Raw genomic sequence first — 56,598 nt, 5'->3', positions numbered from 1 at the left:
GGCCTTCGACAGCGAGTAGCCAGCGCCCACGTTCCACTGCTCGTAGCGCGCGCCGCCCAGACCGTTCAGGTTGCCGCCGTTCGTGTAATCGAATGACGTGCCGACGCGCAGGAACGGCGTGACCTGATAGCGAACGCTCGCGCCGACCGTATTGAACGACGCCGTGCCGCGGTAGTTTTGGGTGTTGAGCGAAGCGGTTGCCCCAAGATCGCGGTATTGCGTGTTGGACCAGGCGACGCCCAGGATGGCCGAGCCGATCGTCCAGGTGGAGGCCACGGCGATCGTCTGCTGTGTGCGGGCAGAGGCGAAGCCCGAAATAGCCGGGTTCGATTCCGGTGTGGTGGCGGAACCGGCGGAGCCGAGATTGTTGCCGGTGGCGCTCGCATTCGCATTCGTTCCGTAGAGCGAATTGTTCGGATTACGCGAATTGATGATCGACGCCGCAATCGCAAGGCTCGGCCCGGTATAGCTGAAGCCGGCGGACCAGTACTGGTTCTGCGTGAAGTTGCCGGCGATGCCGCCGAAGCTGTACTGCGCGCCGAACCGGAAGCCGCCGAAAGCGTCCGAACTGTATTTGACCGTGTTGTTGATACGGTGCGTGAAGTTCAGGTTGTCGTAGTCGGCCGGGTGGATCGCGAGATTGCCGAAGTACCAGGCGTAGAGCAGCGGCGACACATAGTCCACCGCGGCGTCGGACTGGCGACCGAGCGATGCGGTGCCGTAATTCGGTGCGCTGAGCCCGATCCAGGCCTGACGGCCGAACAGCGTGCCCCCCTGGCCGAGCGTGCCGTTGGCGACGCTGAAGCCGCTTTCGATCACGAACAGCGTCTTCAGGCCGCCGCCCAGGTCCTCGGTGCCTTTCAGGCCCCAGCGGCTCGAACTCGGGCCCGAGCTGCCGCTATCAAGCAAGGCGACCTGGCTGCCGCCGGTTGGTTTGCCACCGGCCGGCGTGGCGGCCGTCTGAACGTTGTTTACGTAAGTCACGTTGCCGGTGACGATACCGTAGAGGGTCACGCTGCTCTGGGCATAGGCAGCAAGGGGTGACAGTGCGATTGAAGTCAGGGCGAGAAGTATTTTTTTCATCGTAAATGGTTTTTCAATACACGACAGCTGCTGAAGGGCTGTTTCAAAATGGTGCAAAATTCATTAGTTCGCTATGCACTACGAACTAATAAATTGAAACGATTTAATAGATATTTGTTGCAGGTAATTCGCGCAACGGGGACCATTTTCCGGAGTAGTCGAAGCCGTGGTCAAGGCTAATACAGCGTCGTTATCGAACGATTTCTTATACTGTTATTTATCCGTGCAGCAATGCGAATGCGGATTTTGTGTATGACTTGAGCGAGGGTGGTCGCGTCTGCTGAATCAGTGAATGCGCGGCTCGGACACGTCTGCTGCTCGTCCGGGCCGCGTTCCGCATGCGTCCATGTACCTTGTTGAACTGGGGCCGCATTCAGTGCTGCACATTCTGCGTTGCCGCGCAAGAGACTGCTCGATGGCGTGGATGCGGCGATACAACACATTTAGATGATACGTCGCGGGGATTTTCGCGCCGCAAGGCCGTGATTTACCGCCTCGTCGGTGATATGCCGGTGGCGCGTAGCGGAGTCGAGGCACGACGTTTGTGCTGCCGGGCTGCTGTGCAGCTCACAACCGCACGCGCAGGATAGCCTCCGCGAACTCGACGAACCCGGCACCACCGGGACCACGTGTTATCCATCGCGGCGCGACCGGAAGCCCGGGCAGATAGTCGACCACCGTGCTGACACCCACCGTATGCCTGAAAAAACCGAACATCGGCGCGTCGTTTGTCGAATCACCGGAATAGGCAACAACCCTCGTGGCGGCTTCCGGCGTGGTGCCGAACGATCCGGCGAGAACGCGCAGCGACATCGACAGCTTGTCGTAGCCGCCAAGCCAGCCCAGCACCCATAGATTGTTGACTGTTGCGTCCGCGCCGGCGGCTTTCAGCGCCGCCACGATCCGGTCGTCCAGCGAAGTTCCCGTGCGTTGCCAGGCCAGGCTGGCAAGGCGGAACGCCTGGTCGTCCGCGATGCGGGCCTCGGGGATGGCCGCTTCAATACCTCTTGCGATGGAACTGAGCTGCGATTGCATTGCCGTCACGCTCTCCGCGTGAACCCACCAGGAGCGCTCGACGCCATGGCCGTTTGCCTCGCGCCTCATGAAGATGCCGCCGTTCTCCGCAATGACGCCATCCACGGGCCACATGCGGGCCATCTGATCGCACCATCCGGCGGGCGCCGCGGTGACCGGAATCACACGGATGCCTGCCGACTGCAATCGCTCGAGCGCGTTATAGGTTTGTGCGGCCAGCCGTCCACGATATGTCAGCGTTTCGTCCATGTCGGTGAAGACAAACTGGACACCGGAAAACTCGTGAAATGGCGCTGACGATAGCGGCTCCATAAGGGTCCCTGTGGCGACTAAATCTCCAATTATGAGGGACGCTGGACGCCTCGTCCAAAGGCGGATCACGCATTGCTTCGCCGATTGCGTGCTAAGGCACGCCTTCCGACGAGCGACCGGGCGTTCTACGCGCGAAGGCGTTGCCTAGCGACGTCTCTGGGAAAGCTCGTGTACCCCATAGACCGCTGCAATCACGCCCAGAAGTATGGCGGTGACGGCAAGCGATTGACGCGTCTGCCCTGCCGACGTCGCGGCCGTCGCATGACACCACAGGCCCACGCCAGTTACCGAAAGCAGGAGGCCGAAGGCGAGGGCCCATAACGGAGCCGCCGTACGCGAATGTAGTTTATGTGAGAGTTTCATTTGTCATACCCCATACACCGATGCTTCCTGCCAGTCCCGTCGCTGCAGTTTCCCCCGGCTGACGTTTAATAGCGTACGTGGCGGAACTCCTGTCGACAAGTGGAACAAAATTCTTTAGCACCGTCGCATGGAACGCCGCGCCCATCGGAAACGGAACTTTAGACTATAGAAACCGATTGCGAGCACGCCAAATGATCGATTCGCCAATGCAACCCACGTGCGTGCTGAAGAGCGTCCGTCAATTCCTTCGTTGCACGCGTTGTGGTGCCGATGGTTTGATGTTCTCCACCCTTGACCACGGAGGACGCAATGAGCACGGTACTGGAGCAGCCCCAATCGCAAGCCGGAGATCATCAGGACCTGCGCGTGCGTCGCTACAAGCCGTTGATCGGCGCGGTGATCGAGAATGTCGATCTCTCCGGGCCGTTGAGCGAAGCGAATCGGCAAACGCTGCGTCAGGCACTCGTCGAACACGGCGTGATTTTTTTTCGTGAGCAGACGCTGTCGCCCGAACAGCATGTGGCGCTCGCGCGCATTTTTGGCAATCCCATCCGCAAGAACATCTATTTGCCTGCTGTGGCGGGCTTTCCCGAGATCGAGGTCATCGCCCACAGCGAAAAGACGCGTTCGGGCGGCACGGACAACTGGCACGTCGATGTTTCCTGGCAGCATCAGCCACCCAAGGCCACGGTTCTCCACGCCCAGGAAATTCCCGAAGGGGGTGGCGGCGACACGATCTGGTCCTCGTCGGCGGCGGTCTACGACTTGCTGGATGCCGATCTGGCCCGCTACTTCGAGAAGCTGACCGCGGTGAATACCTTTATCGCCTCGCCGAAGAAGGGCGCCCTCTCCGAACTGCTGAGCGGCTACGACATTCCGGAAGGCAGCGAGGAAAACAGCGTGGAAGCGGGGCTTGCGCGCGTGCGCGACGCGGCGCAGAAGTATCCGCCAATCGAAGTGCCGGTCATCAAGACCCACCCTGAGAACGGCCGCAAGCTCGTGTTCGTCAACGAAGGCCACACGAGTCACTTGCTCGGTGTTTCAAAAACGGCCAGTCAGAGTCTGCTGAATTACCTGTACGACCTCATCAAGACGCCCGAAGTCCAGGCGCGCTTCGAATGGCGGCAGGGCGATGTCGCGATCTGGGACAACCGCCAGGTGCAGCATTACGCGGCGCGCGACTACGGATCGGCACGGCGGCGCATTCATCGCGTCACGCTCAAGCACGACGGCGTCTTCTAGGAAGCATGGTCCGCGCCTACAAGGAACCCCCGCATGAAACGCAGTTTCTCCCCTTATATGAAACGTTTCGCCATCCTTCATATTGCAGCGATGCTGGCGGCTGCGGCGTCGGCGCCATCGTTCGCGCAGACGCCGGAGAAGCAGGAGCTGCGTTATCAGGGCTGGGCGAGCAAAGTGCTGTATCCCGAACTGGCCGAGGACCTCGGCTATCTCGCGCCCATCAAGCTCAAATGGGTAGGTAACACGACGAGCGGACCTCAGGACATTCAGGCGGCTGTGACGGGCGACGTCGATTTCGGCGGTGCGTTTAACGGTTCGATCGTCAAGCTGGTTGCGGCGCACGCGCCCGTGAAAGCTGTGATTTCGTATGTCGGCACCGACAAGGAAACCAATGGCGGGCTGTTCGTGCTCGACGACAGTCCGATCAAGGGGCCACGTGACCTGATCGGGCGCCGCATTGGCGTGAACACGCCCGGCGCTTACGAGCAGTATGCGGTGACCGCGTATCTGCAGAAGGCCGGCGTTTCGCAGGCCGACATCGACAAGGTGGTGTTCGTCGCGGCGCCGCCCGTGAATCTCGCGCAACTGCTCAAGCAGAAGCAGCTCGATGCCGTGTTTCTGGAAGATATCCTGAAGGACAAGGAACTCGCCCAGGGCGGGGCACGCCTGCTCACGACTGACTACCAGCTCTTCGGTTCGTTCGGGTATGCGAGTTATCTCTTCACGGATCGATTCATCGCGCAGAACCCGAATACAGTGCGCAAATTCGTCGAAGGCACGGCGCGCGCCATCGAATGGACGCGGAACACGCCGCGCGCGGAAGTCGTCGCGCGGTTGCACAAGATCATCGAGGCGCGCCATCGCAATGAAGACGCCACCATCGTCAATTACTGGAAGTCGCCGGGCGTGGGCGGCAAGGGCGGCCTGATTGTCTCCGACGACTTCACGACCTACATCGACTGGTACGTGAACAACGGCGTGCTGAAGGCCGGGCAGGTGAAGCCGGGCGACATCTATTCGAATCAGTTCAATCCGTTCAACCAGCGAGTCGCGAGCCAGTGAGGCGGCGTCATCACGCGAGGAAAGCGCAATGAGTGCATCGATCAGCGTGCGCAACGTGGTTAAAGCGTTTCATCTGAACAGGCGCGGGCATTTCGTCGTGCTCGACGATGTTTCGTTCGAGGTAGCGGCTGGCGAGTTCGTCGCACTGGTGGGGCCGAGCGGCTGTGGCAAGACTACGCTGCTCGACCTGATCGGCGGACTCACTCAGGCCGATCGCGGCAAGATACTGATAGGCGGACGCGAGATCGACGGGCCGGGACTCGATCGCGGCATAGTCTTTCAGCAGTACGCGCTCTTTCCCTGGAAAACTGCGCTCGGCAATATCGAATTCGGCCTGGAAGCGAAAGGGATCGCGAGGCGTGAGCGCACCGAGCGCGCGAGGCGCTTTCTCGATCTCGTCGGGCTCGGCGCGTTCGCCGACCGCTATCCCCATGAACTCTCCGGCGGCATGAAGCAGCGCGTGGCGATTGCACGTGCGCTGTCCTACGAACCCGACGTGCTGCTAATGGACGAGCCGTTCGCGGCGCTCGATGCGCAAACGCGCGAAAGCCTGCAGGACGAACTGTTGCGCATCTGGCAGCGCACGGGCACAACCGTCGTCTTTATCACGCATTCGATCGACGAAGCGATCTATCTGGGCCAGCGCGTGCTCGTGATGACAGCTGGACCCGGGCGCGTCACCCACACGCTGCCCGTGCATGTGCCTCGCGGCGATCTTTCGGAGGACATCCGTTCGACGCCGGAATTCGTGCGCCTGCGCCATGAAATCTGGCAACTAATCCGGCAACGTCGCGGCAACGCGCAATGGCAGGTCGCACAGGCGGCGTGAGGAGAATCACCATGAGTACGTTGTCCGTTGAATCGAAGCGGGGCATGTCAGCGTCGACCGTTTGGCTGGCAGCCTGGCGGGCCGCGCGCGGCAGCGTCGCCGTGGTCGCGTTTCTCGCGCTCTGGGAAGTGCTGCCGCGGGCGGGATGGGTAGACCCCGTTTTCCTGCCGCCATTCTCGACAGTGCTGCATGCGTTGTTCGAAATGGCCGTATCGGGCGAACTGGGCGCGAACCTGCTGGCGAGCGCCGTGCGTGCAGCAAGCGGTTTCGCGATCGCCGTGGCGCTCGGCGTGCCGTTGGGCCTCCTGATCGGCTGGTATCGCACGCTCGGGGACCTGCTCAACCCGTTGCTGGAGATTTTTCGCAACACGGCGCCGCTCGCGCTGCTGCCGGTGTTCGTGCTCGTGCTCGGCATGGGCGAGACGTCGAAGATTTCGATGGTGGTCTATTCCTGCATCTGGCCCGTCGTGCTCAATACGGTGAGCGGCGTGCGCAACGTCGACGCATTGCTGATCCGCTCGGCGCGATCGATGGGGCTCGGCCCGCTTCGTCTGTTCGTGAAGGTCGTGCTGCCCGCATCGGTGCCTGCCGTATTCACGGGCATTCGCGTGGCGGGCGCGTACTCGATACTCGTGCTGATTGCAGCCGAGATGGTGGGCGCGAAGGCGGGATTGGGCTATCTCGTGAACTACTCCCAATACACGTTCGAGATTCCGAAGATGTACGCGGGCATCGTCACGCTCGCCGTACTCGGCCTCGCGTTCAATCACGCCGTGGTGTTCGTCGAACGGCGCCTCACAGCGTGGCAAGTTATTCGTTAAGGATGGGGCAATGATGAATCGAAGCGGAGCGGTAACGGCGTCGTCCGCGCAGGCATGGTACGACGCTGACGTTCTCGTGATCGGCGGCGGTCCGGCTGGCGCGTGGGCGACCATAGGCGCGTCGGCGCGCGGCGCGAAGGTGGTGCTCGTCGACAAGGGCTTTTGCGGCACCTCGGGCGCCACTGCGCCTTCGGGAACCGGCGTGTGGCACGTCGCCCCGGAGGAGAGTGCGCGCGAGTTCGCGAAGGCGAGCCGCTACAAGCTGGGCGGCGAGCTTGCCGAGCACGCGTGGATGGATCGCGTGCTCGAACAAACGTGGATCAACTGCGAGCAACTCGCTCAATGGGGCTATCCGTTTCCTGTCGACAATGCGGGCATCGAGAGGCGCACCTCCCTGCAAGGCCCCGAATATATGCGCCTGTTGCGCAAGCAGGTCAAAGCCAGCGGCGCGCGCATTCACGACCATAGTCCCGCGCTCGAACTGCTGATCGACGAGCGCGGCGTAGTCGCGGGCGCGAAGGGTGTGCATCGTCAAACGGATGAAACGTGGATCGTGAAAGCCGGCAGCGTGATCATTGCGACCGGCGGCTGTGCGTTCCTCAGCAACGCGCTGGGCTGCAACGTCTTGACGGGCGATGGTCAGTTGATGGCGGCCGAGGCGGGCGCATCGTTTTCGGGCATGGAGTTTTCGAACGCCTATGGGCTGGGGCCCGCGTTTGCGTCGGTGACGAAATCGCTGTTCTATACGTGGGCGACGTTCTACGACGAAGCGGGCAGCGTGATCGAAGGCGCGGGCTCCTCGCATGGCCGCGGCGTGATCGCGAAAACGCTCGAAACGCAGCCAGTATACGCGTGCCTCGATCGAGCCGATGAAGATATCCGCGCATGGATGCGTCACGCCCAGCCTAACTTCTTTCTGCCGTTCGACCGGCGCGGCATCGACCCCTTCACGCAGCATTTTCCCGTGACCCTGCGGCTGGAGGGCACGGTGCGCGGCACAGGCGGCCTGCATCTCGTCGACGAAACGTGCGCGACGTCGGTGGAGGGTCTTTACGCGGCAGGCGACGCGGCCACCCGCGAGCTGATCTGCGGCGGCTTCACGGGCGGCGGCAGTCATAACGCGGCATGGGCAATGTCGTCGGGATTCTGGGCCGGGGCCGGCGCTGCTGATTACGCCCATGAGCGAAGGTCGGCGCGCACCGCACGCCGACTCTATGAGGCGGGAACCGTGGCATTGCGCGATGGCGCGAGCCCGGCCACCTTCGACAGCGAGGCCGTGATCCGCGCGGTCCAGCAGGAGGTCTTTCCCACGCAGCGCAACTGGACGCGCCGCGCCGATCTGCTCGAAGACTCCCTCGCGCGGCTCGACGCGCTATGGCGCCACGTGAGCGGTGCCCGCGCGGCGCCTGGCGCGCGCGCGGCCGTGCGTGCGCGCGAAGCCGCGGCAATGCTGGCGAATTCGCGTTGGATGTATCGCAGCGCGTTGCAGCGCAAGGAGACGCGCGGCATGCACCGGCGGCACGAGTACGCCGCCGCCGACCCGGCGCAGCGTCACCGGCTGTTGAGCGGCGGGCTCGACGAGGTGTGGGTCGAGCGCGTGTGTGGTGTAGCCAGCGTGGGGGCGGCCGCGTGATCGAGATCGTCGATTCGTCGCTTTGCACGGGCTGCAATATCTGCGTGCGCGCGTGCCCGACCAATGTGTTCGATGCCGTGCCGGATGGCGTGCCGCGCATCGCGAGGCAGGAGGATTGCCAGACCTGTTTCATGTGCGAGCTCTATTGCCCGGAAGACGCGCTCTTCGTCGCGCCGGAGCCTGCACCGTGCCCGGAACTCAACGTGGACCCGGCGCTGGTGGGGAGCTATCGCCGCGCGGTGGGATGGGGCCGCGGCCGTCAGGCTACGGCAGCCGAGGACGCGAGTTATGAGCTGTTGGCGCGTGCGCATTGAGCGCCAGAGGCAGCGAAAGACGCGTGCCAAGCAGTGCGCGCGTATGGTGATGCCGTGGGTCGGCGAATAGCGCGTCCGTGCTCGCGTTTTCGACGATCTCCCCGGCGTACATGACGAGCGCTCGTGCGCAGAGGATGCGCACGACGTCGAGATCGTGCGAAATGAAGAGCATGGCCATGCCGTGACGCTCTCGCAACTGGTCGAGCGTGCGCAGGATGCCGGCCTGGACCGACACATCGAGCGCGGCCGTCGGTTCGTCGAGGATGAGCAGGTCCGGCTCGCTCGCAATCGCGCGCGCGAGGCCCACGCGGGCGGCTTCGCCGCCCGAAAGCTGATGCGGGCGCAACGCGAGCCGCGAACGCGGCAACTCCACGTTGTGCGCGAGCGCGAGAACGCGTTCGCTTACCTCCGCACGGGAGCCAAAGCGTGGCGGCAACGCTGCCACGATGGCGTCGAAGGCGCTGGCTCGCGGATCGATGCTGTCTCGCGCGTCCTGGAACACGAGCTGGATGCGCCGCCGCCATGCGGCGCGCGCGCTGCGTCGCGCCGGCGTCGCGGCGATGTCCTCGCCCTCGAAGCGGATCGTGCCTTCGTCGGGATCGTCGAGACGCGCGAGCAGGTTCGCGAGCGTGGACTTGCCGCTGCCCGACTGCCCGATCAGGCCGAGCGTTTCGCCGCGCGCAAGCTCGAACGAGACGCGCTTGACCGCCACTTGCGATCGATAGTGTTTGGTCAGGCCGGCAACTTCAAGCATGGCAATCCGTCAGGGGCAGGGTGGAAAGCGCGTCGGCCGACGCAGGGTGCCAGCATCGAAGGTGTCCGCCGCCGGTCGTTTCGACGACGGGCGGCGCCGCCTCGACGCATTGCGGAGTGGCATTCGCGCAGCGCGCGTGAAAGCGACAGGTGGCCCGATCGATGTGTGCGAGTTCGGGAAGCTCGCCCGGCACGCCCCGCAATTTCCCGAGCGTGGAGACGAGCGCCGGCGTTGCGCTGATGAGCGCGCGCGAGTAGGGGTGGCGCGCGTTGCGCAAAAAGTCGCGCGACGGCAGCACTTCAACGAGTTGACCCGCGTGCATGACCGCGACGCGATCGCTGTGATGAAGCGCCGCACCCAGATCGTGCGTGATCAGGAGCAGCGCCATGCGGCGTGCGCGCCGCAACTCGCCAATGAGTGTGAGCACCTGGGACTGCGTCACGGCGTCGAGGCCGGTGGTCGGTTCGTCCGCGACGAGTAGCGCGGCCTCGCGTGCGAGCGCGAGGGCAAGCGATACGCGCTGGCACAGGCCGCCCGAAAGCTCGTGCGGCCAGGCACGCAAATAGCGTTGCGCGGGCGACATCGCGACCTGTTCGAGCAGTTGCACCGCACGCTGCGCGCGCGCCCGGCGGGGCACGCGCATGGTTCGCAACACGTCGTCGAATTGCTGCCCGATGCGCCGCACGGGATTGAGCGCGGCGCGCGGATTCTGGAACACCATCGCTGCGGCTGGCGCACCGTCGCGTATTTCATGCCATCGCAGCGCGCCACCGCTCGCGTGCAGCGCGGGCGGCAGCAGGTTCATCACGGCAAGCGCGGTGAGTGACTTGCCCGAGCCGCTCTCGCCGATCAACGCCACGGCTTCGCCGCGCGCGATACGCAGGTCGATGCCTTCGATCAACGCGTGCGTGCGACCGTGCGAGGCGAGTTCAATCCGCAGGTTGCGAATCTCCAGCAGAGAGTCAGTGACGGTTGATGGATCGGTCATCGTGAACGAGGGTCGAAAGCGTCGCGCAAACTGTCGCCTGCGCCGTTGAGCAAGAACACGGCCAGCGCGAGCGCGAGGCTCGGGAACGTGGCGAGCCACCATTGACCCGTCATCATGTACGGCGCGCCTTCGCCGACGAGCACGCCCCATTCGGCCGCGGGCGGCCGCACACCCATGCCGAGAAACGAGAGGCCCGCGCTATTGGTCATCGCCCAGCCCAGGTTCACGGTCATCTGTGCGCATAGCGCAGGCAGTGCGCCGGGCAGGAGGACGCGCAGCAGGATCTTCGTATCGCTCCAGCCGAAGAGTCGGGCGGCGTGCACGTAGTTTGCCTCGCGGCGTGCGGCGATCTCGGCGCGCGCGAGGCGGGCGTAGAACGGAATGTTGATGAGCGCAGTCGCGAGCACCACACTGCTCACCGAATTGCCGAGCACGGCAACGAGCGCTAGCGCGACGACGAACAGGGGAAACGCCATGAACACGTCCACCACACGCTGCAGCAGCCGGTCGATGCGCCCGCCCGCGAGGCCGGACGCGGCGCCAAGCACGCTGCCCGCGAGCGCCGCAATGCCGACGGCGCCGAGCGCGATCGACAGATCGAGCCGCGTGGCGACCACGACCCGTGCGAACAGATCCCGGCCGATCGCATCGGTGCCGAACCAGTGTGCGAGCGAAGGCGGCGCGAGCATATGCGCGACATGGGGCGCGGTCGGATCGGCGACGAACGAGGGGCCCGCGAGTGCGACGGCGAGCAAGGCCGCGGGCGGCACGAGCGCGCGCAGTTTGCGTCCACCCGCGTGGCTCCATCGCTGCGCGAGGAAGCTCAGCTTGACGGCGATGCGCGCCGGTGCGCGACGAACGAGCGTGGCGAACATCAGGCGACCCTCGCGCGCGGGTCGATCCACTGAATCAGCAGATCGACGATGAGATTCAGCACCGCGAATGCGATCGCGACGAACAGTACGAAGCCTTGAAGCGGTGCATAGTCGGCGTTGTTCAGCGCGTCGAGCGCGTAGGAGCCGATGCCCGGCCACGCAAAGATCTTTTCGACGATCACGTTGGCCGCGAGCATGTACGAGAACATCATGCCGGACGCCGTGATGATCGGCGCCGCGACCGGCGCGAGCGCGTAAGTCCACAGCACCTTTGCCCGCGAGAGACCGAGGCTGCGCGCGCTGCGCACCGGGTCGGCGGCGAGGCCCGCGAGCAGCGCCGAGCGTGTGATGCGCACGAGCGGCGGCAAGCCGAAGATGGCCATCGAGATCGCGGGCAACACGAGCCGGCGCAACGCATCGAGGGCGGCTTGCACGTCGCCGCTCAGCCATGCATCGACGAAGACGAAGCCTGTGCGTTCGGGCGGCGGCGCGAGCAATGCGTCGAGGCGGCCGGTCGGCTCGGGCGCCCAGCCGAGGCGGTAATAGAACACATAGACGAGCAGCAATGCAACGAAGAAGGTCGGCAGGCAGCTACCGGCGCTCGAGACGGCGCGGGCAAAGCGGTCGATTGCCGTGTCGCGCGCGCAGGCCGCCGCGACGCCAAGCGGGATGCCCGCGAAGATGGCCAGCAGGAAGCCGCTCACGGTCAATTCGAGCGTTGCCGGCAGGCGCGCCAGCAGTTCGTCGAGCACCGCGCCGCCCGTCGTGAACGAGCGCCCCCAATCGCCGTGCGCGAGTCCGTTCAGCCAGTGCCAAAGCTGCCCGGGCATCGAGGCATCGAGGCCCAGATGGCGGCGGATTTCGGCGAGCCCGCGCGCGTCGGACTGCATGCCTGAGGCGAGCTGCGCGGCGGGATCGCCGGGCAGCAGGCGCACGAGCACGAAGGTGAAGACGGCCGCCGCCAATACCACCGGTACCGTGGCCGCCACGCGGACCGAAACGCGCTTGAAGAAAGCGAAGGACATGGTGCGGCGGCGCTACGCGCGCGAGAGCGTTCGGAAATCCACCTGGCCGTGGATGTAGTAGGTGAAGCCGCGCAGGTCGTCGCGCGTGGCGACGTCGAATGCGGGCTGCCACAGCGGTATCAGCGGTACCTGTTCGGTAACAAGCTTCGCGGCGTCGCGCATCAACTGATCGTAGCGGCTCGTGTCGCTTTCCCATCGCGCGGCGTCGGTGAGGCGCACGAGCGCAGGGCTGTCGAACGATCCGAAGTTCCAGCGCCAGTCGCCTTCGAAGAAGATCCGGTAGTAGTAGTCGGGGGCGTTGAACCAGGCCGACGACGAATCGATGAAGAAACCGAGCCGCTTGTCGGTTTGCAACTCGCCCCATTGCGCGCCCGACGATTTGTCGAGCGCCACCTGCACGCCGATCGCCTTCAGTGCGTCCTGGATTAGCAGCGCAGCGGGTTCGGCAATGGCGGCGTCCGTCGCGTTGTAGCTCAGCGTGGTCTGGAAGCCGTCGGGGTGGCCCGCTTCCTTGAGCAACGCGCGTGCGCGTTCGACATTCGTCGCGTAAGGGTAGCGCTGCGGCCACGCGGCCGACGGCGCTGTACCCGCCGCCGCGCCGAACAGCGGTGCGCCCTTGCCGTGATTGACGCCGTCGAACAGCGATTCATAGGGCAGCGCGTAGGCGATGGCCTGACGCACCTTTACCGAGTCGAACGGGGCCAGCCGGGTATTGAACGCGACGAAGCGGAACGTGTTGGTGACCGGAATCGACAGTGCCGCGACGCCGGCTTTCCCTTCCAGGGAGGCGAATTCACGCGGGGGCAGTTGCAGCACGATGTCCGCATCGCCACGCTGCAGCGCGGCGAGCCGGTTCGAAGCGCTGGGTACGGCCTGGACGATGGCGCGCCGGACGAACGGCAAGTCGCCGCTGCGCCAGCCGTCGAAGCGCTCGTAGGCGACCTGCTGTTGACTCTGCCACGCGGCCAGCCGATACGCACCGCCGCCCGCCGGATGACTGCGCAACCAGTTGGTTCCCCACGGATCGCCGGTCTCGGCATGCGACTTCACCTCCGTCGCGTTCAGCACCGAAGCGAAGGTCAGCGCGAGGTTGGGCAACGCGTAGCGGTCTGCGTGCGGCAGATCGATGCGCAGCGTGTGGGGGTTGACCACGACGAACTGCGCGGGATCGGTGAGCGAGCCGGTTGCAAGCTGGCGCTTCGACGCGGGCAGGCTCACCGCGCGGTCGAGCGACCATTTGACGTCGTCGGCGGTGACGGGGCGGCCATCGTGGAAGGTCGCGTCACGCCGCAAATGAAACGTGAGGCTGCGGCCGTCTTGCGTCGACTGGAACGATTCGGCCAGTTCGCCCTTCAGGTGGTCGTAGTCGTAGCGCCAGGCGTCGTGTTTGCGCGCGCTCGCGGAGTCGAGCAATCTGCGATCGAAGCTGACGAGGCGGTCATAGATGTTCGTGAAAAGCCCGAGCGATTCGCGGGAAACGCCGTCGCCGTGCGGGTCGAGCGAATTGCCGATGCCCTCGGCGAGCACGCGGACAATTTCACGGCGCTGCGGCGTGGGCACGGACGTGGGCACGGCGCTGGCGGGCGCGGCGGCGAGCCCGGTGAATCCTGCGCCCGCGGCGAGGCCCGTGCCGATCAGGAAGCGGCGTCTGGTGAGCGTTGTCATGTTCGTCTTGCTGTCGTCGTTTGAAGGGGCTTCACGCGCGTGGCGCGTGCGAAGCGTGCAGGTGATGCGGTGGATACCTCAGACCGAAGCGTGGCGTGCGGGCTCGGTGCCGTTGAGCCAGTGCGCGCCGACGACGTTGTATTTCCAGCGCACCGGATCATGCACGGTATGCGTGCGCGCGTTGCGCCAGTGCCGGTCGAGCGCGTAGCTGCGCAATGTCGATTGACTGCCGCCGAACTCGATCAAGGTGGTCGATGCGTCGAGTGCGAGTTCGGTGGTCATGATCTTGGCCTCGGCCACGGCGATGGAGGCCGCGGAGACGGCGGCGGCTTCGCCCGCCGGCGCGTCGCGCGCGGCGTCGAGGGCTTGGCCCGCGCGCGTGAGCAGGCCTTCGGCCGCGTGCAGGCGCACGATCAGCGCGCCGACCTTGTTGAGCGTGAGCGGATCTTCGCTCGCGTGTACGGCGCCGCTATCGGCCCACGGACGCGCCTTGTTGCGCAGCCAGAAGCGCAGGTCTCGCAGCGCGGCGCGCGCGATGCCCAGATCGATGGCCGCATGCAGCAACTGCGCGAACGGCCCGTGGATCGTGGGGGGCGAAAAAAGACGGTCGCGCGGCAACACGTGCAGCGCGTCCACGTGAACGTCATCGAGAAGTACCGTGCCGCTGGCCGTCGTGCGCTGGCCGAAGCCGTCCCAGTCGTCGATCACCTGCAGGCCCGGGCTGTTCCTGGGCACATAGGCGAGCCATTGATGGCCATCGTCGTCGACGGCGGCAACAGGCACCCAGTGCGCGAAGAGCGCGCCTGTGGAGTAAGCCTTGCGCCCGTTCAGGCGCCATGCGCCGCCGCTGCGCACGAGGCGGGTGTGCATGGTTTTCGAATCGGCGGTGCCCGTTTCGGACACGGCGTTGCCGAAACGCCTGCCGGCCAGGGCCTCGCGAAAGAACAGCGCCTGCTGCGCATCGTTGCCGATGAGGCGCACCGCGTCGACGAGACAATAGTGATTTTGCGGGATCTGTCCGATGGCGGGATCGGCTTCGGACACGACGGCGAGCACCTCGGCGAGCGTGACATGCGAGACGGCCGCGCCGCCGTGGCTGCGCGGCACGGTGATCCCCCACAGGCCGGTGCGCGCGAAGGCTTCGATTTCTTCGTGCGGCAACGCGCGCTCGCGGTCGCGATCCGCCGCGCTGCCGGCGATCGAGTCGGCAAAGCACCGGGCCGCTTCGAGCGCGGCGGTATCGCCGGCGATGACGGTGACTTCGGTTGCGTGCGCAGCGATGCCGTGCCGGGTAATCGTTTCGGTTGTCACAGGAAGTCCATGTCGAGATGAGCGTACCGTCAGGCGTCGCTGTGCGCGCGGCCCGGATGATTGGCAGGCAGCCGCGTGCGACCTTGCCCAAACAGTTTTTCGCGGTACGTGCCGGGCGCATAGGCTGTCTTGAAGCGGCCGCGCGTTTGCAGTTCCGGAATCACGAGCCGTGCGATGTCCGCAAAGCATTGCGGCGTGACGGTGCGCACCAGATTGAATCCGTCGATGCCGGCGCGATCCGCGAAATCGATCAGCCGGTTCGCGACCTCGGCCGGATCGCCCACGATGGGCTCGAAGCGGCCGCCCAGCGGCGCTTGCGCAAGCAGGCCGCGCACGGTCACGGGCTCGCCCGCGCGTGACAGACCGGCAACGGCCGATTGAATGCCGTTGCCGGCGGCGGCGGTAATGGGTTCGTCGAGTCCGTAGCGCGAAAAGTCGATACCGGTCGCGCTCGCAAGCTGCACGAGTGCGGCCAGCGGCTGCGCGTGGCGGCGGTAGGACTCGTAGCGCTCGAGCGCCTCGCTGCGCGTTTGCGCAACCACGACGACGACGCTCGTGAAAAGCCGCACGTCCTCGCGCGAGCGTCCGTGACGCATCAGGTGCGCCTCAAGCGCGCGCGCATGAGCGGCCGTCGCGTCAAGGCCGTGATTGGGCAGGAAGATGCACTCGGCGTGGCGCACGGCGAAGTCCATGCCGCGCGCCGACGCGCCAGCCTGATACAGCACGGGCGAGCGCTGAGGTGACGGTTCGCTCAGATGGATGGCCTCGAACGGATGCCAGGGGCCGTCGTGCCGGATGGTGCGAATCTTCGCGGGATCGGCGAAGCGGCCGGTGGCGCGATCGCGCAGCACGGCGTCGTCGGCCCAACTGGTTTCCCAGAGCCGGTAGAGGCCTGCCAGGTAGTCGTCAGCGCGTTCGTAGCGCTCGTCATGACCGATTGTCCCGCCGGCGCCGCTTGCGCGCGCCGCGCTGTCGAGAAAGCCGGTCACGATGTTCCAGCCAATGCGGCCGCGGCTCAGATGATCGAGTGTCGAGAAACGCCGCGCCAGCAGATAGGGCGGCTCGACTCCCGTTTGCGCGGTGAGGCCGAACGAGAGATGCTCGGTGACGGCCGCCATCATACTCACGACCGGAACCGGATCGTTCACGGGTGTTTGAATGGCGTGTGCGAGCGCGGCTTCCGGGCCACCGCCGTAGACGTCGTACACGCCGAGCGCATCCGCGAGAAAGAGCCCGTCGAACATGCCTTGTTCGAGCACGCGCGCAAGTTGCAGCCAGTACGCGGCGTCGGTGTAGCGCAGGGCGGTGTCGTCGGGATGCGTCCAGAGTCCGTGCGACAGATGACCCGGCGCGTTCATGTCGAACGCGTTCAACAGCAGGTGACGCGGTTCAGCCGGGCTGCTCAAAACGGACGGCTCCCCGCAAGGCTGATGCGCTTGAGGACGCGCCGTTCGCCGGAGTCGAAATCGTCGCGGCCGTGCAGGGTGGCCTGGTTATCCCAGAACACAATATCGCCAACGCTCCAGCGGTGCCGGTAGGCGAATCGCGGCGAGAGGATATGGGCCCGCAAGGCCTCGATGAGTTGCGCGCCTGCGCCCGGCTCGTAGTCGACAAGCTCGACTTCGGTGCGCGCGCCCAGATAGATCAGGCGGCGGCCGCTTTCAGGGTGCGTACGCACGAGCGGGTGATCGATGAACGGACGCAGCGGCTCGATGCCGGGATGCCGATAAAGCGGAATGCCTTCCGGCAGCGGGTGTTTGCGCCGAAGGAACGGGTTGTACGTGATGAGCCGCAGGCCGTTGATTTGCGAGCGAAGATCGGCGGGCAACGCGTCGTACGCCGCCGCGAGGTTGTACCAGGTCGTGTCGCCGCCGTTCTCCGGCACTTCGAGCGCATAGAGCAGCGAGCCCGACGAAGGTTGCGGCGTCCAGTGGTGATCAGAATGTGCGGGTAGCTCGATGTTGCCGAGCACGCCGTCGTCGACATTCGAGACGAGCACGATGTCCGGGACGGTGCCGTCGTCATGCGAGCCGAGAACGGGCGCATCGCGGGGCGGCACGTAGACGGAGCCGAACCACGACGCGAGCCGTCTGAAGGCCGTGTCATCGAGTTGCTGGTTCTTGAAGATGAGAATGTGGTGGTCGCGCAGCGCCTGCTTGAGCGCAAGGATCTGCGCCGCGCTCACGGCACTTGCCCCGTCGAAGCCGTTCACTTGCGCGCCGAGCAGTGCATCGAGCGGAGCGATCGTGAAGGCGTCCGCCCGTGACCCGTTGGTCGAGATGTCTGTCATATCGATGGAATTGGCGCGTCGTTTGTTGATTAGGTATACGACGTAATTGGAGAAAGTCGAGTGTAAGTTCGCGCGAATCGGAACTGGAAATTATTTTTTTGTATAAATAAAGAACGAACAGGAGCGCGCTTATGGCTTATTGGTGTATTCGTCGATATTGCGCGATGCGACGACGCAGGCGTGTTGATATGGATGTTTTTACGCCGATCTGCGCGAACGTAGATGAGGGGCTTCGATATATATTTTGTGGTTGCTCGTGCAACCATATTGACGAAGCCGTGGTGGCGAGAAGGCGCATCGCGGATACGCCTTCGGGAACTGTCAGCGAAGCGCGATCGGCGCGTCGTTTGCGCGACGCGCGTCCTCAAGAAGCGGCTTGCCGGGGCCGGCCAGCCATTCGTCGAAGCGAAGAAGCGGACCGAACTCGCGGTCGAGTGCCCGGATATCCGCGTGGCCGGTGAGCCGATCTTCGTCAATCAGGCTCGCCAGTCGGCCAAGGAACGGGTCCTGTTCCAGCAGACTGTCCGCAAAGCGGTGATAGGCGATCGGTGTGCCTGCGGCGCGGCTAAGGCTTTCCCGCAGGCGCGCGGCGGTGAGTTCGTCGCCCGCGATTTCGATGGTCCGTCCAACGTAGCGTTCCGGCGCAGAGAATATCGTGGCGACGATCTTGCCGATGTCTTGCACGGCAATGATCTGTCCGCGTTGCTCCTCGCGAAGGAAGAACGTGAAGATGTCCTTGTCTAGACCCATGCCCGGCAGCATCAGCATCTCCATGAATCCGGCGGGACGCACAATTGTGCTGTTCAGATCAAGACGACGGATGTGCGCTTCTATCTCCGATTTGCTGTCGAAATGACCCATTCCGGTCTTTTCTTCGCCGGCCGCATTGACCGACGTATAAACCAGGTGCTCGACACCCGATTCCAGCGCAATGTCCGCAATGGCCTTGCCGTAGCGGATTTCCTCCTCGTCGGACACCCCGTACACTGCGCCTTGCCCTGAGCTTGGCTGCACGCTGAAGACGCCATAAATGTCTTTCATCGCGCGTCGGATCGACGCGCTGTCCGCCAGGTCGCCCACCGCCATATCCGCGCCTAGCGAAGCCAGCGACTTCGCTCTGGCGCTGGCAGGATCGCGGACGAATGCCCTGACTGCCCATCCATTCGCCCTGAGCGCGGAGGCGACCGCTCCTCCCTGTTGTCCCGTTGCGCCGAACACGAGCACGGGGTTCCCGCCGACACGGTTCCTGGAGACCGGGCCGCCGGTTTTCGGATTGACTGACATGTTCACTCTCCTCGTTATCAGAGGTGATTCATGGTATAGATTTGAAACCTGAATGCAATTACGCACCTGAACGCTACCAGGTACCCCGGAGGATCCCATGTCCGCGTCATCCCATGAAGACCTCGAACTGAATCGCTTCGTGCTTGAAGAGATCACGAGCAAGTGGTCGCTGCTGGTTCTCGATTGCCTCTGCAGTGGCCCGATGCGATTCAACGCGCTGCGCAGGGCGAACGAAGGCATTACGCAGAAGTCGCTGACGCAATGCCTGCGCCGCCTGGAATTTAACGGCTTCATCAAGCGGACGGTCGTCAGTACCGCTCCGGTGGCCGTGACCTACGAAATCTCGCAACTGGGGCGCTCGCTCGAACCACATCTGCGCGCGATTCTGGAATGGGCAGAGCAGCATCGGCACGCGGTCGAGGCCGCGCGGCAAGCTTTTTCTGCGGCGCAAGGCCCGGTTCAGGGGGAAGGAGGTTTTTCGACGCAGTAGATGCGAAGCGTCATCGCAGGTTTCACCTCGGATGCCCGGCCGTAATGAATCGACCGTGAGGGCGCTGTCTCGATCCGGACGGCGCGAGGCATCACAGCGCGCCGGGGCGCGGATCGGGCACGAAGCCGTCGCGGTTGGGCATGTATAGCAGGCCGTGCGTGAACTGGACGGGCAGCCCGCTCGGGCCGTTCCATTCGTTGCCGGTATTGCCCGAGCATTCGAGAAAGTGCACGCGCGACTCGGACGGGAAGCGCACGAGGCCGTCCATCGTGAAGAGTCGTGGCTCGCGCACGAGGCCATGCACGACGAGGCGATGCTGGTCGGGATCGATGGCGGCCACGCGGCATGGGGGATTAGGTGCGCCACATTCGAACGCCGTGACCTGACAACCTTTGACCGATTCGCCGATCGCTGTTCGCGCCGCAGGATTGAGAGGGCTGCGCACTCGATCAGGCGTCTACATAGAGCCCGGCCAGATTGCCGCAGAGTCCGTCCGCCGTGACCGTGTGTCCATGCACCCGCTTGTTGCAGAGCGTGACCTGCTTGAGTGTGATGAGGTTGTAGACCGGCAGATCATCCGCCACCTTCAGCTGAAACTCCTTGAAGATCTCGATACGCTTGTTCCGGTCGACCGCCACCGCGGCCGCTTCCAGAAGCCTGTCCGCGTCCGCGTTCTCGTAGTGGCTGGCATTGGAGAAGGGCACGCCGGGCTTGAAATTCTTCGACCAGTAGATTCGCTGGACACCCACAGTCGGGTCGAAGGTGTTGCCCATGAAGTTTGCGTCGATATCGAACGCACGATCCGTGAACACACGTTTTACATAAGTCGGGAAGTCTTGCGAGCGAACCGTTGCGTCGATACCGACACGTCTGAGCGATTGCCTGAGAAACTGTGCGAGTAGCTGAAACGACGGATCGTACGGGTTGTAGTCGATTGTCAACGGGAAACGGAATGACTGCCCATCTCCCTTACGCCGATAGCCCGCGTCATCCAGCAGCTTCTCCGCGAGTGCCGGATCGTATGGATAGGACTTTACGGCGGGGTCGTAGAACTGGCTCAGCAAAGGGCTGATCGCCGCCGGCGAGGGCACGCCGTAACCATAGAAGACGGATCGCAGGATCGCCTGGCGATCAATGGCATGACCGATGGCGTGGCGGATGCGTACATCTTTCAGATACGGGTTGTCGAGGTTGAAAACCAGTTGAGTCAATGCGGCATCGTAGCTGTAGCCGCGCGTTTCGAGTTGCAGATGCGGCTCCTTCGTGAGCCTGGCGATGTCCGTCAACGGCACGGGGTTTTCGCCGGCAAGATCGAGCTCTCCGGTTTCGAGCGCGGCAGCGCGTGCGGCGGCATCCGGGATGAACGTCAACCAGAGTTCATCGACATACGGCTTCGGTGCATCCCAGTAGTCGGGGTTGCGCACCAGACGGACATGACTGCCGCGCACCCACTCCTTGAACAAATACGGCCCGGTGCCGATTGGCTTCGCATTGTTAGGATTATTAAGCGGATCGCCTTCGGCATAGAGGTGAGCCGGAACGATCGGCGACTCGGACGCAGCCAGCGCATAGAGCAGATAGGGCGCAGGGCGGGAGAGTCTCAGCACAGCGGTATGAGCATCCGGCGTATCGACACCCGATACGTTCGCGAAGGTGGCGCGGCCACGCGGGTGATACGTCTGCAGGAGCTTGATGGACTGCGCGACATCCTGCGAGGTGAACGGCTTGCCATCGTGCCATCGCACGTTCTCACGAAGATGAAACGTGTATTGCAGGCCATCGCTGCTGATTTCCCACTTCGTCGCCAGTTGCGGTTGAGGTTGCACGTCGAAGTCGTAAGCGAGCAGACCTTCCGTTATCTTGGGACTCGCCTTGTCCTCCGCGCCTGCCGTCGTCGCGAAGTTGACCAGCACATTCGGTTCCGGATTGACCAGCAGCGTCACGCGGCCGCCGCGCCTGGGCGCAGGTGATCCGGATGGTTTGCCGCCGACTTGCTGCGCGTACGCGGCGGATGGCGTGCCAATTGCTGACGCCAGTACGGTGGCGCCGGCGGCGGCCCCGAGTCCCTGGAGGAAGGCGCGGCGTTTCAGAGCGTGATGGCCATTCGACGACGCGAGTGCATGTTTGGATGGCGGTGCGGAAGTGGGTTTTCCTGCTTTGCGGCGCATGACGAGCCACTCGGTAATTGGGGCAATTTAGTGTAGGCACGCCTCAATTGCGAGGTGAACCATTCGATCATCGGATGCTTATGATGAAAGCGATTACATGCATATGGTTGTGCTGGGAGTGTTGCGACGTCACACCTCGTTGACGGGGGCGAGCCGCAGAACAATCACGCCAGCTGCTCTCCGCGCGGTGCGAAGCTCAGCGCCAGCACAGCGAAGATCAGCACGCCGGTTGCGACCTGCTGCCAATAGAAATTCCAGCCAATCAGCAACAGGCCATTGGCCACGAGGCTGATCAGCAGAACGCCGAGCAGCGTGCCGGTCACGCCTGGCCGTCGGCTCGGCGACAGCGTGGTGCCGATGAAGGTTGCGCCGATCGCGTTCAGCAGATAACCATTGCCCGCCTGCGGGACGTACGCCTTGACCGTCGACGACAGCAACACGCCGACCACGCCATAGATTAACGCGCTGGCAATCAGCGTCCACGACACGATCGCGCCGACAGGCAGCCCCGAGTAGCGTGCGACGCCCGGTTGTGCGCCCAACGCGGCGGCCTGCCGTCCAAACACCGAGCGCGCCGAGGCCACGTGAACCGCGCCAGCCAGTATCGCGACCAGCCACAGCGGCACAGGAATTCCGGCGATTGCGCCGTGTGCCAGCTCGCTGAACAGCGCCGACAGCGGGACATTGAGCAAATAGACTGGCTGTCCGCCGTCGGTCGCCAACTGCTGCACGGTTTGTCCGATGAACAGCGTGCCGAGCGTGGCGAGAAACGGCGCGATGCCGAAGCCGGCGATCAACACGCTGTTGAGCGCGCCGACCGCCAGCGCTGCCACGAATCCGCCCAGTATGGCGAGCGGCAGCGCCGTCTGATGCGCGCTGAGCAGCACGAACGCGAGGCTCGCAACGTCGATCGACGTGCCCAACGATAGATCGATCGCACCGATTGACAACGCCAGCGTCATCCCCAGCGACGCGATCGCGAGCAACGCGAAGTTGTTTAGGAGCACGTTCGCCAGATTGTCGGCGCGCGCGAAGCCGGGCGCGACCGCCGAGAAAAATGCAAACACGGCGAAGAGTGCGACGATCAACGCGTAGCGCTGCACCCGGGCGATCCGGTTAGTCATTTGCATGGTTCCCGGTGTGGCGTCGGCGCATCACAGCGGTGGTGGCGACGACGAACAGGATCAGCGCGCCCTCGACACCGTTGACCCAATAACTCGACAGATTGTCGAGCTGGAAGCCATTGTTGACGAGGCCGACAAACAGCACGGCAAGCAAGGTGCCCGGAATGGTCGGCACGAGCCGCCGTGAGAATACGACGCCCAATAGTGCCGCCGCGATGACCGCCAGCAGATTCTCGCCCGCGCCTGGCGAACTTCCGCTCAGCAGCGCAGAGGATGCAAGGGCCGCCAGCGCGGCCGAGAGACCGCTGACCACATAGCTCGAAGCAACATACCGGTCTGTGCGGATTCCCGCGGCGCGCGCGGCGTCGCGATGCGCGCCGGTCGCGCGCAGGCGCAAGCCGAATGCGGTGTAGTGGATCAGCAGCGTGAACAGCACGGCGACGCCTATGAGCGCATACGCGAGATGCGGCACGTCGAACGGGCCGCTATCCAGCAGGAACGTCATCAGCGGCGAGGCGACTGGGACAGACGTATTCTGCGTCAGCACCAGTTCGAGGCCTGCGGCGATATTCATCGTCGTCAACGTGGCGAGCAACGGGAAGATGCCCAGCGCGATCACCGCGAATGCGTTCAACGCGCCGATCGCGGCACCTGCGGCGAGCGTCAGAACCAGCGCGGCGCTTTCCGGCAGACCGTCGCGCAAACTCACGGCATAGACCGCCGCGCACCAGCCCATGTTCGCCGCGATCGACAGATCGAGTCCGCCCTTGATCGGATCCGCGCCGCCGCCGATCAGAACGGCCGTCAGCCCAAAGCCGAGAATGCCTACCACGACCGATTGCTGCAGTACGTTCGCCAGATTCGCGATGCTCAGGAATAGCGGAGAAGTCGCGGCGAAGACCGCCGCCACCAGCGCAAACGCCAGCACGGCGCAGCCGCGCAGCCAGAACTGCGCGCCGAACCATCCGGACGGCAACGCAACGCGTGGGCGCTGCCGTGTATCGTCAAGTACCTTGCTCATGCGGCGCGCTCCGTACGGCGCGCGCGCGGCGGCGCGGCTGTCGCCTCGCCGTTGGATCCGGTGCGAGCGCCAGTGGCCCATGCAAGCACCTCCTGACTCGAGGTTTCGCGCGAGATCAATTCCTTGACGATGCGCCCGCGCGTCATGACCAGCACGCGATCGGTCACTTCCAGCAGTTCGATCAGGTCGCTCGAAAACAGCAGCACGGCCGCGCCGTCGTTGGCGAGCCGCTCGAGCATCCGGTAGATCTCGGTCTTTGCACCGATATCGACGCCCACAGTGGGTTCGTCGAGCAGATAGATTCTCGACCCCGGTCCGGCGCCGCGAATCAGCCATTTGCCTAATGCGACCTTCTGCTGATTGCCGCCCGACAGATGACGCACCGGCGCTTCCGGGCCGGGTGCGCGGATGCTGAACGCGTCGATCGCCTGCCGCACGGCCTGGCGCTCGTCGCGTCGCGCCAGCAATCCGAAGCGGCTGAAACGCGCGAGGCTCGACAGCGTGAGGTTTTCGCGCACGCTCAGCGACGGCGCGACACCATGCGCGCGACGGTCTTCGGGCACGAAGGCGATGCCGGCGCGCACCGCGTCGGCGGGGCGGCGCAGTCGCACGGGCTTGCCGTCGAGTGTGATCGCGCCGCGAACCTCGCGTTCGAGTCCGAACAGGCTGCGCACCAGTTGCTTGCCGCCCGAGCCCAGCAGCCCGGTCACGCCGACGATCTCGCCGCGCCCGAGTTCGAACGAAATCTGCTCGAAGCGCTTGTCCGCGTGGAGCTCGTGCACCGACAGAAGCGGGGCGCTTGCGGTTCGCGGCGCACGCGCTGTGCGGGTCGTCGCATCGGTGCCGATCATCGCGCTGACCAACGCTTCGGTCGGGGTTGTGCGAGCGTCGACGTGCGCGACGTCCTTGCCGTCGCGCAAGACCGTGACCCGATCGCAGATCGCCGCGATTTCGTTCAGATGATGAGACACATACAGGATTGTCAGGCCGCGCTGCCGCAGGCGATCGATCGTCTGAAGCAGACGCTCGACTTCGCGATTGACGAGCGCGGCAGTCGGTTCGTCGAACACCAGAATGCGCGGCTCGCGCATCAACGCACGGGTGATCTGCACGATCTGCTGTTCGGCCACGCTCAACTCGGCGATCAGACGGTTGGGCGCGAGATCGATGCCGAAATGCGTTGCGACCGCTTCGCGCGCCTCACGCTGCATGCGCCGGACGTCGAGTATGCCCAGAGGAGAACTGCGCCGATCGAAGCGCGTGCGGCGCGTGCCGAGAATCGGCTCGTTGCCGCTTAGCAAGGCTTCGGCGACCGTGAAGGTGGCGGGCAGTAGCCGTTCCTGATGAATGAAACCGATCTGCGATAGCGGCTCACGTGACGCGCTTCCGTTCGGACCCCGGTCCACGCCGTCCACCGCGATGGTCCCGTCGTCGGCATGGTGAATACCGGCGAGTATCTTGATCAGCGTCGATTTTCCCGCGCCGTTCTGACCGATCAGGCCATGCACGGTGCCGCGCCGCACTTCCAGCGATGCGGCGCGCAGCGCGGGCACACCGTTGAACTGCTTGACGACGTCACGCAGCGCGAGCGCGGGAATGTACTGCGTCATTTCGATGCGATGCTGCCGTTCTGTGCCGTTTGCCCGAGCGTCTGCTGAATGGCGCCGGCGTTATCTTTCGTGACAAGGATCGACGGCACGTAGGTGTACGGCGCCAGATTCTTCTCGCCGGCGAGATAGCGCGCAACGTTGTCGACCGCGGTTTTGCCGATCAGCGCGGGTTGCTGCGCGACCACGGCGGCCGCGCTCGAATTCGGATCCTTGACGAGGTTGACCACGTCCGGGCTGCCGTCTACCGCATAGGTTTTGATTTCCGTGCGGTGCGCGGCGTCGATAGCCTGCGTCGCGCCGACTTGCGGCACGTCCCACGCGGCCCAGATCGCGGCGATCTGCCCCTTCGGATATTTGGTCAGCAACTGGCTGATCTGCGCATACGCGCTTTGTACGGTGTTCGGAATCACATCGCGCAGTTCGGGCTGGATGATGTGCACCTTCGGGTAGTACTTCAGCACGGCTTTCAACTGGTCATAACGGATTGCGCACACCGGTACGCCATAAAAACCGTTGAACACGAGAATGTTGCCTTCGCCGTGAATGTCGTTGACGAGTTTCAGCGCCAACTGTTCGCCGATGAAGAAATTATCCGACGTGGTGTCGTTCAGGCTGGACGGCGAGGCCGTATCGATTGTGAAGAGCGGGATGCCTGCCTGGCGGATTTTCTGCAACCAAGGCTCCAGCACGCTCGCCGTGCCCAGTTGTTCGACGATCGCGTCGGGCTTCTGCGCGATCAGTGTCTGGATCTGCGCGATCTGCCGATTGTCGTTGCGGCCCGCATCGAGTGCGATCGGCGTACCGCCCAGCCGTTTGACTTCGTCGACCGCACCTTGATAGGCCTTCAGGTCCCAGTAGTGATCCGTGCCGGCTGCCGTAATGCCGATCCGCTTGCCTTTCAGCGACGGCACGTCCTTGTCGGCCGCGTCCTGCGCGTGTGCGCCGATACCGGCCCCCAGAAGAGAAAGCGTGACGAGTGCCGGAAGAAACTGCCTCAGTTTGCTATGGATTTTTTTCATGTCGTCGTGGAGTCGAAGCGGGTGAAGCGATCCGACGACTTTAAACAACAACACGACGCTGGAAACGAACAAATCCCGCTAAGGTTATCAGGGGGATGTTGCGGTGCTTAGTACGAATGGCGCAGATCGGCGGGACGAGTCCAAAGGACCGAACCGTAGCCAGGCCAAAAAGGCGTTTGCGCGCCACGCCAATCTGACGACTACCTCGGTCACGCTGTAAGGCATCATCGATTCAGGTCTCGGCGAAGTGAACAACCAGGGTGGCAAATCGAACGTTCAGGCGACTTCAGCCGGGCTGTCGGGCAGCCGGTTCGGAATCCGGGCTCACGCGCAACCAGCATTGCGCAGAACCGCCAGGGAACACGGCTCATCGCGTCTGTTCGCGACGACCCTGGTTGCTCTGTCGACGCAATGAATCAAGCCGGGCGGGGACCATCGGCGGTCCAGCGCCCCGTTGAGTCGACTTCGATCGGCACGACGGCATTTAGCGGCATATCCGGATGCAGCGACGAGAGCTCCGTGGGAATGCGTCGAGCAGCATGACCGGTACGCGGCCCTTGTTGCGAGTCCGGATGACGCGCAGCGCGCGCTCGCTGGATTCCCGCCGATCAGTAACCGACCTTCTCAGGCCAGCGCGGCGCGCAGGGATATTCATTCCGCTTCTTTCGATCTGACCGATTCTTGGTTCCGTTTCGCGTCAGTGCTTTTTATGCTGGCAGGTTCGATGAGTATGCCGCGGCACACGCGGCCCCTCACGCCACACGCTAAAAAAGGGAAAAGCACATGCAGAACCAAAAGACGAAGATGCCGCTGCGGCGGCATATCGGCCAGTCGCTGCGCGCCTGGCGCAAGCCGGCCGCGCTGTGGCTGCTCGGCCTGGTCGCGATGATCGCCGCGCCGGCATGGGCGGCCGCCGCCGCACCCGCGGAACTCAAGATCGACTACGCGTACTACTCGCCGGAAAGTCTGGTGATCAAACGCAATGGCTGGCTCGAGCAGGAGTTCGCGCCGGATCATACGCAGGTGCGCTGGGTGCTGAGCCTCGGCAGCAACCGCGCACTGGAGTACCTGAACAGCGGCGCCATCGATATCGGCTCGACCGCGGGCCTCGCGGCCGTGCTCGGCAAGGCGAACGGTAATCCGATCAAGACCGTGTATATCTTCTCGCGCCCGGAGTGGACGGCGCTGGTTGTGCGCAAGGATTCGCCGCTGAAGTCGCTCGCCGACCTCAAGGGCAAGAAGATTGCCGCCACGAAGGGCACCGATCCCTACCTCTTCACGCTGCGCGCACTGCATACCGTCGGCCTGACGAAGGATGACGTCGAGATCGTCAATCTCCAGCATCCGGATGGCCGCACGGCGCTGATCAACGGTCAGGTCGATGCGTGGGCCGGGCTCGATCCCCACATGGCCGCCGCGGAAGTCGACAACGGCGCGCGTCTGCTGTACCGCAATGTCGGCTTCAACACGTGGGGCTTCCTGAACGTGCGCGATGTGTTCCTGAAACAGTACCCGGACACCGTCACGCGCGTGCTGAAGGTCTATGAGCGTGCGCGGGAATGGATTGGCGCGCACCCCGACGAGGCGGCGCAAATCGTTTCCGAAGACTCGAAGGTGTCGCTCGCGGTCGCAAAGCTGCAACTGAGCCGCAACGACTTCAGCCACCCGCAGCCGGGTGCGGAACAGATCAAGGCGCTGGAAGCTGCCGCGCCGATCCTGGTTCAGGAGCAACTGGTCAAGCCGGGCACCGATCTGAACCAGGTGATCGAATCGCTGATCGACGCGCAGGCGGCCCAGCCGGCGCTGGCATCGGCGCAACATTAATAACCGGGCAGGCTGACATGGCAGTGGAAGAAGCGGCAGCACGCTCGCTGGCGCAGTCCGGTGAGGTTACGGCGGGGCGAAGGACTGAGGCTCCCGCGTATGGCGACACGCAACGCACCAGCGCGCCGGTGCGGGAAGCGGGTGCCCCGCAAGAGCGTGCGCCGCGCGCCTGGCGCATGGCGGGCTTGCTGCTGCCGGTCGCCTTCCTGCTTGTCGTGGAAGTGCTCGTGCGTGCGCAGGTGCTGCCGGACAATCTCGTGCCCGCGCCTTCGGAGATCGCGCAGGCGCTGTGGCAACTCGGCGGCGCAACCCTGCTCAAGCACATCGTGCAGAGCACGGCGCGCGTGGCGGCCGGGTTCGCGTGCGGCGCGCTGTTCGCGGTATTCGTCGGCGCGGCGATGGGCTTGAGCCGCCGGCTCGACGCATTGCTCGATCCGAGTTTTCAGGCGCTGCGTGCGATTCCGTCGCTCGCATGGGTGCCCGTGCTGCTGCTCTGGATGGGCATCGATGAGGCGCCAAAAATCACGCTCGTCGCGATTGGCGCATTCTTTCCGGTGCATCTGAGCGTGCTATCTGGAGTCCGAAACGTCGATCGCAAGCTCGTCGAACTGGGCGCGGTGTATCGGCTGTCTTCGTGGCGGCTATTCGTGCGAATCCTGTTGCCCGCTGCGTTGCCGCATATTTTCACGGGGCTACGCACGGGGCTGGCGGTCTCGTGGATGTTCGTCGTCGCGGCCGAGCTGATCGCCGCAACGCGCGGGCTTGGCTACCTCCTGAGCGACGGGCGCGAGACGGGCCGGCCCGATATCGTGTTTGGCGCCATCCTCCTGCTGGGATTGCTCGGCAAGTTGACCGACAGCGCAATGAAGGCGCTCGAGGCACACGTCTTGGCCTGGCGCGACACGAGTGTCGAGGGAGCGCGCACATGATGGCGGCTTCGTTGACCAGCACGGCGCGCGAGACGTATCCGCCCCTCGTCGATATCGACATCCGCCAGAAGCGCTACGGCGAGCGGCCGATTCTCGACAGCCTGCGGCTCACGCTCGCGCCCGGCGAGATCGTGGCGCTGCTCGGCCCGAGCGGCTGCGGCAAGAGTACGCTGCTGCGCATTGCGGCGGGGCTGGATCGCGACTACGCGGGCACCGTCTCGTACAACGGCGAAGTGCTACGCGGCCCGTCGCCGCTCGCGGGCGTGATCTTTCAGGAGCCGCGCTTGTTGCCATGGCTGCGCGTGGCCGATAACGTGTGCTTTCCGCAGCGCGCTCGCGGCGACGCGCTCGCACGCGCGCAGTCGCTGCTCGAAGAGGTCGGCTTGCGTCCCGAAGACGGCGCGCTCTGGCCGAAGCATCTCTCGGGAGGCATGGCCCAGCGCGTGGCGATTGCACGCGGCCTGTTCACGCAGCCGCAGCTGCTGTTGCTCGACGAACCATTCAGCGCCGTCGACGCAATGACGCGTATGCGCCTTCAGGACCTGCTGCTCGCCATCGTGGATGCCCATCGAACGGCCGCGCTCGTCGTCACGCACGATATCGACGAGGCGCTGCACCTGGCCGATCGGATCGTCTTGCTGGAGCCTGCCGGTGGAGCGCGGACACGACCTGCCAGCCGCATTTTTGAATTGGGCGGCGCACGTCCGCGCCGGCGCGAGGACACGGCCCGCTCGGCATGGCGCAGGATCCTGTTCGAGGGGCTGGAGACATTGGTGCGGTGAAGACCGTTTCCTCCGCTCACACGTACGCGCGCGTCTGGCGCGACATCGCTGCAATGAAAAATCTGGATCTCGAACTTCTGCGCACCTACGTGGCGGTGGCCAAACGCGGTCGCGGATTACTCGAATACCGGGCTGCGCCGCCTTCAGGAAACGTTCGATGGTGGTTGGGCAGAGGTTGACGAACCGACATTTGCCCGTCAGATCGTAAGAGTCATTGACCTCCGCGATATTCGACAGCGCCATGCATCATGGCGAGACCGTAGGTGCCGACGGCATTGCGCAGGTTCCCCTTAATGCAGACGATCTTCAGCGTGAAGTCGAGCAGTCGAGCGAATTGGCGGGTGCCGAGCCCCGTCATGCATTTTCACTTGCTTGCCCTGTGCCGGATTCTTTTTTCAGCGCACCGCTGATCCATCGCTCCCCGGAAGCCTTGAGATGAGCACGCATCGCTGTCTGCGCCGCGATAGGATCGCTGGCCTGCAGGGCCCTCAGGATTTCTTCGTGCTCGCATACTGCCTCGGTCCAGGTTTGAGGACTTTCCGTATGACCGCGCATGGCGGCCGCGATCGGATCGTGGCGGCTATCGAAGAGTTCGCCGACGAAACGACTCAGTACGGAGTTACCAGCCGCCTCCGCGATCAGCATGTGGAATTGCCGGTCCGCTTCAACGGGGGATTTGCCCGCTGCTGCAAGTCTGCGCATCCGCTCGATTGAGCGTCGCAGGCGATCGAGCGTGGCGGCGGTCATGCGCGCAGCGGCGAGCACCGATACGCTGCCTTCGATCGCAGCGCGCGCCTGCATCAACTCGGACGGGCTATCGCCGAGCGATCCCACCGCGCTCTCATCATCGATACCTGTCTCACGCACGTAGACGCCGGATCCGACACGGATCTCGACCTTGCCACCGATCTCCAGCGCAATAAGCGCCTCACGTAGGGAGGGCCGCGAGACGCCAAGCTTGATGGCGAGTTCCCGCTCCGGCGGCAGGCGCTCGCCCGCCGGGAATTCACCCTGACGAATCAATGTGAGGATCTGGGTAGCAATGGATTGGTAAAGCCGCTTGGGTTCGGTTGATTTCACGATGAGGTTCGGTGCCTGCCAGTTGCCGACAAGTTGAACGGCTCATAGAGTCTAGCATTTCGGCTGAAGTACCGTGGGACAAGCGTTTGCGCCCGTCCCAGGGTTTTCCTTATGGGTAAGGCCAGTTAATAAAAATCATATTGGCTTGACCAATAACTTGGTTTGCCGTCTAATCCGTCTCAATTGGACTGACCAGCGCGAAGCCAGGTCGGCCGTGTCAAAGGAGACGAGATGAGCGCGCCCAACGGGCTGCCCAGCCTGGATGCAGAACTCCATAAGCCACCGAATGAGGAGATCCTTCGCCTCGAAGGGATCGGAAAGCGCTTCCCGGGTGTGATCGCGCTCGATGGCATCAACCTCGATCTGCGCTGCGGAGAGGTCCACGCCATTTGCGGCGAAAACGGGGCGGGCAAGTCCACGTTGATGAAGATCATCAGCGGGCAATACCGACCGGACGTCGGTCTGATCCGCTATCGCGGCGAGGCCGTGCAGTTCCTCTCGACTTCCGAAGCGCAGACCGCAGGCATCGCGATCATCCATCAGGAACTGAACCTGGTGCCGCATCTGAGCGTGGCGGAAAACCTCTATCTGGCGCGGGAGCCTAAACGCGGGCCCTTCGTCGACACGCGCAGGCTCAACGCGGATGCAACGCGTTGTCTTGCACGCATCGGGCTGGATGTGGCGCCCACGACGCTGGTCGGGACGCTCTCGATCGCGCAGCAGCAGATGGTCGAAATCGCCAAGGCGCTTTCGCTCAACGCTCAGGTACTGATCATGGACGAGCCCACGTCGTCCCTCACGGAATCGGAAACAGTCCAGCTTTTCCGGATCATCAAGGAACTGCGCGCCGAAGGCGTGGCGATTCTCTACATCTCGCATCGGCTCGACGAGATGGCGCACATTGTCGATCGCGTCACGGTTCTGCGCGATGGCCGCCACATCTCGACCGATGACTTCTCTGCGCTGAGCGTCAACGATATCGTTGCGCGCATGGTCGGTCGCTCGCTCGAGGACGCCTATCCGGCCAGACAATCTTCTCCTGCCGAAGAGGTGCTGCTGAGCGTGAAGGATCTGCACCGCAACGGTGTGTTCGGCCCTGTTTCTTTCGAGCTGCGCAGAGGCGAGATTCTCGGATTTGCCGGCCTCATGGGCGCTGGCCGCACCGAGGTTGCGCGCGCAATCTTCGGCGCTGACAGGCTGGATAGTGGAACGATCACGCTTCATGGTCAGCCGGTGAACATCCGCTCACCGAGAGAGGCCATCCGGCACGGGCTCGCCTATCTGTCCGAAGACCGGAAGAGGGAGGGCCTCGCCCTGATGATGCCGGTTGCCGCGAACATCACGCTGGCAAATGTGCGCGCCATTGCGTCACGCACGGGCTTCCTGCGCTTTCGGGAGGAGCACCAGGTCGCCGAACGATACGTCAAGGAACTGGCGATCCGGACACCATCGGTCAATCAGATCGTGCGCAATCTTTCCGGCGGCAACCAGCAAAAGGTCGTGATCGGCAAGTGGCTCTATCGTGGCTCAAAGATCCTCTTTTTCGACGAGCCGACACGCGGTATCGACGTTGGCGCGAAGTTCGCCATTTACGGGTTGATGGACCGGCTTGCCGCAGAGGGCGTCGGGGTCGTGCTGATCAGTTCCGAATTGCCCGAACTGCTCGGCATGACGGATCGGATTGCCGTCTTCCACGAGGGCTGCATGACTGCGGTTCTCGATACCGCACATACCAGTCAGGAGGAAATCATGCACTACGCCTCGGGGCGCACCCATGCTTGAAATGACATCAGACTCGACCCAGGCCGCGAGGCAGACCGCCCAGCAACGGCGCCGCGACCTTATCCAGAAGTTTGCTGCATTGGGCAGCCTGATCGTGCTCCTGGCGGCATTTTCTGTAACGAGTTCGGCATTCTTCTCGGTCGGCAACCTGATGACTGTCTGCCTGCAGGTGACGTCCATCGCCTATCTCGGCGTTGCGGCTACGTGTGTCATCATCACCGGCGGCATCGACCTCTCGGTCGGCTCCGTTCTTGCGCTCGCGGGAGTTTCCGCAGCACTACTGACAAAGGCTGGCGCGCCCGTGCCGGTTGCGATGCTGTGCGGGGTACTGGTCGGCGCGCTGTGCGGGACTGTCAACGGAATCTGCGTGACGCGTATGGGGTTGCCGCCGTTCATTGCGACACTGGGCATGATGCTCGTCGCGCGGGGTCTGGCGCTGCAGATCACCGGCGCGCGCCCGGTTTCAGATCTGGGCGACGCGTTCGGAGCACTCGGAAACGGGGCGCTGTTTCGCGTCTCCCATATTGGCGCGGACGGATTTCCGGACACAACGTTTCCGGGTATCCCTTATCCGGTCGTCATCATGATCGTCCTGTTCGTCGCAGTCTCGGTGTTGCTGTCAAAGACCTCGCTTGGCCGCCACATATACGCGGTGGGCTCGAACGCGGAAGCAGCGCGGCTTTCCGGCGTGAACGTTCAAGGCGTGACGCTTTTCACGTACGTCCTCTCCGGCGCCATGGCTGGGGTGACGGGCTGTGTGTTGATGTCCCGACTCGTCACCGGGCAACCCAACGAGGGTGTCATGTATGAGCTCGACGCGATTGCCAGTTCGGTCATCGGCGGCACTTCGCTGATGGGCGGCGTGGGGACGATCTCGGGAACGGCAATCGGGTCGTTCGTCATCGGTGTCCTGCGCAACGGACTCAACATGAACGGCGTATCGAGTTTCATCCAGCAGATCATCATCGGCGTCGTCATTCTCGGCACTGTCTGGATCGACCAGTTGCGAAATCGCAAGCGGTAATCACACGTAGTTCAACCACCATACGAAGTTCAACCACAAGAGAGGAGCGAGACATGCGAAAGCTTTCCCTGCTGACGGTATCGGCGATGTTGTGTGCAGCGTTCAGTACCGGCGCATATGCTGCAGGCGGCGAGATCGCCGTGATCGTCAAGACGGTCAACTCGAACTACTGGCAGAACGTGCAGAAGGGTGCGAACGCGGCGCTTGCCGAAACGAAGGGCTATACGATGACCTTCCAGGGGCCGGCCGCCGAGTCGGACATCGCCGACGAGGTAAACATGGTCGAGAACGCGGTCAACCGGCACGTGGCAGGTATCGTGCTGGCGCCTTCCGATCCTGACGCTCTCGTGCCTGCCATCAAGAAAGCCTGGGAAGCACATATCCCGGTGGTGCTGATCGACTCGGCAATCTCGGACTCAGGCAAACCGTATTACCAATCGTTCCTCTCGACCGACAACGAGAAGGCGGGCGAACTATGTGCCCAGGCATTGATCGCTCGCGTAGGACAGACGGGCAAAATTGCAGTCATGTCGTACGTGCCCGGCGCCGGATCGGAAGTTGGCCGGGTAGGCGGCTTCCGTAGATACATCGCGGCCCATTCGAAGCTGCAGATTGTCGGACCTTACTACTCGCAGTCGCAGATGGCGACAGCGCTGAACCAGACGACCGATGTGCTGTCCGCGAATCCGGATCTGAAGGGCATCTTCGGCGCGAACGAACCGACCGCGGTTGGCATGGGACGCGCGCTCAAGCAGGCAGGCAAGGCTGGCAAGCTGGTGGCGGTCGGTTTCGATGGCAATGAGGATCTGCAAGGCTTCGTTCGCGACGGCACCATCCAGGCGATTGCCGTTCAGGGGTCGTGGCAGATGGGGAGCAAGGGAATCCAGACGGTGGTCGGCGTCATCGAACACAAGCCTGTCGCGAAGCTGGTTGATACCGGTGTCGTCATGGTCGACAAACCGAACCTCGACTCTCAGGAAGCGAAGAACGTCCTCTACTGATGGTGGCCGATCTGCGACGAAGCCATTTGGCCCGTCGCAGGGAGCCTTCACGGTATTCCCCTGACACCTGCCTCCCCGGTTTATGAACGCTTCCGAAAAACGCGCCTTACCGCGCAGCGGCCTCGAACTGACCAGGCTTGGCCTTGGCTGCTCCCAGCTTGGCGGGCTCTACCGTGCCATGTCGGCCACCGATGCCTGCGCATTGGTCGACGCCGCCTGGTCCGCAGGCCTGCGCTACTTCGATACCGCGCCGTATTACGGCTATACACTCTCCGAGCGGCGCGTCGGGCAGGCACTCGCGGCGCGTCAGCGCAACGCTTTCACATTGAGCACGAAAGTGGGCCGTTTGATGCGCCCCGATGTCGGTGTCGAGCCCGGTGACGATGGCTGGGCCGAACCGCTGCCGTTTCGCCCCGTGTTTGACTACAGCTACGAGGGCATCATGCGCTCGTACGAAGATAGCCAGCAACGCCTCGGCCTCGCGCAAATCGATATCCTGTATGTCCATGACATCGGCAGTCTGACTCACGGCGATCGACATACGCACTACTGGAGCCAACTTACGGCCGGCGGTGGGTTTCGCGCGCTCGAGGAGCTACGCGCAGGCGGCGAAGTCCGCGCAGTCGGCCTTGGCGTCAACGAGTGGGAAGTCGCCGTTGATGCTTTGAACGAAGCGCCGCTCGACGTCATTCTGCTGGCCGGCCGGTACACCCTGCTCGAACAGGACGCGCTGGAGCCGCTGCTCGATCGCTGCACCCGCGTAGGCACAGGCGTCGTCGTGGGCGGGGTATTCAATTCCGGCGTACTCGCTGGCAACGGCAAGTTCAACTATTCGGATGCGCCAGCCGAAGTCGTCGGGAAGGTGCGTCGCCTTTCCGCTCTATGTGAGCGCTTCAATGTTCCACTTCCTGCAGCGGCGCTGCAGTTTCCATTCGCGCATGACGCTGTCGTTTCCTGCGTGATCGGTGCGCGTAGTGTTTCGCAGCTGCAGCAGAACATCACGTGGCTCGAACAACCCGTGCCAGCGGACTTCTGGGGCGCGCTTGGCCAGGAAGGGCTGATCGTCCCAGATGCGCCGGTTCCCGGGAGTCGTCAATGACGCCGCGCGTCGACGCACACCAGCACGACGGGTGCAACGAAGCACGTGCCAGCCACTGGCCTCCACGCGACCTGGATGCGAACTATCGGTGCACACCGAGCCACCATACCTGACCTGATCGTGAGGATATCAACATGCTTAGCGTGATCTGCGAATCACCCGGGGTACTGCGCGCCGAGGAGCGTGATCTGCCCGCGCGAGGTGACGGCGAAGTACTGATGCGGGTCAGCCGTGTCGGGATTTGCGGTACCGATCTGCATATTTTTACCGGCAGTCAACCCTACCTCCAATACCCGCGCGTAATGGGTCATGAGCTGTCCGCTGTGGTCGTCGAGGCGGAACCTGACTCGGGGTTCGCGGCTGGCGACGGCGTCTACGTCATGCCCTATCTGTCGTGTGGACACTGCGTCGCATGCCGTCAAGGCAAGACGAACTGCTGCGTCAACATCCAGGTGCTGGGTGTGCATCGCGATGGCGCACTGACCGAGTATCTCAGCGTGCCTGCGCAGTTCGTGCACAAGGCGCAAGGGGTCTCGCTCGATCAGGCGGCCATGCTCGAATTTCTTGCCATCGGCGCACATGCCGTGCGGCGTGCCGATGTGTCGCCCGGTCAACGGGTGCTGGTGGTTGGGGCTGGCCCGATTGGCATGGCGGCGATGATCTTTGCCAGGCTGCGCGGTGCCACGGTCGTTTGTCTGGACACGCGCGCGGACCGCCTTGAATTCTGCACGTCGCATCTGGGCGTCGATGCAACGGTCGCGGTGGGCCCGGACGACGTGGCGCAACTCGCATCGCTCACGCATGGCGAGTTTTTTGATGTGGTCTTTGACGCGACCGGCAACATCGACGCGATGAACCGCGGCTTCGCCTTCGTCGCGCATGGCGGGAAATACACCCTCATCTCGATCGTGCCGGGTCAGGTGACATTCTCCGACCCGGAATTTCATAAGCGCGAGACCACGTTGCTTGCAAGCCGCAACGCTACCGCCACCGACTTCGAAACCGTGCTGGAGGCGATGCGTGCGGGCCGCATTCCTGACCAGGCGTTGAATACGCACCGCATGCGCCTTGACGAGGTGCCCGACGCATTTCCGCGATTGCTGGAACCCGGGCAGACCGTTGTCAAGGCGTTGGTCGAATGTTGAATTGCACGGCGAAACAATCAGGACAGGCAGCATGAGCACACCCATTCTTCAGTTTGGCACCAGCCGGTTTCTGCTGGCCCATGTCGCCTTTTTCGTATCGCAGGCCCTTGAGCGCGGCGACGCGATCGGCGCAATCGCCGTTGTGCAGACCACGGGCAATCCGTCGAGCCGAGCGCGAGTTGCCGCACTTGCGCATACACGCAGTTATCCCGTCCGCATTCGGGGCAGGGAAGGCAGTGTGGCGATCGATCGCGTCGTCGATTGCCACGCCGTCCAGAAGGCGTGGGTCGCCGATCTTGACTGGGCAGACATTCGTCGCGTCATGATCGAGGAGGTGCGGGTCATTGTCTCGAACACGGGCGATGCCGGTTACCGGCTTGACGACCGGGATTCGGCGGACATGCTTGTTGGCGACGAACAGGTGCCGCACAGCTTTCCGGTGAAGCTGATGGTTCTCCTGCATGCACGTTGGCAGGTGCGTCCCGATGATGGTGTGTCGATCTTTCCCTGCGAACTTGTCGAGAACAATGGCAACACGCTTCGCGATATCGTGCTCGGCGTGGCACGGCGATGGGGAATGCCGGCGACGTTTGTCGGGTATCTGCAGCATAGCTGCGTCTGGGTAAACTCACTGGTCGACCGGATCGTGTCCGAGCCGATCGACCCGGTCGGCGCGATCGCGGAACCGTATGCGCTATGGGCCATCGAGCGGCGTACAGGCATGGAGTTGCCATGTGTGCACGAGCAGATTGTCGTGACAGACGACCTGCGTACCCATGAGCGTCTGAAGCTCTTCTTTCTCAATCTCGGCCACAGCTGGCTCGCCGATCGGTGGATCAACGAGCGCCGCCCGTCGAATGAAACGGTGCTGGTGGCGATGAGCGATCCCCGACTTCGGGACGGTATCGAGGGAGTCTGGCACGAGGAGGTCCTGCCGGTGTTCGACGCATTGGGCCTGCACAGTGCCGCGGCGCGCTACATCGAAAATGTGCGCGACCGGCTGCTCAATCCCTGGTTGGCTCATCGTATCGCGGACATTGCGATCAATCACGGAGAAAAGGTCAGACGGCGAATAAAGCCGTTGATCGAACTCGCGGATTCGTTGTCGCTTACGTCTACACAGCCGCGCTTGCGAAGCATGCTGGCCGCGCAGAACCGCCTGGACGCTATAGGGGGGCACGCATCATGAACGTGGAGACGTTTCTGGTGCTTCACCGTGAAGACAACGTTGCAGTTGCGCTTCGCGCGCTGGATGCAGGCACGCAGATCGATACGAATGGGCAGCAGGTTCAGGTCTTGACGCCCGTGCCAGCCGGTCACAAGGTGGCGATACGGAACATCGCCCGCGGCGCGTCCGTGACAAAGTATCAGCAGACGATTGGCGTTGCGCTATGCGACATCGCTGCGGGCGAACACGTTCACGTACACAACGTCGCCATGCCTGAACGTCATGGGAGTGGGCAGTCGGGCCACGAAACGGCGCTTCGGGCTGCAGAGATCGACCGCTCCGACACGTTTCAGGGATTCGTGCGGCCGGACGGTCAGGTAGGAACGCGCAATTACATCGGCGTTATCGCGAGCGTCAACTGCTCGGCCAGTGTTTGTCATGCGATAGCGGATGCGTTCCGGGCGGCAGCCATGGAGGCCTTCGGAAACGTGGACGGCGTTGTCGCGATTACGCACCAGAGCGGATGCGGGATGTCGGCCTCCGGTGACGGAATCGCGATATTGCGTCGGACACTGGCCGGTTATGCGCGCAATCCCAATTTTGCGGCCGTGCTGTTTGTCGGACTGGGTTGTGAGGTCAATCAGGTCGAGGATCTCGCGGCATCGTTGCGAGCGGGCCATGACGGGTCGATCAGAACGCTCGTCATCCAGGACGCAGGCGGTGTCCGCGAGGCGGTGACGCGGGGAGCCGCGATCGTACACGAACTGCTCGAAGTGGCAGATCGGGCCGTGCGCACAACAGTACCTGTGGCGCGGCTAAAAATCGGGCTGCAGTGCGGCGGTTCGGACGGGTACTCGGGAATCACCGCCAATCCCGCGCTCGGCGCGGCGGTCGACCTGATCGCACGCAATGGCGGCACCGCAATCCTGTCGGAGACGCCGGAGATTTACGGGGCAGAGCATCTGCTGACGGCACGGGCAGCGTCGGATGACGTCGCCGCGCGTCTGCTCGCGAAATTGCGGTGGTGGGAACGCTATGCGGCAGAAAATGGCGGCGAAATGAACAACAACCCGTCGCCCGGCAACAAGGCAGGTGGCATCACAACGATTCTTGAAAAGTCACTGGGAGCAGTCTCGAAAGCAGGCGGCACCATACTGAACGCGGTCTACGACTACGCAGAGCCGGTATCTGAAAGCGGCCTCGTATTCATGGACACGCCGGGCTACGACCCGGTGTCGGCTACGGGGCAGATAGCGGGAGGGGCCAACCTGATCTGCTTTACGACTGGACGCGGCTCAGTCTTCGGTTCCAGGCCGGCTCCCACCATCAAGATCGCAACCACTACGCATCTGTTCGAGCGAATGCGCCCGGACATGGACTTCAACAGCGGCGACATCGTCGACGGTCGTCTGAGCGTCGAGGAAGCAGGGATGCAACTGTTCCAGTTCATTCTGGAGGTCGCATCGGGAAGGCGAACGCGCAGCGAGGAAAACGGAATCGGTGATCGCGAGTTCGTTCCCTGGCTGCGGGGAGCGATCATGTAACGGACGATGCCCGGGTATGGTATGCGGGGAGCGGAGATGGACTTCACCTCTTACGGCGATTCGGCGCTAGCGGTTAGCAATGCGACTGTGATAGATGAGGTTAGCGATTCACTTGACGGCATGCATGGAACGCCATACGGCAGCAAGCCACGCAAGGCGTGATCCCAGACTGAATGACTGCGGCACTTAAAACAGGAGTGATCGTGCGTTACTGCTTCGCCCTGGACCTGAAAGAAGATCCTGAGCTTATTACCCGTTATGAAGAACTTCACCGCCAGGTTTGGCCTGAAGTGATCCGGCACATACGAGACCAGGGTGTTCTGGACATGGAGATTTACCGTCTGGGAACCCGATTGCTCATGGTGATGGAAACAGACGACGCAATATATGACGCTGCCAGGATGGCGACTGCTGCTCAAAATAACCCCGTGGTCCAGCGGTGGGAGACGTTGATGTGGCAGTTTCAGGCGCCCACACCGTGGACGCCGTCCGGACAGAAGTGGATGGCGATGAGCCGGATATTCGACCTGGCACAGCAATAGAATCGCCGGAGAACGTAGCGCGGCGAAGGAATAAGAAGGAATAAATCAGGCTCATCGAGGACAGTGAACATGCCGTGGACAAACGGTGAGGCGCGTACGACGGGGGAACGGTATGTTCAAAGGCTTGACTTTCCGATCCAGCGTTACGCATGTGCTTGCCGCGTTCTTTGCGATTCCCCATGCTACCGCGTCAGCCGACCTCTCTTACCTGTGCTGATTCAGATGTGGATCGGAGAGGAGGGACTCTGGCTGCACCGTCAATGCTGCCTGTAATTCCAACCTCATGCAGGCCTTGGGAACGATGCGTCGACTGACCTCAGTCCAGTGTGCGAAACACAAACGTTTTGGAGCGCATCCAAACGCAGTAAGGCCGTGCCACGCGGCCCCGTGGATTATCGATTGCCCGACGGCCGGACGTCGTGACGCCTCGCTTGTTTGTGCTTCGTGTCCCGACAGTGTCAACGATTTTCTCGAATTCTCGTTGATTGAGTACGGGTTCAGCCTTCGCAACAAAGCGGGGGTAGCCATTCATTCAAGACTTGAGCTTCTTCTGCTGATGTCCAGAAAATCGATACTCATCGCATCAATCGGCGCCATGAACATCCTCGCGGCCTGCGTCTCTCAACCGGTTCACCACGACGCTAGCGGAGACGCGAAGCACACTGTGGTGGCCGTGCAAACAACGACTGGTATCGAGACGAAGCCGTTCGCACATCCGGGCCTGCTGCACAGTGAACAGGACTTTCAGCGCATGCGAGTCAACGTGGCGCAGGGAAAGCAGCCATGGCTGCAAGGTTGGCAGCGCTTGATCGCCAATCGTCACGCGTCGCTGGACTGGAAGGCAAGTCCCCAGGATGCGATCTATCGCGGCGAGGATCCCGAGCATGCGCAGAATTATTCGTCTTTGTTCAACGATGCAGCAGCGGCCTATGCGCTCGCGCTGCGCTGGAAAGTCTCGGGCGACGATGCCTATGCCGGCAAGGCCATCGCCATCCTGAATGCCTGGTCGCATAGCCTGAGGAAGATCGAGGGGAGTTCGGACAAGTTCCTCGCCTCCGGGATCTACGGCTACGAACTGGCTAACGCCGCGGAAATCCTGCGCACGTCGCCGCAATGGCAAGCGGCAGATTTTCATCGCTTCCAGTCGATGATGATTACTGTGTTCTATCCGATGAACCAGGACTTCCTGACCCGTCACAACGGCACGAAGGTCGATCACTACTGGGCGAACTGGGATCTTGCCAACATGACATCGATGCTGGCGATCGGCGTGCTCACCGACCGTCGGGACATCTATTCCGAAGCGGTCGAGTATTTCAAGCACGGCGCAGGCAACGGTTCCATCGAACACCTCGTCTGGAAGTTGTATCCGAACGGGCTCGGTCAGGTTCAGGAAAGCGGCCGCGACCAGGGACACACCATGCTCGACATCGCATTGGCGGGCGCGTTCTGTCAGATGGCCTGGAATCAGGGAGACGATCTGTTCGGATACGACCACGATCGTCTGCTGAAGGGAGCCGAATACGCTGCCCAATACAACCTGGGACATGAAGTGCCTTACACCCTGTATTCCGACAGTCTCGCGACACAGCTCGTGATTTCGCCTGCATCGAGAGGCAATACGCGGCCAATCTGGGAGTTGCTCTACAACCACTACGTGGTGTTGAAGAAACTCAAGGCGCCGGGCGTTGCCGAACACGCGCAGCGGGTGCGTCCGGAAGGCGGCGGTGGCGACTACGGCTCGACCAGCGGCGGCTTCGACCAACTTGGGTATGGCACGTTGACGTACACCCTCAAGTAAGTGATCCTCTTGCGTTTCCCGGCTCAGACCTAGCGTGAATTTTCCGGGTTTGTCCCACTTGGGTGTGCCCAAAGACTAGTCCAGGTGATGGCTAGGGCCTCCAATTGCGTATTGGCATCAATAGCGGACCCGTGGTCGGTGTCATCGGCAGGCGAAAGTTCATCTATGAGTTGTGGGGCGCTGCAGTCATCAATCCGGCATTTAGCCGATCTCACGTCTTCTGCGGTCGATCTTCGTACGTGGGTTTATATAGCCGGCGTCGCGCGGGCAGCAGCGGCCAATTCACTTCACTGACCGGCAGCAGCGTTGCGGCGCCGCCGCCGGCCCGGCCAATTACGCCGTGGCTGAAGTGCGAAGGCGATTGACGATCTGGTTATCCTTGCCCTGTACCAGCGGGGTCAGGGAAATGTTGAATTCGATGTCCTTGTACGTGTCGGCCTTCAGGCCCAACGCCGTACCGCCGGTCTTTTCCACGACGTGAGGAATCAGGTCTTCACGCGTGGCATAGGCGAAATCGTCCCAGATCAGCGGATCGCCTTCGATGTTGAATTGCGTCGTCAGCTTGCGCTGGCTCTCGCTGGTGACAAAGAAATGCACGTGTGCCGGACGGTTACCGTGACGCGCGATTTCGTCCAGCAATTGCTGCGTCGCGCCTTGGGGCGGACAGCCATAGCCGACCGGCATCAGGGTGCGGAATTCGTACTTGCCATCCGCGCCGGTTCTGACCGCGCCGCGCAGGTTGAAGTTGCTTTGCGCGCCCGTCGGGTCGAAGTGCGAGTAGAAACCCTTCGAATTCGCGTGCCAGCATTCGACCACGGCACCAGCGACCGGCTTGTCATCCGGACCGGTGACGGTACCGTGGATGATGAGCGGGCCCGCATCGGCGTCGGGATCGATGTCGATCTTCGAAATGCCATCGCGTAGGGGTGCGCCCGCCACATACAACGGACCTTCGATGGTTCGCGGAGTACCGCCGTCAATGCCGATCGCCTTGTCGGATGCGTCCATGCGGATGTCGAGATACTTTTCCAGACCGAGGCCTGCGGCCAGCAGTGCCGCTTCACCGTCCTGGCCGAGCTTGTTCAGATAATTGATGCCGGTCCAGACTTCGTCGGGCGTAATGTCGAGATCGTCGATGGCCTTGAAGAGATCGCCCAGCAGGCGGTGGACGATCTGCTTGAAACGTGCGTTACCGTCGTTGCTATCGACATTGGTGGCTGCCCTCAGCAGTTCCTGCACTTCCTTGGTTTCGAATACGCTTACGCTCATGACTACTGTCTCCAGTTGGTATGGGGGGAATGACACGGGTGGGTGGGGCATCCCTTAAAACGTTCACGCGTCGCTGTCACGCACCGACGACGGATGGCGACACAAGGGGGTTACTTCAATCTCCATGTACGGGAACAGCGGTAGCGCGCAGGATGTCGAGCTCCTGCGAGTACGTTTTCTCGCGCGCCTTGATTTCGTTAGCGACATCGGCCGGCATGTTGGCGGGAAATTTCACATCCATCCGTACGTGGAAAAGCATGGTCCAGCGTCCTCGTGTCAGGGGTAGGGATTATCGGGTGACCTTCATGAGGCCATCGCGCGTGAAGCGTTTGACTCTCGCTTCGTCCAGTTCGATGCCGAGGCCGGGCCCATTGGGCTCGGTCAGGATCTCTTATGTACGTGGAATCCGGTGGACATGAGCCCGCGGGCTTAAACCCGGCGTCTGTAGCCCGGATGCGCATGTTGGGGCACTGACGGCATTAGATATCCGGGCGCGCGCGGGCGCTATCCGTCTACTGGACACTCGCTATCCGTTTATTCCGGCGCGGTCGTGAAACGCCAGGCGCCGGCCGGTTGGGCGGCGTCGCGAAGACGCGTCCAGCAAAGCGGAAAAAAATCGCTGCAAAAAAAGCGGATAGCGAACGGCGACCAGGTGGATAGCGTCCGCACCAAAACGGGTATTCAATCCAGTTCATCAAGAACCCGGTCGCAAGACCGCTGAACGGCAGGAGGAGAACCCATCGTGAGTGCAGAGAAAAACACGTCGCAATGGCAGGAATTCATTGGCGGATGCCTCGACTTCCGTCCGGAAGACGGCGTCTATCGTATTGCGCGGGAGATGTTCACGGAGCCGCAACTGTTCGACCTGGAGATGGAGTTCATCTTCGAGAAGACCTGGATCTACGCGTGCCACGAGAGCGAGATCCCCAAGCCCCACGACTTCATGACGATGCGCGCGGGCCGTCAGCCCATGATCATCTCGCGCGACGGGAGCGGCCAGCTCAACGCGATGATCAACGCGTGCCAGCATCGCGGCGCGACTCTCACGCGTATGGGCAAAGGCAATCAGTCGACCTTCACCTGTCCCTTTCATGCGTGGTGCTACAAGAGCGACGGACATCTGGTCAAGGTCAAGGCACCAGGCGAATACTGCGATGACTTCGACAAATCCACGCGCGGCCTGAAAAAAGCACGCATCGCAAGCTACAAGGGCTTCGTGTTCATCAGCCTCGACGCCGATGCGACCGACACGCTAGAGGACTATCTCGGCGATGCGCGCATCTTCTTCGACATGATGGTCGCGCAATCGCCCACGGGCGAGCTCGAGGTGCTGCCGGGCAAGTCCACGTACACCTACGAAGGCAACTGGAAGCTGCAGAACGAAAACGGCCTCGACGGGTACCACGTGAGCACGGTGCACTACAACTACGTCGCCACGGTGCAGCACCGCCATGAATCGAACGCCCAGAAGGGCGGTGCGACGAGCGGAACGCTCGACTACAGCAAGCTTGGCGCAGGCGATTCCGAGACCGACGACGGCTGGTTCGCATTCAGGAACGGCCATAGCGTGCTGTTCAGCGACATGCCGAACCCCAGTGTGCGTCCCGGCTACGGCAGCGTCATGCCGCGCCTCGTCGAGGCACAGGGGCAGCAGAAGGCCGAATGGATGATGCATCGCCTGCGCAACCTGAACATCTATCCGAGCCTGTTTTTCATGGACCAGATCAGCTCCCAGCTTCGCATCGTGCGTCCGGTCGCCTGGAACAAGACTGAGGTCACCAGCCAGTGCATCGGCGTGAAGGGCGAATCGGATCAGGATCGCGAGAGCCGTATTCGGCAGTTCGAAGACTTCTTCAATGTTTCGGGCATGGGCACGCCGGACGATCTCGTGGAGTTCCGCGAGCAGCAACGCGGCTTCCAGGCGCGCCTCGAGCGCTGGAGCGACATCTCTCGCGGACACCACAAGTGGGTGGCAGGCGAGACGGCGAATACGCGCCTGCTCGGCATTGAGCCTGTGCTGTGCGGCACGGAGCTGACCCACGAGGGGCTTTACGTCAACCAGCACGGTGCGTGGCAGACCTACCTCATGAAGGGGCTCGCACAAAAGTCGAACGTTACGAAGGAGGCCTGAACCATGTCCGTCACCCTGCAACAATCGGTCGAGCAGTTTCTCTATCGCAAGGCCGAGCTCTGCGACGCGCAGAGCTGGGACGAGTACCTCGCCCTCTTCGACGAGAACAGCGAATTCCACGTACCCCAGTGGGACTCCGAGCACGTGTACACGACCGACCCGAAGCGCGGCATGTCGCTCATTTACTATGCGGACCGCACGGGGCTCGAGGATCGCGTGTTCCGCCTGCGCACGGGAAAGTCGGCGGCGTCGACGCCGCTGCCGCGCACGCTGCACCAGATAACCAACGTCCGTATTTCGGAGCGCGAGCGCGGCGAGCTGGAAGTCAAGGCCAACTGGGCCACGTTCTACGCCCGGCATGGCGTTGCCGAACATTTCTTCGGACACGTCGCCTACCAGCTGCGCCCAGCCGGCGAGACCTGGAAGATCGCTCGCAAGCACGTGCTCCTGCTGAACGACACGATCAACGCAGTGCTCGACTTCTACCATCTGTAAGCGGGAGTGCCACGAGATGAGCCACAAGGTTGCCTTCAGTTTTGCCGATGGCAAGACGGCGTTCTTTGATGTCCGAGCGGGTGAGCTCCTGCTCGACGCCGCACTGCGCAATGGCATAAACATCCCGCTCGATTGCCGTGAGGGCGTGTGTGGAACTTGCCAGGGGCGCTGCGAATCGGGCAGCTATACGCAGGACTATGTCGACGACGAGACGCTGTCTGCCGACGACCTCGCTGCGCGCAAGATCCTGTCCTGCCAGACGCGCGTGCAATCCGATGCGTCCTTCCACTTCGACTTCGATTCGAGCCTGTGCAGCGCCGACGCAACTACGTTGCTCACTGGCAAGGTCACCGCCGTGAAGCAGGTTTCGGAAACGACGGCGATCCTGCATCTGGACGCGAGTGCCCATCCCGGGCGGCTCGATTTTCTGCCGGGCCAGTACGCGCGCGTGAAGGTGCCGGGCGCGGACGTTTGGCGATCGTATTCGTTCGCGCACCGGCCCGAGGACGGAAACCAGATCCAGTTCCTGATTCGTCTGCTGCCCGACGGCGCGATGAGCAACTATATGCGCGAGCGCTGCCAGCCGGGCCAGACGGTCGTCTTCGAGGCGCCGCTTGGCACGTTCTATCTACGCGAGGTGGAGCGGCCGCTGGTGATGGTCGCAGGCGGTACGGGCCTGTCCGCATTTCTGGGCATGCTAGACGATCTCGCTCACAAGGGCGGCTGTGGCCAGAGGGTCCATCTGTACTATGGTGTGACGAACGCGCGGGATCTGTGTGAGCTCGATCGTTTGAAGTCCTACGAGGAGCGCATCCCGAACTTCGCGTGCGATATCGTTGTGATGAATCCCTCTGAAGCATGGCAGGGCAAGACGGGGCTCATTCCCGAACATTTCGACCGCGGAATGCTGGAAGCGAACCCGTTCGACATGTATGTTTGCGGACCGCCGCCGATGGTCGAGGCAATCAAGACGTGGCTTGCAAGCGAACGACTGGAAGGTCGTCTTTACTACGAAAAATTCGGGGACAGCAACAGCGCGACGTCGCCCTCCTGACGCTGCTGATGCCGGGGCGCCTTGGGGTGTTTCGGTATTTTGTCCGGGCACGGGGTGGTTTACCATTGAGCATCCGTCAACCTCCCGTGAAACGCCATGCCTTCCCCCGCCTTCAACGACAGTCGAGGTATTGACGCGCTGAGTCGAGATCTTCAGGGCGCGCGGGACTGGATGGCGTCGATTTGCGGACCCCATGGGCTACAGGTACGTAGCCCTAAGGAACTGCAATTCCATCACTCTGGAACGGTGATGCGTTCCATGGCCAGCACGCTGGGGTATGTGGAGTACGGCACCGATGTCACCGTCTCGGTGCACAATGACGCACCGCTGAACAGCTATAGCGTCAGCCTGCCACTCACCGGCCAGCAGGAACTCGCCGCGCAGGGCCGCCTGTGGCAGTCGGACCAGGACAGGGGCCTCGTTCTGTCGCCGCATGAGACGCAGGACCTTGCGATCATGGGCAACTGTCGCAAGATCATCGTCTCGATTCCGATTCCGGCCCTGCGTCAGGTGCTCGAGGGACTTCTGCAACGCCCGCTCGACGCTGCGTTGACCTTCGAGCCCCAGATGAATGCCGCCGAAGGCGATCAGGCGGCCTGGTGGCGCATGGTCAAGTTCTTGCTGGCCGAGATGGGACAGGCGGGGCCGTTGCTCAATCATCAGCAAATGGCAGGGGATCTCGAGCAGGCGCTGATTAAAGGGCTGCTGCTTGCTCAGCCGCATAACTACTCGAATGCGCTTGCCGAGGCGATGCGGCCTTCATGTCCGCACTACCTGTTGCGAGCGAAACAGTTCATTCACGACAACGCACGTGAAAATATCGCACTCGAAGACATCGAGCGTGCTGCGGGCGTGTCGCGCTACAAGTTGTTCGAAGGCTTTCGGCAGCACTTCGGGCTTGCGCCCATGGCCTGGCTGAAGAGGCACCGGCTCGAAGCGGTACGGCGAGAGATGCTCTCGGACTGCTCGGAGCGCAACATTTCGTCAATCGCGATGAACTGGGGGTTTTCACATCTCGGCCGTTTTTCCAACGACTACAAGCAACTCTTCGGCGAAACGCCATCGCAGACACTGAAGCGTGCTTCAAGACGTTAGATCGCCCGGCTTCGAGACAAGCGAAGGCAGTGTGGACGAAGTGCTCGCGCTCGGGCATCAAGGCGACGTGCGCCGCTTGACGAGGCAAGCTTTACGCCGTGGCGTGCAGGCAGTTTCAGGACATGCGGGCAGGATTCTGTGAACTGTCAATGCAGCACGGCACTGAGCAGCAGGGAAGGGATTCACCGTGTGGGGACTAACGAATGTCTCTACAAGCATTCGCGTGCGCCATACCGGCGGACTCGACGCTAGCCAGCGTGCATGGCGCGAACGCTTGATCAGCGCGTCACTGGAAATGATGAACGTAGCGCAGCACCAGGCGCGTTCCCTCGGGCCGGCTGCGCGCATCAGCCTCGAAATAGGCATTGAACATCAGGTGGTCGTGCTGGGAGAAGCTGTACATTGCCCCCGGGCCGATCGCCCACACCGCTTCACGCTGCCCCGGCACATTCTGGCCATTCACCTTCATGTCGGTGATCTGGCGCAGCCAGTAACCGTTGAGGCCGATTCGCAAGCCTGGCATCACCTCGTATTCCGTGGCGATGTTGGCGTGCAGCGCCTGTCCGGCCTGCGATGAAGTCGCACCGTCCCCCAAGCCCTGATTCGGCCTATTGTTCGTGGCGTTCCAGAGATAGTGCAGCCGCCAGGAAACCGTCCACTTCGGATTGATCCAGACTGTCGCGGCCCAGTATGGATCGATTGACCAGAAGCCGCTGCCCGGGTTGATCGCTTTGCCCGGGTCATAGGCACCCGTTGGCGCAATGATCTGGAGTTCGAAGCGGTGCGCAAAGCGCGGTCCGTCCGGGCCCATTACCGGATCGAACTGGATGAAGGGCCCAACAAGCAGATCGCCGAACCCCGTGCGTGCATTAAGCGCCACGTCGCCCATGCCGTCGTCGGTGTGGGCCGATGCCACCCACGGCAGGATCACGTCGACGCCCGGATGCGCGCCGGCAATCTTGAAGGGCGACTGATAAACGAGTTGCGTCAGGCCCGCGAAGATATCGACGTTCTGCTTCGGCAAGGCGACCTTGTTTCCGGCGTTGTCGTTGATACGGTCTGCCGTGTAGTACTCGAGGTACTGCGTTGCATACCAGCCGGACCCCGCCGGCGGTGCACCATCGAGGAAGCTCGTGAAGCCGAGGTTGACGTTGGGCAGGTCGCCCGCTATTGCCGATCCTGTGCTCAGGACTCCAGAAAGAGCGAAGCAGAGCAGCATGCGGGACGTGGAGTGCTTCATGGCGGTAAACCTTATAAATATGTAATGCTAAATAATATGATTAAATTAGTGCCGGATTATTGGTTACCGCGCCGTACTGCCCGGAATGGAAGACCAGCGGCGCGTGGCCCTCTGCTTCGAAATGCTCGATCTGCCCGATAAAGATCAGGTGATCGCCGCCTTCGTGCTGCGCCAGGTTGCGACACACGAAGTGCGCGCTGCAGCCGTCGAGCACCACGGTGCCACCAAGGCTTTCACGGCAGGCGACGCCGACGTACTTGTCGGGCGACGGTTTCGAAAAGCGGCGCGACAGGTCGGTCTGGGCTTCGGCCAGCACGTTGATCGCGAAGTAGCCGGCATGGACAAAATCCGCGCAACTGGGTGAAGTCTTGCCGATACTCCAGATCACGAGTGGTGGATCGAGCGACAGTGACGCGAACGAGTTTGCGGTCAGACCAATCTTGCGGCCATCCCGTGCGGCGGCTGTGATGACAGTAACACCCGTCGGATACTGCCCGAAGGCGTTGCGCAATTGCCGCATCGCATTGAGCTGGTCGTCGGATTTCGCGGCAGTGGGTTCGAGCGTGCTGCACATAAGGTTTCTCCTATTCGTGTTCATTACGCGGCGCGCGCAGCGTGTTCGTCGATCAGCGCCATGCAGGCGGTCGGATCAAACCACCACGGCGAGAACGTGCGCGGGTCGTCGAAGCCGTTGGCAATCGTCGAGGCGAGCGTTGGAAACTGACCGGCCGCGCCGAGCAACTCGAGAATGTGCGGCGGCGGTGGCGCGAGCAGCGAGTTCGTCCACCTGACGACCTCTTTCGCGTACGACCAGTAGCGGTCGAAAGTCTGCTGCATCCAGTCCTCGCTGAAGGCAGCGCTGTTGCGCTCGAGAATGGCATCGAGATAGACCTTCGTGCACTTGGCAGCATTGTTCGAACCCTGGCCTGTAATCGGATCGTTCACGACGATCGCGTCGGCCATGCCGAACACGGTCTGGCCGGAAGGCAGCCTGAAGTAGGGATTACGCACAGTCGGCGCGAAACGGCCGCTCAACACGCCGTTGGGGTCGGTCAGTTCTACGTTTGCGCAGCGCTCGGCTTCCCACGGCAGATGTTGGCGGAGAAAGGCCAGGCTGGTCTCGAGATGCTGCTCGGGTGTCTTGACGCCTGCCCAGCAATCTAGCTGACCGCCGGGAATGCCTTCGAACACCATGATTTCGCACGGACCATTCGTGGTCAGAGCGGGGAAGGCAAAGTATTCGCCCACGCCCGGGATCAGATTGAAGCGTACGCGCGAGTAGGGCGTCGACGGCGTCATGCCCTTCACGTAGGTCAGCGCGAGCGCGCGCTGCGGCTTGTCGAAAGGGCTGCGTTCGGCGTTGCGGCCCAGCAGATTTACGATCTCCCCCTTGCCGGCTGCCAGCAGCACGAGGTCATGGCTCCTTGCGAGCTCTTCCATTTCGGGTACGCCGACCTCGCAGATTCGCACGTCGGCACCACGTTGGACGACGGCTTCGAGCCAGGCCGACATCTTGACGCGCTGATCGACGGATTGTGCCGGTTGGGAAAGTCGCGCGGACCAGTCGATGAGCTTGCGACCCGGCAGGTCCGGATGCGGGACCGCGAAGCCAATCCCCTCCACGGGAGGGCAGGACGCCTCCCACCAGTTCAGGCCGAGATCGCGCTCGATCTGCAGAGAGGCGTTGAACATGCACTGACTCGACATGACCTTGCCGGTGCGGATTTGCTGTGCATCGCGATTGGTCGCGAGCGTGACTTCATAGTCACGGTCGAGCAGGGCGAGCGCCAGTTGCAGACCAGACTGGCCGGCGCCGACGATGGCAATTTTTCTCATAACGAATACCTCGAAGTCGATAAATCAGGGAAGCGTGTTTGCGAAGTGACGGGTCTCACTCAGCCAGTCTCGGAATGGCCGGCACGGCCTGTTCGGGGCCCATCGCCGAATATCCGCCATCGACGGCGTAATCGGACCCGGTCACGAAGCTGGCTGCATCGCTGCACAGGAAGGTGACGACATGCGCGATTTCCTCCGGGTTACCGACGCGTCCAAGCAGATGAAAGGGCGCGGCCACGCGGTCAGTCTTTGCGCGATCGCCATGCGTGAGTTCGTCCATCACACGCGACCAGGTCCAGCCGGGCGAAACCGAATTCACGCGGATCCGGTCCTGGGACAGGTCCATCGCCATGTTGCGCGTGAGTGCCTTGAGCGCGGCTTTCGAGGTCGGGTAGAGCCAGCGCCCCGTTTGAGCGCACTCGGCCGAGATCGAACTGAAGTTGACGATCGATCCGCCGCAGCGCTTGACCATATACGGATGCACTGCCTTGACCAGCATGACCGCCGAGATCACGTTTACGTTCATCGCGGCGAGCCAGTCGTTTCGGCCTGCCTGGATGCCGTTGTCCACATAGCTGCAGGCCAGATTGACGAGGATGTCGATGCCGCCGAACTGCCGCGCGGTTCTCGCAACCGCTTGTTCCAGCGCGCTGTCGCTGGTGATGTCCGTTTCGATGAAGAGGCCGTTCGCGCCGAGCGTCTCGGCTACGCGTCTGCCGTGCTGAACGTCGATATCGAGCACGACAACGCTGGCGCCGGCGGCAGCGAGATCGCGGGCGACAGCCGCGCCGATCAGCGTGGCGCCACCCGTCACGATGGCGGTTTTGCCTGTGAGTGAGGTCATGATGGTTTGCTCCGTGATCTTGAGAGGATGATTCGGTCAGTTCGCGTCGTTGGCGGGGACGCTGTCCTGCCAGCGCTTCATCAGCGTGTTCGATGGGAGCGTTTCGTCGAGCAGTTTGCGGGCGGTATCAGCGCCTGTTGTGGGCAGTCCCGTCGGGTCGAGCAAGCCGATCTGCACCAGCACGCTGGCCTGGTCCCAGTAGATGTGCTCGTGGTAGAGCTTGTCGCCGCGGAATTTCACCACGGCAAGCAGCGGAATCTCGACGCGCTTGCCCGTCGGCGCAATGCCGGGCAGCATCCAGTCGATCTCGGTGGTATGCGTGAAGCAGAACAGCGTTTCGTCGACGATCTGCGTTGCGCCGATGGTGCGCGAAACCGGGATGATCGTCGTATCGGGCGGATTCGCGTGCACGAAGTGGTGGCGATAGAAGCGCTTCAACTCGGTGTAGCCCACGCCGCCCGTGAGCGTCGGAATATGGTTGACGTAGGGCTCGGCCACCATCGTCGCCATGGTGGCATCGACGTCGCGCGTCGCGAACTCGTGGGCGAGGTGTGCCTCCCACAGTGCAGAAAGATCGTATTGTGGCCCGATCGTCTTGCGAAAGGCGGCTACCGCGCGCTCGTGCGCCATCATGGCCGAGGGCTTGTCAAAGTGGTCGCCCCCCTTACGGGCGAACGCGTGGTCGACGCCCGGATAGACATACACTTCGACATTTTCTTTGTGGCCCAGCGCGGCCGTGATCTGCTGCTGCGCGTCGGCCGGGCAGAAGCGATCGAGCGCCGCGATATTCAGGACGACGCGCCCCTTGATGTTCGCCGCTTCGTCCAGCGCCTTTTCAATACCCACGCCGTAGTAGCTGACCGCGCAAGCCACGGGAAGACGGCAGGCCGCGAGCCAGGCCAGTTTGCCGCCCAGGCAGAATCCGAGCACACCGGCCTCGCCGCGGCATTCGGGCAATGTCCGGAGTTCGGCGAGTGTCGCACCGATATCTTCGACACCCTGGTTTTCGTCGTATTGCTGATAGAGTTCGAACGCACGCGCAAAGCCGGCCTCCGTGTAACCGAGTTCGATGCCCGGTTCGACGCGCCAGAACAGGTCGGGCACCAGCACGGTGTAGCCTTCCTCGGCGTAGTAGTCGGCCACGTCGCGCATGGTCGCGTTGACGCCGAAGATCTCCTGACACAGCACAATTCCCGGCCCCGTGCCACTGGCAGGAGTTGCCAGGTAGGCCCGGAACGCGCCGCCTTCCGGTGCGGGAATATCGATGTATCTTCCTTTCATTGCGGGCTCTCCATCAGGGTTGTGTCTCGAATGCCCCCAGTGTTCTGCGACAAAACAATGGGCTCTATCCGTTTCATCCGATGGGTATCCGCGGAATCCAGAAACGTGCGGAACGAGGGAAAACCCCTGCCCAAGCGTGCGAGGGTAATTGAGGATTGGCTGCCGCAGCGGTGCAGGCCTACAGTACGCAGCGGCCGGCAGAGGGCCAGTTCCTGCGCCTCTAGCGTCGCGCGGCTTGCTCGAGGCTTCGGGAGCGAGGAAACTATCCGGATGTCCCACGCGACTATCCGCTTCCTTCAGACGGTTCGTGGAGTCGGGAAAATCGCGCACGGATCAGGTGCGCGCGAACGTTCTTGGAGCGCTTCTATGGAGCATCTTCCCGCTACGAATATGCTGGTCGGCGCGGCCTGCTTCAACAGCGACACCCTGTTGCTCGAATCGGGCGACCTCAACGAGGTGCGCGAGTGCGTCGGCTCAGTGTTCAAGCCTCACAAGCTCGCGCTGCCGGGCGCTTCACACCAGTTGCCGAGCCGCATGTACCACGCCCGGCACGGTAGCCTGTCACTCAATCTGCTCCACTATGACGGCGACGTGACGATCGATCCCGAACGTCTCGACAGTTTCTTCCTGTTGCAGATCCCCGTGAGCGGCGGTGCTGAAATCGAATGTGGGGATCGCCGTTTCGATTCTTCGCCGGCCGTTGCGTCGCTCGTGTCGCCGACGCTGCCTTTGCGGATGCGCTGGATTCGTTGTCCGCAGGTCGTGCTGCGCATCGAGCGCGAAGCGATCGAGCGCCACTGCGCGCGCCATTTCGGCACTGAAGAGCGCGCAGCGGTGGAGTTCGAGCCTGCATTCGAACTAGCTTCACCATCGGGCATGTGCCTGTTGCCACTGCTTTCGGTGCTGGGGAATGCTTTGAGCGATCCGGGGCACCCGCTGCGTCATCCACTGGCCTACGAGCAGTTCGAGTCGACCTTGCTCAACGCGCTCGTCTATGGTCAGCCCAATACGGCGCGCAGCGGCGCGCGGCACTCGCGTGGACCGCTTGCGCCGTTCTACGTGAAGCGGGTCGAGGAATATGTCCGCGCACATCTGCATGAACCCCTGACCATTGAGCGGCTCGCCGAATTCGCAGGCGTAAGTGCAAGCACGCTGTTTTCCGGCTTCCGCAATTGCCACGGCGTGAGCCCGATGGCCTGGGTGCGTCAGCTGCGTCTTGAGCGTGTGCGCGATGAACTGCGTGGCGCAGCGGCTGAACCGATGTCCGTTACAGACGTCGCGCTCAAATGGGGGTTCGCCCACCTGGGCCGGTTCGCAATGGAGTACAAACGGGTGTTTGGCGAATCGCCATCGGTTTCGTTACGAAACCGTTCCGGCTAAGCGAACGGTCGGGGACAATCTGAGAGCGGCTCGCCTATTTGAATGATATGAACGCCCACACCTAGCCGTAGGCCTCGCGTGATCGGCTTGATGCTGGCAGCAAATAGCTATCGATCTAGATCAACAGTCTTCGCGGGCTGTTGAGCGAGTATGGCGAAGTGATGGGATGCGGTAGGGTAGCGCTCGACAAGTCAATTGCGAAATCTCGCCGATTATCCCTAGCCGGCATCAGCGACGCAAGACGGCGGATTCAACCGGTCAACCCCACGCCTGGGATTGCCGCGATTGCCTTGGCTGATTGATCGTTCTTCATCCACTCCCGAAGCCGCCGCTCGATCTGACCGATCTGCTTGTCGATCGCATCCAGACCTCTCCATTGCTCTCCCAGCGTATCCATCAACATTGCGGGGAAACGTACTCATTGTCCATCCGGCACCCATGGTGGACATGCGAACGCCTAGAACCGTTCACGAAATCCAAAGCTCACAATCGCCTGCGACTGCGTCGCCGCCGAGTGGCCGTTGCCCTTGTCCGAGACCGAAGCCGTGGCCGCTACTGGTTTACCGAGTGCATCGAGCGTCATGCCCGAAGCGTGCTGGTAGCCGGCTAGCAGATACACCGTCGAGCGCTTCGAGAGGTCATACAGCGCGCCCAGTGAGACGTTGTGGTATTGCGCCTCGTCTTCGATGCCGTCCACATGGCCGCCGCGCGTGTAGCTATAGCCTGCGAACAGATGTATGTGAGGTTGCACTTTCCACATGCCGAAAAGGCCGGCAATATTGAACGTCGCAGTTCCCGAATAGAGCGAGTTCGCACCGGCCTTGTATTGTACGTTGCTGTAGTTCGCGCCCACGATCGCCGGGCCGAAGTCCCAGGTCGCGCCAGCAGCCACGACTTGCTGCGACTGCGCGCTCGCGAAGCCTTCGTTGATCGACGAATTGAATGTTCCGTCATAGGTGCCTTGCCACTTGCCGGATGTCGGGTCTTTGGGGCCAGTCTTGCTGTTATCCGAGTGCTCGTAACCCACGCCCACTTGCAGAGGGCCGTGCGCATAGCTGCCGCCCACGCTCCATGTGTTCTGGCTCTTGAGGCTGCCGGCCTGGCCGCCGAAGCCGTACAGCGCGCCGAACGTGAAGCCCGCATACTTCCTGCTCGTGTACTTGATCGAATTGTCGACGCGCGTGGTCTGGTCGAGATCGTCGATATCGCCTGGATGCGCGCCGAAGCCACCGATCGCGCTGACCGGAGCGACCGGCCCGACGAAGTCGTCGAGCGAGGTGTACTGGCGGCCCATCGTGAGCGAGCCGTACTGCGTGTCGGCGAGGCCAACGAACGCCTGACGGCCAAACAGGCGGCCGCCCTGACCCTCGGTGCCGTTGGTGATGTCGAAACCGTCTTCGAGCACGAAGATCGCGGCGAGCCCGTTGCCGAGTTCTTCCTTGCCCCTGAGTCCCCAGCGGCTGCCTGAGAGATTCCCGCTCGTCACTGCCGCATTTGAATGGCCCTGGCCCGCGCCGGTGCTGCCGGTGCGTTCGTTGCTGCGGTAGGTAATACCTGCATCGACGATGCCGTAGAGCGCGACGGAGCTTTGCGCCGCCGCTGTTCCTGCTAGCGACAAGAGAATTGGTGTAGAAATCAGATGCTTTTTCATCATGTGCTATCTCGACAATTAACAATGGACCGTTACATAAGTGGAACGGCCGAGTCGGCCCGCGGCAGGCGCTGGACGAAAGCGCGATTGAAAGCGCCAGCGAGTTACCCCGTTGGCGTTAGCGTTAGTGTTTGAGCGAGGCGCCCGGCGGCAGCTCCGGCGTGCTCACGGTGATGGTCTTGCGGACCCTCCCGACGTCTTCGGCGCTCACTGGCGCGCCGGTGTTGCCCCAGCTCGCACGCACGAAGGTGGACACGTCGGCCACTTCCTGGTCGGACAGACG

General features: G+C 62.7%; 49 protein-coding genes and 5 pseudogenes (1 of these 54 only partly in view). 25 read left to right on the top strand and 29 right to left on the bottom strand.

All coding sequences use genetic code 11. The annotated features are described in order from the left end of the window. Both AB4Y43_RS15630 and AB4Y43_RS15625 read right to left on the bottom strand, forming a co-directional pair. On the bottom strand, positions 1–1,083 hold the 5' portion of the coding sequence (locus AB4Y43_RS15630; RefSeq protein ID WP_368728173.1) for a porin. Its footprint begins 147 nt before the window's first position; the window shows 1,083 of its 1,230 coding nt (coding positions 1–1,083); the start codon lies at positions 1,081–1,083; its stop codon lies off the left edge, out of view. 567 nt (positions 1,084–1,650) lie between these two features. Next, a complete protein-coding gene (locus AB4Y43_RS15625; RefSeq protein ID WP_069261293.1) occupies positions 1,651–2,430 on the bottom strand; it encodes an HAD-IIB family hydrolase in 780 nt (259 codons plus the stop codon). Between the two features lie 672 nt (positions 2,431–3,102). Here AB4Y43_RS15625 and AB4Y43_RS15620 point away from each other — a divergent pair. Genes AB4Y43_RS15620 through AB4Y43_RS15595 form a run of 6 tightly spaced genes read left to right on the top strand, consistent with a single transcriptional unit; the run spans position 3,103 to position 8,694 of the window. Further along, positions 3,103–4,035, top strand: a complete 933-nt coding sequence (locus tag AB4Y43_RS15620; RefSeq protein WP_368728172.1) for a TauD/TfdA dioxygenase family protein — start codon at positions 3,103–3,105, stop codon at positions 4,033–4,035. Between the two features lie 33 nt (positions 4,036–4,068). Continuing rightward, positions 4,069–5,097 carry an ABC transporter substrate-binding protein gene (locus tag AB4Y43_RS15615; protein ID WP_069261291.1) on the top strand — a complete coding sequence of 343 codons (1,029 nt, stop codon included), beginning with the start codon at positions 4,069–4,071 and terminating at the stop codon, positions 5,095–5,097. Between the two features lie 28 nt (positions 5,098–5,125). Beyond that, positions 5,126–5,926: an ABC transporter ATP-binding protein gene (locus tag AB4Y43_RS15610; RefSeq protein ID WP_069261290.1), complete on the top strand. Its 801-nt coding sequence runs from the start codon at positions 5,126–5,128 to the stop codon at positions 5,924–5,926. 11 nt (positions 5,927–5,937) lie between these two features. Then, on the top strand, positions 5,938–6,747 hold the full coding sequence (locus AB4Y43_RS15605) for an ABC transporter permease (RefSeq protein WP_368728171.1): 810 nt from the start codon (positions 5,938–5,940) through the stop codon (positions 6,745–6,747). A 13-nt stretch (positions 6,748–6,760) separates the two neighbouring features. Further along, positions 6,761–8,380, top strand: a complete 1,620-nt coding sequence (locus tag AB4Y43_RS15600; protein WP_368728203.1) for an FAD-dependent oxidoreductase — start codon at positions 6,761–6,763, stop codon at positions 8,378–8,380. Next, the gene (locus AB4Y43_RS15595; protein ID WP_069261287.1) at positions 8,377–8,694 is read left to right on the top strand and encodes a ferredoxin family protein; all 318 of its coding nucleotides are present in this window, start codon (positions 8,377–8,379) and stop codon (positions 8,692–8,694) included. The genes AB4Y43_RS15600 and AB4Y43_RS15595 overlap by 4 nt, the downstream gene beginning before the upstream one ends. On the opposite strand, the gene AB4Y43_RS15590 is transcribed toward AB4Y43_RS15595, so the two are convergent. The 9 genes from AB4Y43_RS15590 to AB4Y43_RS15550 form a co-directional block, all read right to left on the bottom strand. Beyond that, entirely contained in the window at positions 8,645–9,448 is an 804-nt protein-coding gene (locus tag AB4Y43_RS15590) for an ABC transporter ATP-binding protein (protein WP_368728170.1), read from the bottom strand. The genes AB4Y43_RS15595 and AB4Y43_RS15590 overlap by 50 nt on opposite strands. Beyond that, entirely contained in the window at positions 9,441–10,436 is a 996-nt protein-coding gene (locus AB4Y43_RS15585) for an ABC transporter ATP-binding protein (protein ID WP_368728169.1), read from the bottom strand. Before AB4Y43_RS15585 ends, AB4Y43_RS15590 begins: the two co-directional genes overlap by 8 nt. Continuing rightward, entirely contained in the window at positions 10,433–11,311 is an 879-nt protein-coding gene (locus tag AB4Y43_RS15580; RefSeq protein ID WP_069261284.1) for an ABC transporter permease, read from the bottom strand. Before AB4Y43_RS15580 ends, AB4Y43_RS15585 begins: the two co-directional genes overlap by 4 nt. Further along, the gene (locus tag AB4Y43_RS15575; protein WP_368728168.1) at positions 11,311–12,336 is read right to left on the bottom strand and encodes an ABC transporter permease; all 1,026 of its coding nucleotides are present in this window, start codon (positions 12,334–12,336) and stop codon (positions 11,311–11,313) included. Before AB4Y43_RS15575 ends, AB4Y43_RS15580 begins: the two co-directional genes overlap by 1 nt. A gap of 12 nt (positions 12,337–12,348) precedes the next feature. Further along, the gene (locus tag AB4Y43_RS15570) at positions 12,349–14,001 is read right to left on the bottom strand and encodes an ABC transporter substrate-binding protein (protein WP_368728167.1); all 1,653 of its coding nucleotides are present in this window, start codon (positions 13,999–14,001) and stop codon (positions 12,349–12,351) included. A gap of 78 nt (positions 14,002–14,079) precedes the next feature. Further along, positions 14,080–15,312, bottom strand: a complete 1,233-nt coding sequence (locus AB4Y43_RS15565) for an SfnB family sulfur acquisition oxidoreductase (RefSeq protein WP_368728166.1) — start codon at positions 15,310–15,312, stop codon at positions 14,080–14,082. Between the two features lie 29 nt (positions 15,313–15,341). Continuing rightward, entirely contained in the window at positions 15,342–16,718 is a 1,377-nt protein-coding gene (locus AB4Y43_RS15560; RefSeq protein WP_368728165.1) for an LLM class flavin-dependent oxidoreductase, read from the bottom strand. Continuing rightward, a complete protein-coding gene (locus tag AB4Y43_RS15555) occupies positions 16,715–17,602 on the bottom strand; it encodes a TauD/TfdA dioxygenase family protein (RefSeq protein WP_368728164.1) in 888 nt (295 codons plus the stop codon). Before AB4Y43_RS15555 ends, AB4Y43_RS15560 begins: the two co-directional genes overlap by 4 nt. Before the next feature lie 321 nt (positions 17,603–17,923). Further along, a complete protein-coding gene (locus AB4Y43_RS15550; RefSeq protein ID WP_368728163.1) occupies positions 17,924–18,886 on the bottom strand; it encodes an NmrA/HSCARG family protein in 963 nt (320 codons plus the stop codon). A gap of 139 nt (positions 18,887–19,025) precedes the next feature. On the opposite strand from AB4Y43_RS15550, the gene AB4Y43_RS15545 reads away from it, so the two are divergent. Next, complete coding sequence (locus AB4Y43_RS15545; protein ID WP_256094432.1) at positions 19,026–19,376, top strand: helix-turn-helix domain-containing protein; 351 nt, start codon at positions 19,026–19,028, stop codon at positions 19,374–19,376. Positions 19,377–19,521: 145 nt separating this feature from the next. Here the strand turns inward: AB4Y43_RS15545 and AB4Y43_RS15540 are convergent. The 6 genes and pseudogenes from AB4Y43_RS15540 to AB4Y43_RS15515 form a co-directional block, all read right to left on the bottom strand. Further along, positions 19,522–19,707, bottom strand: a pseudogene (locus tag AB4Y43_RS15540) (molybdopterin-dependent oxidoreductase); the annotation flags it as partial. Between the two features lie 118 nt (positions 19,708–19,825). Further along, positions 19,826–21,544, bottom strand: coding sequence for an ABC transporter substrate-binding protein (locus AB4Y43_RS15535; protein ID WP_368728162.1), 1,719 nt, complete (start codon positions 21,542–21,544; stop codon positions 19,826–19,828). Between the two features lie 164 nt (positions 21,545–21,708). Next, positions 21,709–22,668 carry an ABC transporter permease gene (locus tag AB4Y43_RS15530; protein ID WP_368728161.1) on the bottom strand — a complete coding sequence of 320 codons (960 nt, stop codon included), beginning with the start codon at positions 22,666–22,668 and terminating at the stop codon, positions 21,709–21,711. After that, positions 22,661–23,689, bottom strand: coding sequence for an ABC transporter permease (locus AB4Y43_RS15525; protein WP_368728160.1), 1,029 nt, complete (start codon positions 23,687–23,689; stop codon positions 22,661–22,663). The genes AB4Y43_RS15530 and AB4Y43_RS15525 overlap by 8 nt, the downstream gene beginning before the upstream one ends. After that, on the bottom strand, positions 23,686–25,299 hold the full coding sequence (locus AB4Y43_RS15520) for a sugar ABC transporter ATP-binding protein (protein ID WP_368728159.1): 1,614 nt from the start codon (positions 25,297–25,299) through the stop codon (positions 23,686–23,688). The genes AB4Y43_RS15525 and AB4Y43_RS15520 overlap by 4 nt, the downstream gene beginning before the upstream one ends. Beyond that, positions 25,296–26,318 carry a sugar ABC transporter substrate-binding protein gene (locus AB4Y43_RS15515; RefSeq protein ID WP_368603346.1) on the bottom strand — a complete coding sequence of 341 codons (1,023 nt, stop codon included), beginning with the start codon at positions 26,316–26,318 and terminating at the stop codon, positions 25,296–25,298. The genes AB4Y43_RS15520 and AB4Y43_RS15515 overlap by 4 nt, the downstream gene beginning before the upstream one ends. Positions 26,319–27,203: 885 nt before the next feature. On the opposite strand from AB4Y43_RS15515, the gene AB4Y43_RS15510 reads away from it, so the two are divergent. Genes AB4Y43_RS15510 through AB4Y43_RS15500 form a run of 3 tightly spaced genes read left to right on the top strand, consistent with a single transcriptional unit; the run spans position 27,204 to position 29,853 of the window. Then, positions 27,204–28,142, top strand: a complete 939-nt coding sequence (locus AB4Y43_RS15510) for an aliphatic sulfonate ABC transporter substrate-binding protein (RefSeq protein WP_368684978.1) — start codon at positions 27,204–27,206, stop codon at positions 28,140–28,142. 17 nt (positions 28,143–28,159) lie between these two features. Next, on the top strand, positions 28,160–29,071 hold the full coding sequence (locus AB4Y43_RS15505) for an ABC transporter permease (protein WP_368728158.1): 912 nt from the start codon (positions 28,160–28,162) through the stop codon (positions 29,069–29,071). Continuing rightward, positions 29,071–29,853, top strand: a complete 783-nt coding sequence (locus AB4Y43_RS15500) for an ABC transporter ATP-binding protein (RefSeq protein WP_368728202.1) — start codon at positions 29,071–29,073, stop codon at positions 29,851–29,853. Before AB4Y43_RS15505 ends, AB4Y43_RS15500 begins: the two co-directional genes overlap by 1 nt. A 211-nt stretch (positions 29,854–30,064) precedes the next feature. On the opposite strand, the gene AB4Y43_RS15495 is transcribed toward AB4Y43_RS15500, so the two are convergent. Both AB4Y43_RS15495 and AB4Y43_RS15490 read right to left on the bottom strand, forming a co-directional pair. Next, on the bottom strand, positions 30,065–30,211 hold the full coding sequence (locus tag AB4Y43_RS15495; RefSeq protein WP_368728157.1) for a hypothetical protein: 147 nt from the start codon (positions 30,209–30,211) through the stop codon (positions 30,065–30,067). Further along, on the bottom strand, positions 30,208–30,933 hold the full coding sequence (locus AB4Y43_RS15490) for a FadR/GntR family transcriptional regulator (RefSeq protein WP_368728156.1): 726 nt from the start codon (positions 30,931–30,933) through the stop codon (positions 30,208–30,210). The genes AB4Y43_RS15495 and AB4Y43_RS15490 overlap by 4 nt, the downstream gene beginning before the upstream one ends. 231 nt (positions 30,934–31,164) lie before the next feature. Between AB4Y43_RS15490 and AB4Y43_RS15485 the strand changes: the two genes are divergently transcribed. The 10 genes and pseudogenes from AB4Y43_RS15485 to AB4Y43_RS15440 form a co-directional block, all read left to right on the top strand. Beyond that, positions 31,165–32,715: a sugar ABC transporter ATP-binding protein gene (locus tag AB4Y43_RS15485; RefSeq protein WP_368728155.1), complete on the top strand. Its 1,551-nt coding sequence runs from the start codon at positions 31,165–31,167 to the stop codon at positions 32,713–32,715. Then, positions 32,708–33,739 carry an ABC transporter permease gene (locus AB4Y43_RS15480; RefSeq protein ID WP_342922409.1) on the top strand — a complete coding sequence of 344 codons (1,032 nt, stop codon included), beginning with the start codon at positions 32,708–32,710 and terminating at the stop codon, positions 33,737–33,739. Before AB4Y43_RS15485 ends, AB4Y43_RS15480 begins: the two co-directional genes overlap by 8 nt. A gap of 53 nt (positions 33,740–33,792) precedes the next feature. Beyond that, positions 33,793–34,740: an ABC transporter substrate-binding protein gene (locus AB4Y43_RS15475; protein WP_342947057.1), complete on the top strand. Its 948-nt coding sequence runs from the start codon at positions 33,793–33,795 to the stop codon at positions 34,738–34,740. Between the two features lie 82 nt (positions 34,741–34,822). After that, the gene (locus tag AB4Y43_RS15470) at positions 34,823–35,839 is read left to right on the top strand and encodes an aldo/keto reductase (RefSeq protein WP_368728154.1); all 1,017 of its coding nucleotides are present in this window, start codon (positions 34,823–34,825) and stop codon (positions 35,837–35,839) included. Between the two features lie 134 nt (positions 35,840–35,973). Beyond that, positions 35,974–36,984 (top strand): zinc-binding alcohol dehydrogenase family protein, encoded by a 1,011-nt coding sequence (locus AB4Y43_RS15465; protein ID WP_368603353.1) that lies wholly within the window; start codon positions 35,974–35,976, stop codon positions 36,982–36,984. Between the two features lie 31 nt (positions 36,985–37,015). Further along, on the top strand, positions 37,016–38,173 hold the full coding sequence (locus AB4Y43_RS15460; RefSeq protein WP_368728153.1) for a mannitol dehydrogenase family protein: 1,158 nt from the start codon (positions 37,016–37,018) through the stop codon (positions 38,171–38,173). Continuing rightward, entirely contained in the window at positions 38,170–39,696 is a 1,527-nt protein-coding gene (locus AB4Y43_RS15455) for a UxaA family hydrolase (protein WP_368728152.1), read from the top strand. The genes AB4Y43_RS15460 and AB4Y43_RS15455 overlap by 4 nt, the downstream gene beginning before the upstream one ends. A 203-nt stretch (positions 39,697–39,899) precedes the next feature. Then, complete coding sequence (locus AB4Y43_RS15450; RefSeq protein WP_342947182.1) at positions 39,900–40,238, top strand: L-rhamnose mutarotase; 339 nt, start codon at positions 39,900–39,902, stop codon at positions 40,236–40,238. A 481-nt stretch (positions 40,239–40,719) separates the two neighbouring features. After that, complete coding sequence (locus tag AB4Y43_RS15445) at positions 40,720–42,039, top strand: alginate lyase family protein (protein ID WP_368728151.1); 1,320 nt, start codon at positions 40,720–40,722, stop codon at positions 42,037–42,039. Between the two features lie 98 nt (positions 42,040–42,137). Continuing rightward, positions 42,138–42,227 (top strand): annotated as a pseudogene (locus tag AB4Y43_RS15440) (adenylate/guanylate cyclase domain-containing protein); the annotation flags it as partial. Positions 42,228–42,372: 145 nt separating this feature from the next. On the opposite strand, the gene catA reads toward AB4Y43_RS15440, so the two are convergent. Then, positions 42,373–43,308, bottom strand: a complete 936-nt coding sequence (gene catA, locus AB4Y43_RS15435; protein WP_368728150.1) for a catechol 1,2-dioxygenase — start codon at positions 43,306–43,308, stop codon at positions 42,373–42,375. Between the two features lie 63 nt (positions 43,309–43,371). Beyond that, positions 43,372–43,567 (bottom strand): annotated as a pseudogene (locus AB4Y43_RS15430) (muconolactone Delta-isomerase). Positions 43,568–44,050: 483 nt separating this feature from the next. On the opposite strand from AB4Y43_RS15430, the gene antA reads away from it, so the two are divergent. The 4 genes from antA (at position 44,051) to AB4Y43_RS15410 (ending at position 48,083) form a co-directional block, all read left to right on the top strand. Continuing rightward, positions 44,051–45,439, top strand: coding sequence for an anthranilate 1,2-dioxygenase large subunit (gene antA / locus AB4Y43_RS15425; RefSeq protein ID WP_368728149.1), 1,389 nt, complete (start codon positions 44,051–44,053; stop codon positions 45,437–45,439). A 3-nt stretch (positions 45,440–45,442) separates the two neighbouring features. Then, positions 45,443–45,934: an anthranilate 1,2-dioxygenase small subunit gene (gene antB / locus AB4Y43_RS15420; RefSeq protein WP_368728148.1), complete on the top strand. Its 492-nt coding sequence runs from the start codon at positions 45,443–45,445 to the stop codon at positions 45,932–45,934. Positions 45,935–45,950: 16 nt separating this feature from the next. Next, positions 45,951–46,988 (top strand): anthranilate 1,2-dioxygenase electron transfer component AntC, encoded by a 1,038-nt coding sequence (antC, locus tag AB4Y43_RS15415; protein ID WP_368728147.1) that lies wholly within the window; start codon positions 45,951–45,953, stop codon positions 46,986–46,988. Positions 46,989–47,084: 96 nt separating this feature from the next. Further along, positions 47,085–48,083, top strand: a complete 999-nt coding sequence (locus AB4Y43_RS15410; RefSeq protein WP_368728146.1) for a helix-turn-helix domain-containing protein — start codon at positions 47,085–47,087, stop codon at positions 48,081–48,083. 286 nt (positions 48,084–48,369) lie between these two features. Here the strand turns inward: AB4Y43_RS15410 and AB4Y43_RS15405 are convergent, their stop codons facing one another. The 5 genes from AB4Y43_RS15405 to AB4Y43_RS15385 are packed head-to-tail and all read right to left on the bottom strand — an operon-like array spanning position 48,370 to position 53,284. Beyond that, the gene (locus AB4Y43_RS15405; RefSeq protein ID WP_368728145.1) at positions 48,370–49,323 is read right to left on the bottom strand and encodes a transporter; all 954 of its coding nucleotides are present in this window, start codon (positions 49,321–49,323) and stop codon (positions 48,370–48,372) included. A 40-nt stretch (positions 49,324–49,363) separates the two neighbouring features. Beyond that, the gene (locus AB4Y43_RS15400) at positions 49,364–49,897 is read right to left on the bottom strand and encodes a flavin reductase family protein (RefSeq protein ID WP_368728144.1); all 534 of its coding nucleotides are present in this window, start codon (positions 49,895–49,897) and stop codon (positions 49,364–49,366) included. Positions 49,898–49,920: 23 nt separating this feature from the next. Continuing rightward, a complete protein-coding gene (locus tag AB4Y43_RS15395) occupies positions 49,921–51,159 on the bottom strand; it encodes a styrene monooxygenase/indole monooxygenase family protein (protein ID WP_368728143.1) in 1,239 nt (412 codons plus the stop codon). A gap of 55 nt (positions 51,160–51,214) precedes the next feature. Beyond that, positions 51,215–52,003: an SDR family oxidoreductase gene (locus AB4Y43_RS15390; RefSeq protein ID WP_368728142.1), complete on the bottom strand. Its 789-nt coding sequence runs from the start codon at positions 52,001–52,003 to the stop codon at positions 51,215–51,217. 36 nt (positions 52,004–52,039) lie between these two features. Next, the gene (locus tag AB4Y43_RS15385) at positions 52,040–53,284 is read right to left on the bottom strand and encodes a dienelactone hydrolase family protein (protein ID WP_368728141.1); all 1,245 of its coding nucleotides are present in this window, start codon (positions 53,282–53,284) and stop codon (positions 52,040–52,042) included. Between the two features lie 366 nt (positions 53,285–53,650). Between AB4Y43_RS15385 and AB4Y43_RS15380 the strand changes: the two genes are divergently transcribed. Next, the gene (locus AB4Y43_RS15380) at positions 53,651–54,664 is read left to right on the top strand and encodes an AraC family transcriptional regulator (RefSeq protein ID WP_368728140.1); all 1,014 of its coding nucleotides are present in this window, start codon (positions 53,651–53,653) and stop codon (positions 54,662–54,664) included. Positions 54,665–54,923: 259 nt separating this feature from the next. On the opposite strand, the pseudogene AB4Y43_RS15375 reads toward AB4Y43_RS15380, so the two are convergent. From AB4Y43_RS15375 to AB4Y43_RS15365, 3 genes and pseudogenes are all read right to left on the bottom strand, one after another. Beyond that, a pseudogene (locus AB4Y43_RS15375) lies at positions 54,924–55,079 on the bottom strand (IS110 family transposase); the annotation flags it as partial. Positions 55,080–55,121: 42 nt separating this feature from the next. Further along, on the bottom strand, positions 55,122–56,315 hold the full coding sequence (locus AB4Y43_RS15370) for a porin (protein WP_368728201.1): 1,194 nt from the start codon (positions 56,313–56,315) through the stop codon (positions 55,122–55,124). A gap of 124 nt (positions 56,316–56,439) precedes the next feature. Next, positions 56,440–56,598, bottom strand: a pseudogene (locus AB4Y43_RS15365) (cytochrome c); the annotation flags it as partial.

It is taken from the genome of Paraburkholderia sp. BR10872 (genome assembly GCF_040965835.1).
Classification (GTDB): domain Bacteria; phylum Pseudomonadota; class Gammaproteobacteria; order Burkholderiales; family Burkholderiaceae; genus Paraburkholderia; species Paraburkholderia nodosa_A.
Note: the sequence above shows the minus strand (reverse complement) of the source record. Positions and strands in the feature narration are given on the sequence as shown.

Bases quoted from the DNA above. Each gene is read 5' to 3' on its own strand.
- AB4Y43_RS15615 (WP_069261291.1), top strand. From the start codon at position 4,069: ATGAAACGCAGTTTCTCCCCTTATATGAAACGTTTCGCCATCCTTCAT.
- AB4Y43_RS15370 (WP_368728201.1), bottom strand. From the start codon at position 56,315: ATGAAAAAGCATCTGATTTCTACACCAATTCTCTTGTCGCTAGCAGGA.
- AB4Y43_RS15385 (WP_368728141.1), bottom strand. From the start codon at position 53,284: ATGAAAGGAAGATACATCGATATTCCCGCACCGGAAGGCGGCGCGTTC.
- AB4Y43_RS15600 (WP_368728203.1), top strand. From the start codon at position 6,761: ATGAATCGAAGCGGAGCGGTAACGGCGTCGTCCGCGCAGGCATGGTAC.
- AB4Y43_RS15460 (WP_368728153.1), top strand. From the start codon at position 37,016: ATGAGCACACCCATTCTTCAGTTTGGCACCAGCCGGTTTCTGCTGGCC.
- AB4Y43_RS15530 (WP_368728161.1), bottom strand. From the start codon at position 22,668: ATGACTAACCGGATCGCCCGGGTGCAGCGCTACGCGTTGATCGTCGCA.
- AB4Y43_RS15470 (WP_368728154.1), top strand. From the start codon at position 34,823: ATGAACGCTTCCGAAAAACGCGCCTTACCGCGCAGCGGCCTCGAACTG.
- AB4Y43_RS15580 (WP_069261284.1), bottom strand. From the start codon at position 11,311: ATGTTCGCCACGCTCGTTCGTCGCGCACCGGCGCGCATCGCCGTCAAG.
- AB4Y43_RS15525 (WP_368728160.1), bottom strand. From the start codon at position 23,689: ATGAGCAAGGTACTTGACGATACACGGCAGCGCCCACGCGTTGCGTTG.
- AB4Y43_RS15610 (WP_069261290.1), top strand. From the start codon at position 5,126: ATGAGTGCATCGATCAGCGTGCGCAACGTGGTTAAAGCGTTTCATCTG.
- AB4Y43_RS15515 (WP_368603346.1), bottom strand. From the start codon at position 26,318: ATGAAAAAAATCCATAGCAAACTGAGGCAGTTTCTTCCGGCACTCGTC.
- AB4Y43_RS15625 (WP_069261293.1), bottom strand. From the start codon at position 2,430: ATGGAGCCGCTATCGTCAGCGCCATTTCACGAGTTTTCCGGTGTCCAG.
- AB4Y43_RS15585 (WP_368728169.1), bottom strand. From the start codon at position 10,436: ATGACCGATCCATCAACCGTCACTGACTCTCTGCTGGAGATTCGCAAC.
- catA (WP_368728150.1), bottom strand. From the start codon at position 43,308: ATGAGCGTAAGCGTATTCGAAACCAAGGAAGTGCAGGAACTGCTGAGG.
- AB4Y43_RS15495 (WP_368728157.1), bottom strand. From the start codon at position 30,211: ATGACGGGGCTCGGCACCCGCCAATTCGCTCGACTGCTCGACTTCACG.
- AB4Y43_RS15520 (WP_368728159.1), bottom strand. From the start codon at position 25,299: ATGACGCAGTACATTCCCGCGCTCGCGCTGCGTGACGTCGTCAAGCAG.
- AB4Y43_RS15500 (WP_368728202.1), top strand. From the start codon at position 29,071: ATGGCGGCTTCGTTGACCAGCACGGCGCGCGAGACGTATCCGCCCCTC.
- antC (WP_368728147.1), top strand. From the start codon at position 45,951: ATGAGCCACAAGGTTGCCTTCAGTTTTGCCGATGGCAAGACGGCGTTC.
- AB4Y43_RS15480 (WP_342922409.1), top strand. From the start codon at position 32,708: ATGCTTGAAATGACATCAGACTCGACCCAGGCCGCGAGGCAGACCGCC.
- AB4Y43_RS15570 (WP_368728167.1), bottom strand. From the start codon at position 14,001: ATGACAACGCTCACCAGACGCCGCTTCCTGATCGGCACGGGCCTCGCC.
- AB4Y43_RS15400 (WP_368728144.1), bottom strand. From the start codon at position 49,897: ATGTGCAGCACGCTCGAACCCACTGCCGCGAAATCCGACGACCAGCTC.
- AB4Y43_RS15590 (WP_368728170.1), bottom strand. From the start codon at position 9,448: ATGCTTGAAGTTGCCGGCCTGACCAAACACTATCGATCGCAAGTGGCG.
- AB4Y43_RS15605 (WP_368728171.1), top strand. From the start codon at position 5,938: ATGAGTACGTTGTCCGTTGAATCGAAGCGGGGCATGTCAGCGTCGACC.
- AB4Y43_RS15475 (WP_342947057.1), top strand. From the start codon at position 33,793: ATGCGAAAGCTTTCCCTGCTGACGGTATCGGCGATGTTGTGTGCAGCG.
- AB4Y43_RS15380 (WP_368728140.1), top strand. From the start codon at position 53,651: ATGGAGCATCTTCCCGCTACGAATATGCTGGTCGGCGCGGCCTGCTTC.
- AB4Y43_RS15550 (WP_368728163.1), bottom strand. From the start codon at position 18,886: ATGTCAGTCAATCCGAAAACCGGCGGCCCGGTCTCCAGGAACCGTGTC.
- AB4Y43_RS15410 (WP_368728146.1), top strand. From the start codon at position 47,085: ATGCCTTCCCCCGCCTTCAACGACAGTCGAGGTATTGACGCGCTGAGT.
- AB4Y43_RS15395 (WP_368728143.1), bottom strand. From the start codon at position 51,159: ATGAGAAAAATTGCCATCGTCGGCGCCGGCCAGTCTGGTCTGCAACTG.
- AB4Y43_RS15390 (WP_368728142.1), bottom strand. From the start codon at position 52,003: ATGACCTCACTCACAGGCAAAACCGCCATCGTGACGGGTGGCGCCACG.
- antB (WP_368728148.1), top strand. From the start codon at position 45,443: ATGTCCGTCACCCTGCAACAATCGGTCGAGCAGTTTCTCTATCGCAAG.
- AB4Y43_RS15465 (WP_368603353.1), top strand. From the start codon at position 35,974: ATGCTTAGCGTGATCTGCGAATCACCCGGGGTACTGCGCGCCGAGGAG.
- AB4Y43_RS15405 (WP_368728145.1), bottom strand. From the start codon at position 49,323: ATGAAGCACTCCACGTCCCGCATGCTGCTCTGCTTCGCTCTTTCTGGA.
- AB4Y43_RS15620 (WP_368728172.1), top strand. From the start codon at position 3,103: ATGAGCACGGTACTGGAGCAGCCCCAATCGCAAGCCGGAGATCATCAG.
- AB4Y43_RS15575 (WP_368728168.1), bottom strand. From the start codon at position 12,336: ATGTCCTTCGCTTTCTTCAAGCGCGTTTCGGTCCGCGTGGCGGCCACG.
- AB4Y43_RS15535 (WP_368728162.1), bottom strand. From the start codon at position 21,544: ATGCGCCGCAAAGCAGGAAAACCCACTTCCGCACCGCCATCCAAACAT.
- AB4Y43_RS15510 (WP_368684978.1), top strand. From the start codon at position 27,204: ATGATCGCCGCGCCGGCATGGGCGGCCGCCGCCGCACCCGCGGAACTC.
- AB4Y43_RS15555 (WP_368728164.1), bottom strand. From the start codon at position 17,602: ATGACAGACATCTCGACCAACGGGTCACGGGCGGACGCCTTCACGATC.
- AB4Y43_RS15485 (WP_368728155.1), top strand. From the start codon at position 31,165: ATGAGCGCGCCCAACGGGCTGCCCAGCCTGGATGCAGAACTCCATAAG.
- AB4Y43_RS15455 (WP_368728152.1), top strand. From the start codon at position 38,170: ATGAACGTGGAGACGTTTCTGGTGCTTCACCGTGAAGACAACGTTGCA.
- AB4Y43_RS15505 (WP_368728158.1), top strand. From the start codon at position 28,160: ATGGCAGTGGAAGAAGCGGCAGCACGCTCGCTGGCGCAGTCCGGTGAG.